This is a genomic window from Actinoallomurus sp. NPDC050550 (assembly GCF_040655075.1).
Taxonomy (GTDB): Bacteria; Actinomycetota; Actinomycetes; order Streptosporangiales; family Streptosporangiaceae; genus Actinoallomurus.
In genome coordinates this window covers 1-57671 of sequence record NZ_JBFAJC010000003.1, presented here as the reverse complement: position 1 = coordinate 57671, position 57671 = coordinate 1, and the positions used below count along the sequence as shown (strand labels likewise).

At 71.2% G+C, this 57671-nt stretch carries 51 protein-coding genes and 1 riboswitch (1 of these 52 running past the window's edge); of the genes, 14 read left to right on the top strand and 37 right to left on the bottom strand.

Annotated elements, in window-relative coordinates; genetic code table 11:
- Positions 1–2484: the 5' portion of a GH92 family glycosyl hydrolase gene (locus tag AB0I04_RS04690; RefSeq protein ID WP_360878994.1), read on the bottom strand. Its footprint begins 804 nt before the window's first position; the window shows 2484 of its 3288 coding nt (coding positions 1–2484); it begins with the start codon at positions 2482–2484; the stop codon falls past the left edge of the window.
- A 294-nt stretch (positions 2485–2778) separates the two neighbouring features.
- Between AB0I04_RS04690 and AB0I04_RS04685 the strand changes: the two genes are divergently transcribed.
- Positions 2779–3234: a DUF2871 domain-containing protein gene (locus AB0I04_RS04685; RefSeq protein ID WP_360878991.1), complete on the top strand. Its 456-nt coding sequence runs from the start codon at positions 2779–2781 to the stop codon at positions 3232–3234.
- A gap of 13 nt (positions 3235–3247) precedes the next feature.
- On the opposite strand, the gene AB0I04_RS04680 is transcribed toward AB0I04_RS04685, so the two are convergent.
- Together AB0I04_RS04680 and AB0I04_RS04675 are read right to left on the bottom strand one after the other, a co-directional pair.
- Positions 3248–4675 (bottom strand): PrsW family intramembrane metalloprotease, encoded by a 1428-nt coding sequence (locus AB0I04_RS04680; RefSeq protein ID WP_360878988.1) that lies wholly within the window; start codon positions 4673–4675, stop codon positions 3248–3250.
- 16 nt (positions 4676–4691) lie between these two features.
- Positions 4692–5630: a heme o synthase gene (locus AB0I04_RS04675; RefSeq protein WP_360879959.1), complete on the bottom strand. Its 939-nt coding sequence runs from the start codon at positions 5628–5630 to the stop codon at positions 4692–4694.
- A 370-nt stretch (positions 5631–6000) separates the two neighbouring features.
- Between AB0I04_RS04675 and tkt the strand changes: the two genes are divergently transcribed.
- The 6 genes from tkt (at position 6001) to pgl (ending at position 14639) form a co-directional block, all read left to right on the top strand.
- Positions 6001–8121 carry a transketolase gene (tkt, locus tag AB0I04_RS04670; RefSeq protein ID WP_360878985.1) on the top strand — a complete coding sequence of 707 codons (2121 nt, stop codon included), beginning with the start codon at positions 6001–6003 and terminating at the stop codon, positions 8119–8121.
- Positions 8122–8129: 8 nt separating this feature from the next.
- Positions 8130–9227: a transaldolase gene (gene tal, locus AB0I04_RS04665; RefSeq protein WP_360878982.1), complete on the top strand. Its 1098-nt coding sequence runs from the start codon at positions 8130–8132 to the stop codon at positions 9225–9227.
- A 194-nt stretch (positions 9228–9421) separates the two neighbouring features.
- Entirely contained in the window at positions 9422–11038 is a 1617-nt protein-coding gene (locus AB0I04_RS04660) for a glucose-6-phosphate isomerase (RefSeq protein ID WP_360878979.1), read from the top strand.
- A gap of 303 nt (positions 11039–11341) precedes the next feature.
- Positions 11342–12877, top strand: coding sequence for a glucose-6-phosphate dehydrogenase (gene zwf, locus AB0I04_RS04655; RefSeq protein WP_360878975.1), 1536 nt, complete (start codon positions 11342–11344; stop codon positions 12875–12877).
- Complete coding sequence (opcA, locus tag AB0I04_RS04650) at positions 12877–13866, top strand: glucose-6-phosphate dehydrogenase assembly protein OpcA (RefSeq protein ID WP_360878972.1); 990 nt, start codon at positions 12877–12879, stop codon at positions 13864–13866. Before zwf ends, opcA begins: the two co-directional genes overlap by 1 nt.
- A complete protein-coding gene (gene pgl / locus AB0I04_RS04645) occupies positions 13863–14639 on the top strand; it encodes a 6-phosphogluconolactonase (protein WP_360878969.1) in 777 nt (258 codons plus the stop codon). The genes opcA and pgl overlap by 4 nt, the downstream gene beginning before the upstream one ends.
- 67 nt (positions 14640–14706) lie before the next feature.
- On the opposite strand, the gene AB0I04_RS04640 is transcribed toward pgl, so the two are convergent.
- A complete protein-coding gene (locus tag AB0I04_RS04640) occupies positions 14707–15471 on the bottom strand; it encodes a class I SAM-dependent methyltransferase (protein ID WP_360878966.1) in 765 nt (254 codons plus the stop codon).
- A gap of 86 nt (positions 15472–15557) precedes the next feature.
- On the opposite strand from AB0I04_RS04640, the gene AB0I04_RS04635 reads away from it, so the two are divergent.
- Entirely contained in the window at positions 15558–16244 is a 687-nt protein-coding gene (locus AB0I04_RS04635) for a (2Fe-2S)-binding protein (protein ID WP_360878963.1), read from the top strand.
- Between the two features lie 149 nt (positions 16245–16393).
- Here AB0I04_RS04635 and AB0I04_RS04630 read toward each other — a convergent pair whose 3' ends face one another.
- The 5 genes from AB0I04_RS04630 to AB0I04_RS04610 all read right to left on the bottom strand — a co-directional run bounded on the left by AB0I04_RS04630 (position 16394) and on the right by AB0I04_RS04610 (position 21229).
- The gene (locus AB0I04_RS04630; RefSeq protein WP_360878960.1) at positions 16394–16774 is read right to left on the bottom strand and encodes a peptidase inhibitor family I36 protein; all 381 of its coding nucleotides are present in this window, start codon (positions 16772–16774) and stop codon (positions 16394–16396) included.
- A gap of 174 nt (positions 16775–16948) precedes the next feature.
- The gene (locus AB0I04_RS04625) at positions 16949–17587 is read right to left on the bottom strand and encodes an ATP-dependent Clp protease proteolytic subunit (RefSeq protein WP_360878957.1); all 639 of its coding nucleotides are present in this window, start codon (positions 17585–17587) and stop codon (positions 16949–16951) included.
- On the bottom strand, positions 17584–19353 hold the full coding sequence (locus AB0I04_RS04620) for a DUF885 domain-containing protein (protein WP_360878954.1): 1770 nt from the start codon (positions 19351–19353) through the stop codon (positions 17584–17586). The genes AB0I04_RS04625 and AB0I04_RS04620 overlap by 4 nt, the downstream gene beginning before the upstream one ends.
- Positions 19350–20360, bottom strand: coding sequence for an ornithine cyclodeaminase family protein (locus AB0I04_RS04615; RefSeq protein ID WP_360878951.1), 1011 nt, complete (start codon positions 20358–20360; stop codon positions 19350–19352). The genes AB0I04_RS04620 and AB0I04_RS04615 overlap by 4 nt, the downstream gene beginning before the upstream one ends.
- Positions 20357–21229, bottom strand: a complete 873-nt coding sequence (locus tag AB0I04_RS04610; RefSeq protein WP_360878948.1) for a PhzF family phenazine biosynthesis protein — start codon at positions 21227–21229, stop codon at positions 20357–20359. Before AB0I04_RS04610 ends, AB0I04_RS04615 begins: the two co-directional genes overlap by 4 nt.
- A 79-nt stretch (positions 21230–21308) precedes the next feature.
- On the opposite strand from AB0I04_RS04610, the gene AB0I04_RS04605 reads away from it, so the two are divergent.
- Entirely contained in the window at positions 21309–22148 is an 840-nt protein-coding gene (locus tag AB0I04_RS04605; RefSeq protein WP_360878945.1) for a LysR substrate-binding domain-containing protein, read from the top strand.
- 100 nt (positions 22149–22248) lie between these two features.
- Here the strand turns inward: AB0I04_RS04605 and AB0I04_RS04600 are convergent, their stop codons facing one another.
- The 15 genes from AB0I04_RS04600 to AB0I04_RS04530 form a co-directional block, all read right to left on the bottom strand.
- Positions 22249–23304, bottom strand: coding sequence for a GNAT family N-acetyltransferase (locus AB0I04_RS04600; RefSeq protein ID WP_360878942.1), 1056 nt, complete (start codon positions 23302–23304; stop codon positions 22249–22251).
- Positions 23305–23456: 152 nt separating this feature from the next.
- Positions 23457–24722, bottom strand: coding sequence for a serine hydroxymethyltransferase (gene glyA / locus AB0I04_RS04595; RefSeq protein ID WP_360878939.1), 1266 nt, complete (start codon positions 24720–24722; stop codon positions 23457–23459).
- Between the two features lie 22 nt (positions 24723–24744).
- Positions 24745–24828: riboswitch (ZMP/ZTP riboswitch) on the bottom strand.
- A gap of 127 nt (positions 24829–24955) precedes the next feature.
- On the bottom strand, positions 24956–25327 hold the full coding sequence (locus AB0I04_RS04590) for an RNA polymerase-binding protein RbpA (protein ID WP_360878935.1): 372 nt from the start codon (positions 25325–25327) through the stop codon (positions 24956–24958).
- Between the two features lie 71 nt (positions 25328–25398).
- Positions 25399–25641 (bottom strand): preprotein translocase subunit SecG, encoded by a 243-nt coding sequence (gene secG, locus AB0I04_RS04585; RefSeq protein ID WP_360878932.1) that lies wholly within the window; start codon positions 25639–25641, stop codon positions 25399–25401.
- A gap of 129 nt (positions 25642–25770) precedes the next feature.
- A complete protein-coding gene (gene tpiA, locus AB0I04_RS04580; RefSeq protein WP_360878929.1) occupies positions 25771–26571 on the bottom strand; it encodes a triose-phosphate isomerase in 801 nt (266 codons plus the stop codon).
- A 2-nt stretch (positions 26572–26573) separates the two neighbouring features.
- A complete protein-coding gene (locus AB0I04_RS04575; protein WP_360879956.1) occupies positions 26574–27764 on the bottom strand; it encodes a phosphoglycerate kinase in 1191 nt (396 codons plus the stop codon).
- 104 nt (positions 27765–27868) lie between these two features.
- Positions 27869–28873, bottom strand: a complete 1005-nt coding sequence (gene gap / locus AB0I04_RS04570) for a type I glyceraldehyde-3-phosphate dehydrogenase (protein WP_360878926.1) — start codon at positions 28871–28873, stop codon at positions 27869–27871.
- 482 nt (positions 28874–29355) lie between these two features.
- The gene (whiA, locus tag AB0I04_RS04565; protein WP_360878923.1) at positions 29356–30336 is read right to left on the bottom strand and encodes a DNA-binding protein WhiA; all 981 of its coding nucleotides are present in this window, start codon (positions 30334–30336) and stop codon (positions 29356–29358) included.
- Between the two features lie 33 nt (positions 30337–30369).
- On the bottom strand, positions 30370–31347 hold the full coding sequence (gene yvcK / locus AB0I04_RS04560) for a uridine diphosphate-N-acetylglucosamine-binding protein YvcK (protein ID WP_360878920.1): 978 nt from the start codon (positions 31345–31347) through the stop codon (positions 30370–30372).
- A 6-nt stretch (positions 31348–31353) separates the two neighbouring features.
- Complete coding sequence (gene rapZ / locus AB0I04_RS04555; RefSeq protein WP_360878917.1) at positions 31354–32256, bottom strand: RNase adapter RapZ; 903 nt, start codon at positions 32254–32256, stop codon at positions 31354–31356.
- Complete coding sequence (gene uvrC / locus AB0I04_RS04550; RefSeq protein WP_360878914.1) at positions 32253–34238, bottom strand: excinuclease ABC subunit UvrC; 1986 nt, start codon at positions 34236–34238, stop codon at positions 32253–32255. The genes rapZ and uvrC overlap by 4 nt, the downstream gene beginning before the upstream one ends.
- A 203-nt stretch (positions 34239–34441) precedes the next feature.
- On the bottom strand, positions 34442–34894 hold the full coding sequence (locus AB0I04_RS04545) for a Rieske (2Fe-2S) protein (protein WP_360878910.1): 453 nt from the start codon (positions 34892–34894) through the stop codon (positions 34442–34444).
- 65 nt (positions 34895–34959) lie between these two features.
- A complete protein-coding gene (locus tag AB0I04_RS04540) occupies positions 34960–35382 on the bottom strand; it encodes a Rieske 2Fe-2S domain-containing protein (protein ID WP_360878907.1) in 423 nt (140 codons plus the stop codon).
- A gap of 201 nt (positions 35383–35583) precedes the next feature.
- Entirely contained in the window at positions 35584–38424 is a 2841-nt protein-coding gene (gene uvrA / locus AB0I04_RS04535; RefSeq protein ID WP_360878904.1) for an excinuclease ABC subunit UvrA, read from the bottom strand.
- A 179-nt stretch (positions 38425–38603) separates the two neighbouring features.
- A complete protein-coding gene (locus AB0I04_RS04530; RefSeq protein ID WP_360878901.1) occupies positions 38604–39422 on the bottom strand; it encodes an MBL fold metallo-hydrolase in 819 nt (272 codons plus the stop codon).
- 138 nt (positions 39423–39560) lie between these two features.
- Between AB0I04_RS04530 and AB0I04_RS04525 the strand changes: the two genes are divergently transcribed.
- Positions 39561–40214 carry an MBL fold metallo-hydrolase gene (locus AB0I04_RS04525; RefSeq protein ID WP_360878898.1) on the top strand — a complete coding sequence of 218 codons (654 nt, stop codon included), beginning with the start codon at positions 39561–39563 and terminating at the stop codon, positions 40212–40214.
- Between the two features lie 240 nt (positions 40215–40454).
- On the top strand, positions 40455–40901 hold the full coding sequence (locus tag AB0I04_RS04520) for a MarR family transcriptional regulator (protein ID WP_360878895.1): 447 nt from the start codon (positions 40455–40457) through the stop codon (positions 40899–40901).
- Between the two features lie 10 nt (positions 40902–40911).
- Here AB0I04_RS04520 and AB0I04_RS04515 read toward each other — a convergent pair whose 3' ends face one another.
- The 11 genes from AB0I04_RS04515 to AB0I04_RS04465 all read right to left on the bottom strand — a co-directional run bounded on the left by AB0I04_RS04515 (position 40912) and on the right by AB0I04_RS04465 (position 53419).
- Positions 40912–41406: a hypothetical protein gene (locus AB0I04_RS04515; RefSeq protein ID WP_360878892.1), complete on the bottom strand. Its 495-nt coding sequence runs from the start codon at positions 41404–41406 to the stop codon at positions 40912–40914.
- Between the two features lie 83 nt (positions 41407–41489).
- Entirely contained in the window at positions 41490–42743 is a 1254-nt protein-coding gene (locus tag AB0I04_RS04510; protein WP_360878889.1) for a TerC/Alx family metal homeostasis membrane protein, read from the bottom strand.
- A gap of 189 nt (positions 42744–42932) precedes the next feature.
- Positions 42933–44066 (bottom strand): glycosyltransferase family 4 protein, encoded by a 1134-nt coding sequence (locus AB0I04_RS04505; protein WP_360878886.1) that lies wholly within the window; start codon positions 44064–44066, stop codon positions 42933–42935.
- 23 nt (positions 44067–44089) lie between these two features.
- Entirely contained in the window at positions 44090–45730 is a 1641-nt protein-coding gene (locus AB0I04_RS04500) for a lipid II flippase MurJ (protein WP_360878883.1), read from the bottom strand.
- Positions 45731–45741: 11 nt separating this feature from the next.
- The gene (locus AB0I04_RS04495) at positions 45742–46638 is read right to left on the bottom strand and encodes a hypothetical protein (protein ID WP_360878880.1); all 897 of its coding nucleotides are present in this window, start codon (positions 46636–46638) and stop codon (positions 45742–45744) included.
- Between the two features lie 6 nt (positions 46639–46644).
- Entirely contained in the window at positions 46645–47619 is a 975-nt protein-coding gene (locus AB0I04_RS04490; RefSeq protein ID WP_360878878.1) for a copper transporter, read from the bottom strand.
- The gene (gene steA, locus AB0I04_RS04485; protein WP_360878875.1) at positions 47616–48845 is read right to left on the bottom strand and encodes a putative cytokinetic ring protein SteA; all 1230 of its coding nucleotides are present in this window, start codon (positions 48843–48845) and stop codon (positions 47616–47618) included. Before steA ends, AB0I04_RS04490 begins: the two co-directional genes overlap by 4 nt.
- A gap of 257 nt (positions 48846–49102) precedes the next feature.
- Positions 49103–50800: a DNA repair protein RecN gene (gene recN / locus AB0I04_RS04480; protein WP_360879953.1), complete on the bottom strand. Its 1698-nt coding sequence runs from the start codon at positions 50798–50800 to the stop codon at positions 49103–49105.
- A 639-nt stretch (positions 50801–51439) separates the two neighbouring features.
- On the bottom strand, positions 51440–52339 hold the full coding sequence (locus AB0I04_RS04475; RefSeq protein WP_360878873.1) for an NAD kinase: 900 nt from the start codon (positions 52337–52339) through the stop codon (positions 51440–51442).
- On the bottom strand, positions 52336–53145 hold the full coding sequence (locus AB0I04_RS04470; protein WP_360878870.1) for a TlyA family RNA methyltransferase: 810 nt from the start codon (positions 53143–53145) through the stop codon (positions 52336–52338). Before AB0I04_RS04470 ends, AB0I04_RS04475 begins: the two co-directional genes overlap by 4 nt.
- A 106-nt stretch (positions 53146–53251) precedes the next feature.
- Positions 53252–53419 (bottom strand): hypothetical protein, encoded by a 168-nt coding sequence (locus AB0I04_RS04465; RefSeq protein WP_360878867.1) that lies wholly within the window; start codon positions 53417–53419, stop codon positions 53252–53254.
- A gap of 104 nt (positions 53420–53523) precedes the next feature.
- On the opposite strand from AB0I04_RS04465, the gene AB0I04_RS04460 reads away from it, so the two are divergent.
- Positions 53524–53865, top strand: coding sequence for an SCP2 sterol-binding domain-containing protein (locus AB0I04_RS04460; RefSeq protein ID WP_360878864.1), 342 nt, complete (start codon positions 53524–53526; stop codon positions 53863–53865).
- A 310-nt stretch (positions 53866–54175) separates the two neighbouring features.
- Here the strand turns inward: AB0I04_RS04460 and AB0I04_RS04455 are convergent, their stop codons facing one another.
- Entirely contained in the window at positions 54176–55156 is a 981-nt protein-coding gene (locus AB0I04_RS04455; RefSeq protein WP_360878861.1) for an HAD-IIA family hydrolase, read from the bottom strand.
- Position 55157: 1 nt separating this feature from the next.
- On the bottom strand, positions 55158–55565 hold the full coding sequence (locus AB0I04_RS04450) for a tetratricopeptide repeat protein (RefSeq protein ID WP_360878858.1): 408 nt from the start codon (positions 55563–55565) through the stop codon (positions 55158–55160).
- A gap of 55 nt (positions 55566–55620) precedes the next feature.
- Here AB0I04_RS04450 and AB0I04_RS04445 point away from each other — a divergent pair, with 55 nt between their 5' ends.
- Positions 55621–56874, top strand: a complete 1254-nt coding sequence (locus tag AB0I04_RS04445; protein WP_360878856.1) for a DUF1015 domain-containing protein — start codon at positions 55621–55623, stop codon at positions 56872–56874.
- Between the two features lie 163 nt (positions 56875–57037).
- Positions 57038–57454, top strand: coding sequence for a hypothetical protein (locus AB0I04_RS04440; RefSeq protein ID WP_360878853.1), 417 nt, complete (start codon positions 57038–57040; stop codon positions 57452–57454).
- Positions 57455–57671: the final 217 nt, after the last annotated feature.

The following is a 57671-nucleotide window of genomic DNA, read 5'->3' as shown; positions in this document are numbered from 1 at the left end:
GGCCTGCGCGCGCAGGGTCGCCTCCACGGAGCCGCTCGGCTCGACGGACGCGGTGCCCGGCGTGGTCGCCGACAGGAACGGGCGGGCGCCGGTGCCGAAGGACGGCGGGGCGTCCTTCGGGTCGCTGCCGAAGGTGGTGTTCGGCTGGGCGCCGAGGGTGTAGTCGAGCCTGCCGCCGGAGGCGACGAACGACTCGGGCAGCCAGGCGCGGCTGGTCGCCTTGCCGCCGACCTTCAGCGACCGCACGTACTTGTTGTCGTCGGACGCCCCCGGCGCGTTAATGGTGATCTTCTGGCCACTGGACCGCGTGACCGTGATCTGCGGGAACTCCGGGCTGTTGAGGATCATCTCGGCGCGGCCCGGGATCGCCGGGAACATGCCGAGTCCGGCGAACACCCGCCACGCCGACATCGTGCCGAGATCGTCGTTGCCGACCAGACCGCCCGGCGTCGGCTTGAACAGCTCCTTGCGGGCCCGCGCCACGACGTCCTGCGTCTTGTACGGCTGCCCGGCCCACGCGTACAGCCACGGGGACTGCAGCGACGGCTCGTTGCCCAGGTAGGCGTACGGCTCGTGCGAGCCGGCGTTCAGCTTGGTGAAGAAGGTGTCGAGCCGCTTGGCCGCCTGGTCGCGGCCGCCCATCGCGTTGAACAGACCGGCGACGTCGTCGTACACCATCCAGTGGTACTGCGAGCCGTTGCCCTCGACGTACCAGTTCGAGTCGGCCGGGTCGAACGGCGTGAGGAAGGAGCCGTCCGCGAAGCGCGGCTGGATCCAGTCGTTCTGCGGGTTGTAGATGGTCTCCCAGCCGTGCGCCCGCTTCATGAAGTCCTGGTAGGTGCTCTTGTCCCCCAGTCGCTGGGCGAGCTGGGCGATGCCGAAGTCGGCGATGCCGTACTCCAGGGTGGTCGCCGGGTCGGCGGGCACGTAGCCGAGCCTGAGGTAGTCGGCGTTGCCGGGCCGCTCGGTGTAACTGGTGTTCTTGTCCTCCCCGACCCGGTTCGCGCCCTTGACCATGGCGGCCAGCGCGCCGTTCGCGTCGAAGTCCCGGGCGCCGAAGGCGTACATCGTCGACACGATCGAGTGGTACGGGTCACCGTTCATGACGCCGGTGATGGTGTTCTGGTGCGACCAGCGGTCCCAGACGTCGCCGACCGAGTGCGCGTCGTTGTACATCGACTGGGCGATGTCGGCGCCCACGTCGGGCGCCAGCAGTGCGATGAGCTGTGCTTCGCTGCGGTAGATGTCCCAGCCGGAGAACGTCGCGTACTGGTGATGGCCTTTCTTCACCTTGTGGGTGCGGTAGTCGAACCCGGTGTAGGTGCCGTCGACGTCGTCGAAGACGTACGGCTGAAGCATCGCGTGGTAGAGCGCGGTGTAGAAGGTCCGCAGCCGGTCGTCCGCGCCGCCGCTCACCTTGATCTGCCCGAGGCGCTTGTTCCACGCGGCGTGCGCGGCGTCGCGCACGGAGTCGAAGCCCCGGCCGCCGATCTCCTTCTTGAGGTTCTGCTTCGCGCCGTCGATGCTCACGTACGACACCGCGGCGCGCATCTGCACCGGCTGGGCCTTGCTGGTGTCGAACTGCAGGTAGACGCCCGAGCCCGGGCCCTTGACGGTGACGTCACGGGCGAGGGCCTGCGGGGAGCGCTGCGGCATCGGCCGGCCCTCGGGGCCGTTGTTCAATCGCCCGAAGGTCTTCTGCGTCTGCTGGGGAACCTTCGCCGGGGCGCTGCCGCGCACGGCGTCCTCACCCGGCTCCACCGAGTCGTTCTTCCACGTGCCGTACGTCTGGAAGGGCCGGTCGAAGGTCGCGGTGAAGTACACGTAGTACTTCGTGTCCGCGCCGCAGAACCCGCCGGTCTTGGCCCAGCCCGACACGGTGTTGCCCTTGACGGTGGCCTCGGCGTCGTCCACGCCGTTGATGGACCCCGTCACATTGAGCAGCAGCGTGCCCACCTTGTCGGTGGGGAAGGTGAACCGCGCGACGCCCGCCCGCTGCGTCGCGGTCAGCTCGGTCTTCACGCCGGAGTCGAGCGTCACGGCGTACGACCCGGGCGACGCCTGCTCGTTCTCGTGCTTGAAGGTCTGGACGTAGTCGGTGCCGTGGGTGGCGGGCGACGTCGTGACCGGTCCGGAGAACGGGATGACCGGGAAGTCCTGCGCGCCCGTGCAGCCGGGCCCGGAGATGTGGGTCATGCTGAAGCCGCGCAGGCGGTTGTCCTCGTACTTGTAGCCGCCGCCGGAGTTGCGGACGGTGTCGGGGCTCCACTGCATCATCCCGAATGGAGTGACGGCACCGGGGAAGTTCATCCCGGCGCCGCCGCCGTGCCCGAAGTCGGGCCCGCCGTCCTGGGTGCCGACGAACGGATTGACGTAGGAGGCGAGGTCGGGGGCTGCCGCGTGGGCGGGGACGGCAGGGAGGGCCAGGGAGGTCAGGGCGAGGCCGACGAGGCCTGCCAATCGGGCACGCGAGCGTCTGAACACAACTGCTCCTCTGGGGAGGTCACAGGGTGCGCTGGCGGAGGACCATCGCAGAATCATGACAACGTTGTCACTGGTTACCGGCATTGTTGATCTGTGTCACTCCACAGTCAATGGGCAATACCGGCCGCACCGATCGTCTCGAGTCACGCCGGCATCATCGGGATCGCGATCGCCACACCCGCGATTGATTAGCGATGAGTCAACAGACGTTACCGATTCCGTCGTTGATGGCGATCGGGCGGCACGGAAGGGTTAGGTCACTTGAGTCGAGTACCAACCCCGAGGTCAGGAACCGTGAAGAAGATCTATAACGCCGCCCACCTGTACATGATCATCGGATTGGTGAGCGGCTTCTACTACCGCGAGGTCACCAAGATCAAGCACTTCACCGGGGAGTCACAGCTCGGCCTGGTGCACACCCACGTACTCGCGCTCGGGATGCTGTTCTTCCTCATCGTCCTGATGCTGGAGAAGCAGTTCGCCCTGAGCACGGGCAAACTGTTCGGCTGGTTCTTCTGGATCTACAACGCCGGTCTCGCGGTGACCGTCGCCATGATGACCGTCCACGGGACGCTGACCGTCCTCGGGCACGGGAGCGGCGACGCCATCGCCCTCGTCGCCGGGCTGGGGCACATCCTGCTGACCGTGGGCCTGATCCTGTTCTTCATCGCCCTCGGCAAGCGCATCCCCGCCCGCCGGGAGATCGCGGCGCACGGCGTCGCCCCGGCCGAGCCGCTCGCCGACGGCTGAACCGCGCCGACGCCTACAGCGGGCGGCCCGGACCCGGACCGTACGGGCCCGGAGGCTCCTGTGGCCCCTGACCGTACGGTCCCGGCCCCTGCGATCCGTGCGGTCCCGGTGGGTCCTGCGGACCGGGCGGGCCGTACGGCGGCGGGTCCTGGGGCTCCTGCGGACCGTAGGGCGGCGGGTCCTGAGGTCCCTGTGGGCCGTACGGGCCCGGCGGGTGGTACGGGCCCGGGGCCGAGAACGGGCCGGGCGGCGGCGGGCCGTACGACGGGCCCGGCTGGAGGAACCCGGACTGTCCGCGTCCGGCCCACGGCGGCACGAGCGGCCGCGGCTGCCGGCCCTGGAACGCCTGGCGGGCCAGGTGCATGAGGTTCAGCAGGTCCTGCCGGCGGCGGTAGAACCAGGTCGGCTCGGCGACGTGCCGCTCGGCGCGCTGGTGCAGCAGCGCCAGTTCGGTGGCGGCGAGCTGGTAGTCGGCCATCGCGCGCGCCGCCCGCGCGCCGCCCGCCATGCGGGCCCACTGGCGGGCGCGCCGGCGCAGCTTGAGGTTGCCGAGCATGTTGACGTCCTGCGGCGTGACCAGGCCGGTTCCGGCGTACATCGGCAGGTGCCGCTGGATCAGCTTGACGGTCTGGCGGCGCTCCCACCGGATGGTGACGATCAGCCCGATGAGGATGAGGAAGTCGATGCCGTAGGCGATCATCAGGCCCTGGAGGCCGAAGGCGGTGGAGAAGTTCCAGGCGCCGTGCAGCAGCATGGCCGCGCAGAGCCCGACGACCGGCGCCACGACGCGGGCGGCGCCCCGATGCAGGGCGGCGTAGGCGACGCCGAGGCCGGTCATCGAGGTGAACAGCGGGTGCCCGAACGGGGAGATCACCCCGCGCATGATGAAGACGGCCTCGAGGTTGTGCTGGTGGAACGCCCGGATGTAGTACCCGACGTTCTCCATCATCGCGAACCCGAGGGCGACCATGGCGGCGTAGATGATGCCGTCGGTCAGGCCGTCCAGCTCGTTGCGGCGGAACCACAGGAAGCCGAAGAGCACCGCGCCCTTCAGTGACTCCTCGACCAGGGGCGCGCCGACGGAGGCGGTGACGAGCTCGCCCCGCTCGCCGAACACCGGCTTGGTCAGCAGCTCGTACCCGGCGGTGTTGAGGATCAGCGCGCCGAGCACGGCGACGCCGGCGCCCCACATGAAGGCGAACAGCAACGCGCGCCACGGCTCGGGTTCGAGCCGGTCGAGGGTGAGGACCAGCGAGATCAGCAGGGGCACCGGGAGGATCGCCAGGACGAACCCGACGATGAACGGTGCCCCGTTCACCGCGTCGATGCCCAGGACGACGATCGCACAGACCGACGAGACGACCAGCCCGATGATCAGTCCGACGGGGGCCCGGCCGGGCATGCGACCTTCGAGGATCGCCTTTGGATCAACACGCGCCATGCCGGGAGGGTAACCGTCAGTGCAGCAGCGGGTCGATCGCGACCGCCAGGAAGAGCAGCGCCAGGTACGCGTTCGACAGGTGGAAGTAGCGCATCGGCTTGAGCACGGCGCCGGTGATGCCCGCGCGGACCCGGCCGAGCAGGCGGTACGCCTCGACGAGGCAGGCGGCCCCGAGGACGGCCGCGGCGATCGGGTAGAAGATCGTCGTGTGGGCGATCGGCCACAGCGCCAGTGAGCACGCCACGGTCACCCACGTGTAGACGATCACCTCGATGGCGACACGCCGCTCGGTGGCGACGACCGGCAGCATGGGCACCTCAGCGGCCGCGTAGTCCTCCCGGTAGCGCATGGCCAGCGTCCAGGTGTGCGGCGGCGTCCAGAAGAACACCACGAGGAACAGCACGACCGGGGTCAGCGACACGCTGTTCGTGAGGGCGGACCAGCCGATCATGACCGGCATGCACCCGGCGATCCCGCCCCACACGACGTTCTGCTTCGTGCGCCGCTTGAGCACCAGCGAGTAGACGAAGACGTAGAACAGGATCGCGAACACCGACAGCCCGGCGGACAGCGGGTTCACGGCCAGCGCGAGGAACACGGTGGAGGCGACGGAGAGGGCGATCCCGAAGACCAGGGTCTCCTTCGGCGTGACCTGCACCATCGGCAGCGGCCGGCGGCGGGTGCGGCGCATCTTCGCGTCGATGTCGCGGTCGATGTAGCAGTTCAGCACGTTGGCGCCGCCCGCCGAGAGCATGCCGCCGACGAGGGTCGCGATGACGGGCCACAGCGGCGGCAGGCCGCCGGCGGCGAGGAACATCACCGGGATCGTCGTGATGAGCAGGAGCTCGATGATGCGCGGCTTGGTCAGCGCCACGTAGGCACGGACCAGTGCGCCGAACGGTCGACGGCCGGGCGTGGGCGGCGCGGGAGTCCTCGCCGGACGGTTGATGACCACCGTCACCGGATGTTCACCTGCGCGTTCACGACGTTAAGGGACACTGTGTCTGATCCTCGGGTTTCCTTGCCGCCAGTCGGCTGTGATCGGGCCATCGCCCTATGGGCTGGACCGCGCAATCACTGTAATGCCGGTCCCCACGCACCCCGTCACCGGGGTGGGCGCGGCACAACGGGTTAAGCCCGGCGTCTTCGGGAAATGCCGTACGAGGGTCGCGGCGTTGACGATAGAGGAACGCCTGTCAAGGCGGTGGCGACGTGAGCGATAGGCTCACTTCGGGCCCCGGCAGTGGCCTGGTCACGGGCTCTTTTCGGCTGGGGACGGGTCGCGGGGACACTGACACGTAGTCGAGAGGAGCCTGGAGCGTCTCGTGAGTACGCATTCTGATAACTCGTTCGAATGGACCGACCTGGACCGGCGGGCCGTGGACGTCATCCGCGCGCTGGCCATGGACGCCGTCGAGGAGGCCGGATCGGGCCACCCCGGCACGGCCATGAGCCTCGCTCCGGCCGCCTACCTGTTGTTCCAGCGGTTCCTGCGCCACGACCCGACCGACCCGAGGTGGCCGGGCCGGGACCGGTTCGTCCTTTCCGCCGGCCATTCCAGCCTGACGCTCTACATTCAGCTTTTCCTGTCGGGGTACGGGTTGTCGCTGGACGACCTGAAGGCGCTTCGCAAGTGGGGCAGCCAGACGCCCGGGCACCCGGAGTACGGCCACACGCGAGGCGTCGAGACGACGACGGGGCCGCTGGGCCAGGGCCTGGGCAACGCCGTCGGAATGGCGATGGCCGCACGCCGGGAGCGGGGGATCTTCGACCCTGACACCGCGCCGGGGAAGAGCCTGTTCGACCACTACATCTGGGCGATCGCCTCCGACGGTGACATCGAGGAGGGCATCAGCCACGAGGCCAGCGCCCTCGCCGCGCACCAGCGCCTCGGCAACCTCACCGTCATCTACGACGACAACCACATCTCGATCGAGGACGACACCGCGATCGCGCTGTCGGAGGACGTGGACGCGCGGTACCGGGCCTACGGCTGGCACGTGCAGCGGGTCGACTGGACCACCGACGGCGACTACCACGAGAACGTCGAGGCTCTGGCCCAGGCCATGGAGGCGGCGAAGGCCGAGACCGACCGCCCGTCGTTCATCGCGCTCCGCACGATCATCGGCTGGCCCGCGCCGAACAAGAAGAACACCGGCAAGGCCCACGGCGCGGCGCTCGGCGAGGAGGAGGTCGCGGCGACCAAGCGGATCCTCGGCCTGGACCCGAACGTCTCCTTCGACGTGCCCAAGGACGTGCTCGCCCACTCGCGGGAGGTCATCACGCGGGGCCGGGCGCTGCACGCCGAATGGGACCAGAAGTTCCAAGCCTGGCGCGCCGCCAATCCCGAGCGGGCCGCCGAGTTCGACCGGATCTCCGCGCGGCGCCTGCCGGACAGCTGGACGGCCAAGCTGCCGGAGTTCGAGGCCGGCAAGCAGATCGCCACCCGCGGGGCCTCCGGCGAGATCCTGACCGCGATCGGCCCGGTCCTCCCCGAGCTGTGGGGCGGCTCCGCCGACCTGGCGGAGAGCAACCTCACCACGATGAAGGGCGAGCCGTCCTTCATCCCCGAGGAGTTCCAGACCAAGGACTGGCCCGGCAACCGCTACGGCCGCACGCTGCACTTCGGCATCCGCGAGCACGGCATGGGCGCCATCCTCAACGGCATCGCCCTGCACGGCGGCACCCGGCCCTACGGCGGCACGTTCCTGGTCTTCAGCGACTACATGCGCCCCGCCGTGCGCCTCGCGGCGCTGATGAAGCTGCCGGTGACGTACGTGTGGACGCACGACTCGATCGGCCTGGGCGAGGACGGCCCGACGCACCAGCCGGTCGAGCACCTGTGGGCACTGCGCGCCATCCCCGGGCTGGACGTCGTCCGGCCCGGGGACGCGAACGAGACCGTCGTCGCCTGGCGCACGATCCTCGAGCACACGGATCGGCCCGCCGGTCTCTGCCTGACCCGACAGAAGCTGCCGGTGTTCGACCGCGGCGAGCTGGCGAGCGCCGAGGGCACCGCCAAGGGCGGCTACATCCTCGCGGAGGCGTCCGACCACCAGCCGCACGTCATCCTGATCGCGACCGGCAGCGAGGTCGAGATCGCCGTGGAGGCGCGCGAGATCCTGGAGGCCAAGGGCACGCCGACCCGGGTGGTGTCGATGCCGTGTGTGGAGTGGTTCCTGAGCCAGGACGAGGCCTACCGCAACCACGTCCTGCCGCCTTCCGTCCGGGCCCGCGTCTCGGTCGAGGCCGGGATCGGCCTGGGCTGGCGGGCGTTCGTCGGCGACTGCGGCGAGTCGGTCAGCCTGGAGCACTTCGGCGCCTCCTCCGACTACAAGACCCTGTTCCAGCAGTTCGGCTTCACCGCCGACCGCGTCGTCGCCGCGGCCGGGTCCAGCCTGATCAAGGCGGGCATCGGCGGGCGTGGTGAAACGACCGGCAACTGAGGAGAGACATGAGTGACATCCTGAAGAAGCTCTCGGACGAGGGCGTGTCCATCTGGCTGGACGACATCAGCCGGGAGCGCCTGCGCACGGGCAACCTCGAGGCCCTGATCCGCGAGAAGCACGTCGTCGGCGTGACCTCCAACCCGACGATCTTCTCCAAGGCGCTGAGCCAGGGGTCGGCGTACGACGAGCAGGTACGCGAGCTGTCCGTCCGGGGCGTCGACGTCGAGGAGGCCTCCCGGGCCATCACGACGCACGACATCCGCTGGGCCGCCGACGTGCTGCGCCCGGTCTACGACCGCACCGAGGGCCTCGACGGGCGCGTGTCGATCGAGGTCGACCCGCGACTGGCGCACGAGACCGAGAAGACCACGGCCGAGGCCAAGGCGCTGTGGTGGATGGTCGACCGGCCGAACGTCTTCATCAAGATCCCGGCGACGCTCGCCGGCCTGCCGGCGATCACCGAGACGCTGGCGCGGGGCATCAGCGTCAACGTCACGCTGATCTTCTCGCTGGAGCGGTACGGCCAGGTCATCGACGCGTTCTTCGAGGGCCTGGAGAAGGCGCGGGCCAACGGGCACGACCTGTCGAAGATCGCGTCGGTGGCGTCGTTCTTCGTCAGCCGCGTCGACACCGAGATCGACAAGCGCCTCGACAAGGTCGGCCACACGGAGCTGGCCGGCAAGGCGGGCATCGCCAACGCCCGCCTCGCGTACGCGCTGTACGAGGAGAAGTTCGGCACCGACCGGTGGAAGGCGCTCACGGACGCGGGCGCGCGCGTCCAGCGGCCCCTGTGGGCGTCGACCGGGGTCAAGAACCCGGAGTACTCCGACACGATGTACGTGGACGAGCTCGTCGCCCCGGACACCGTGAACACGATGCCGGAGCCGACCCTCGACGCCGTCGCCGACCACGCGGACATCCGCGGTGACCGGGTGCGGTCCTTCTACGACGACGCCCGCGCCCACATGGCCGCCCTCAAGGAGGCCGGCGTGGACTACGACGACGTCGTCCGGGTCCTCGAGGAGGAGGGCGTCGAGAAGTTCGAGGCGTCCTGGAACGAGCTGCTCGACAGCATCAAGAGCGAGCTGCGCGACAAGGCCTGATCTGGTGCCTCGCCCGGCCGGTGACCGTCACCCGACGGAGCCGGCCGGGGCGCGTCTCGCGATCGTCCATGTACGGTGAGTGACACGCGCCGGACCGGGTATGCCCGGGTCCGGACGCGAGAAACGAACGACACCCCACGTCCGGCGGGGTCCGCTCGCAGGGGCGTGGCGAATGGATCGGGCCAGGAGACGCCGTGACCTTGCGAGTGACCGCCGGAAGCGTGTCCGTGACCGTCGAGGGCGATGCCGTCAGCCGCACTGACAAGGCCCTGGGGCGGCTGGCCTACGACGGCGTACCCACGGCGCTGATGGCCAAGAACGCCAGCCTGTGGGGCGCGGACGCGGCGGGCCGGGCCGCCGGCCGGCTCGGCTGGGTCGACGCGCCGGAGACGTCCCGCCGCCTGCTTCCCGAGCTGTCCGAGCTGGTGAGCCGGTTCGCGGGACTCGACCGGGTCGTGCTGGCCGGGATGGGCGGTTCGGCACGCGCCGCCGACGTGATCGCGCATGGGCAGGGCACCGACCTGACGGTGCTCGACACCGTCGATCCGCACGAGGTGCGCCGCGCGCTCGACGACCGGCCGGACCGCACGGCCCTGGTGGTGGCGGACAAGAGCGGTCTCACGATGGAGACCGACGCCCTGCGCCGCGTCTTCGAGGGGGCCTTCCGCGCGGCGGGCGTCGATCCGGCCGAGCGGATCGTCGTGGTCACCGACCCGGGCTCACCGATGGAGTCCTGGGCGAAGGAGACCGGCTACCGGGTGGTCCTGTCCGACCCGGAGACGACCGGCTGGTTCGGGGCGCTGTCGGCGTCCGCGCTGCTTCCGGCCGCGCTGTCGGGTGCCGACGTCGAGCGGCTGCTCGACGAGGCCACCGCCCTCCTGCCCGCTCTTCGCCCGCCGTACGACAATCCGGGCCTGACGCTCGGCGCGGCGCTGGGCGCCGCCGCCACGCACGGCCGCGACAAACTGATCATCGCCGACAACGGCTCGGGCCTTCCCGGGCTGGCCGGCTGGGTCGAGCAGCTGACCGCGGCGGCGACGGGCAAGGACGGCAAGGGCGTCGTGCCGATCGTCGTCGAGGACGTGGACGCGCTGGGATCCGGCGAGGACCGGTGGCTCCTCGCCCTGGGCGACCGGGTCGGCGGCGCCGGCCTCGCGGTGTCCGGCCCGCTCGGCGCGCAGTTCCCGCTATGGGCTTATGCCATGGCCGTGGCCGCCCGGATCATGGGCGTCGACCCGTTCGACGAGCCCGCGCTGCGCGAGTCCCAGAGCGCGGTCTCGGCCCTGCTGCGCGGTTCGGAGGACGGTGCCGCCCCAACGCTCATCGCGGGCGAGCCGGCGCTGGTGGACGGCGCCGTCGAGGTGCACGGCTCCGCGGAACTGCTCCACGGGGCCAAGGACCTGCGGAGCGCTCTCGACGCGGTGCTCCGCGCGGTCCCCGGCCGCGGGCACCTCGCGGTGATCGCCCACCTGGACCGCGTCGGGGACGCCGCCGCCGCTCGCCTGCGTCCGCTGCTCGGCCGGCGGCTCCGCGACGTCCCGGTCGGCTTCGGCTGGGGCTCGGCGGCCCTCCACTCCACCGGCCAGGCCCACAAGGACGGCCCTCCGGGTGGGCTGGTCGTCCAGATCACCGGCGCGGTCGAACAAGACGTCGAGGTGCCCGGCCGTCCTTACGGCCTGAAGGCGTTGCAACTCGCCCAGGCCTTCGGTGATCTACGCGCGCTGCGCTCCCGGGGCCGTCCGGCCGTCCGGCTGCATCTGCGGGACCGCGCTGCGGGCCTTACCGAATTGGAGACCGCCCTAGGCGACTGAGGGAGAGCCGAGCATGCCATCCTGGTTCCTGTCCGGGTTCTCCGCCTTTCCGGTACCTGACCGTGTAGATCCTGCGACGCTGGGAAGATCGCGCGCGATACGAGGGTTAGCGAAAGATGGTCACCGGCTCGGCAGAGCGCGGACGGCCGCTCGAACGAAGAGGATGACGCCGAGGCGGCCCACCGCCCGGGCGCCACTAGGAAGGACAGGGAAGTTGGGCATGAGATGGCCCACCGGGACGATCGGGGCGCCGCCGCGTACTCCCTGTGATGAACACGAAGCCGACGGGAACGGAGACACGCGATGAAGAGGGCTCTAGAGGCGCTCAACCCGCTCCGCGATCCCCGGGACAAGCGGCTGCCGCGGGTGGCCGGGCCGTGTGTGCTCGTGCTGTTCGGCGTCACCGGTGATCTGTCCCGTAAGAAGCTGTTGCCTGCCATCTACGACCTCGCCAACCGGGGCCTGCTGCCGCCGGGCTTCTCGCTCGTCGGGTTCGCCCGCCGCGACTGGGAGCACCAGGACTTCCGGCAACTCGCGCACGACGCGGTGAAGGAACACGCCCGTACCCCGTTCCGTGAGGACGTCTGGAACCAGCTCGCCGAGGGCATCCACTTCGTGCCGGGCACGTTCGACGACCCGGGCGCGTTCGAGGCCCTCGCCATGGCGGTCAAGGAGCTGGACGAGAAGCGCGGCACCGGCGGCAACTACGCGTTCTACCTGTCGATCCCGCCGAAGTTCTTCCAGGACGTCGTCAAGCAGCTGCAGGCCAGCGGCCTGTCGCAGCCGTCGGAGGGCTCCTGGCGCCGCGTCGTGATCGAGAAGCCCTTCGGTCACGACCTGGCCAGCGCGCAGGAGCTCAACGCGATCCTGCACGAGGTCTTCCCCGAGGAGTCGATCTTCCGGATCGACCACTACCTCGGCAAGGAGACGGTGCAGAACATCCTGGCGCTGCGGTTCGCCAACAACCTGTTCGAGCCGATCTGGAACCGCTCCTACGTCGACCACGTGCAGATCACGATGGCCGAGGACATCGGCATCGGCGGTCGCGCGGGCTACTTCGACGGCGTCGGCACCGCGCGGGACGTCATCCAGAACCACCTGCTGCAGCTGCTGGCGCTGACCGCGATGGAAGAGCCGGTGTCGTTCGCGGCCGAGTCCGTGCGGGCGGAGAAGGCGAAGGTCCTGTCGGCCGTACGCCTGCCCAAGGACCTGGGCGCCTACACCGTGCGCGGGCAGTACGCCGCCGGCTGGCAGGGCGGCGTCAAGGTGCGCGGCTACCTCGAGGAGGAGGGCATCCCGCCGAACTCCCGTACCGACACCTACTCGGCGGTCCGCCTGGACGTCGACACGCGCCGCTGGGCGGGCGTGCCGTTCTACCTGCGCACCGGCAAGCGGCTGACCCGGCGCGCCACCGAGGTCGCGCTCGTCTTCCAGCGCGCTCCGCACCTGCCGTTCGCCGTCACGGACACCGAGGAGCTCGGCGAGAACGCCCTGGTCATCCGCGTGCAGCCGGACGAGGGTGTCACCATGCGGTTCGGCTCGAAGGTCCCCGGCACCTCGATGGAGGTCCGGGACGTGAACATGGACTTCGACTACGGCGAGTCGTTCACCGAGTCCTCCCCCGAGGCGTACGAGCGCCTGCTGCTCGACGTGCTCATCGGCGACCCGCCGCTGTTCCCCCGCCAGGAGGAGGTCGAGCTGTCCTGGGAGATCCTCGACCCGATCGAGGAGTACTGGGACAAGCACGGCAAGCCCGAGCCGTACAAGTCGGGCGGCGGGGGGCCGAAGGCCGCGGACGAGATGATGGCCCGCGACGGCCGGGCGTGGAGGCGACTCTGATGAACATCGACCTCACCAACACCACCACCCGGAAGATCCAGGACGCGCTGAGCGCGGCCCGGCACCGGATGGGCGGGCCCGCGACCGGCAAGGTCCTGACCCTCGTCATCTACACCGACGAGGCCGCGCAGTACGACGCCGTCCGCGCCTCCACCGAGGCCGCCCGCGAGCACCCGTGCCGGATCATCGCGGTGATCGCCCGCCATGCCAACGGGGAGCCCCGGCTCGACGCCGAGGTCCGCGTCGGCGAGACGGGGCCCGGCGAGACCGTGATCCTGCGGCTGTACGGGCAGCTCATCGAGCACTCCGACTCGGTCGTACTGCCGCTGCTGGTCCCGGACACGCCCGTCGTGACCTGGTGGCCCGGCGTGGCTCCGCGCAAGCCGGCCGACGAGCCGCTCGGCGCGCTCGCCCAGCGCCGTGTCACCGACGCCCGGGGCAGCACCGACCCGATCGCCACGCTGACCCGGCTGGCCGAGGCGTACGTGCCCGGCGACACCGACCTCGCCTGGACCCGTATCACCCCATGGCGCTCGCTGCTGGCCGCGATCCTCGACCAGCCGCGCGAGGACATCACCGGTGCGATCGTCGAGGCCGAGCCGCAGAACCCCAGCGCCGCGCTGCTCGCCTCGTGGCTGTCGGTGCGTCTCGCCATCCCGTGCGCGGTGACCGAGTCGCACGGGCCGGGCATCACCTCCGTACGCCTCACCACGACCAACGGCGGCGACGTCGCGATCACCCGGCCCGACGGCCGCGTGGCGACGCTGTCCCGGCCCGACCAGCCGGACCGTCAGGTCGCGCTGCACCGGCGGCCGACGTCCGAGCTCCTGGCGGAAGAGCTGCGCCGTCTCGACCCGGACGAGGTCTACCGCGAGGCCGTTCTGCGGTGCGCCAAGGGTCTCGACACACCCGCCGAGGCCGCAGCTCCGGCGACGGCTCCGGCCGCGGCGAAGACCCCGCGCGGGGCCGCGAAGGGCAAGAAGCCGTGACCGCCCCGTCCGTGCTGGTCCACCAGGACCAGTCCCTGCTCGCCAAGGCCGTCGCCGCCCGCCTGGTGACCGGTCTCGTCGACGTCCAGGCGGCCCGCGGCGGGGCGCACCTCGTCCTGACCGGTGGCGGCGTCGGCACGGCGGTGCTCGAGGAGATCGCGGCCACCCCCGCCCGGGACGCCGTCGACTGGGGACACCTGGACATCTGGTGGGGCGACGAGCGCTACCTGCCGACGGGTGACGAGGAACGCAACGAGACCGGCGCGCGCAAGGCCCTGCTCGACCACGTCGACGTCGACCCGAAACGGGTGCACGCCATGCCGTCGACCGACTCGGGCCTGACCCCGGAGGACGCGGCGGAGCAGTACGCCGCCGAGCTGCGGGCCGCGACCCGGCCGGAGGACCACGGGGTCGTCCCGTCGTTCGACGTGCTGATGCTCGGCCTCGGCCCGGACGCCCACGTCGCCTCGCTGTTCCCCGGCATGCCCGCCCTCTACGAGGAGGAGCGTCCGGTGGTGGCCGTGCACGGCGCGCCCAAGCCGCCGCCGACCCGCCTCTCCCTGACCCTGCCGGCGATCCACACGGCGCGCGAGATCTGGATCATCGCGGCGGGTGAGTCGAAGGCCGCCGCCGTGCACCTGGCGCTGTCCGACGCCGGCCCGGTGCAGGTCCCCGGCGCGGGCGCCCGCGGCCGGCAGCGCACGCTGTTCCTGCTCGACCGGGCGGCCGCGAGCCGGCTGCCGCCCGAGATCGGCCGCATCGCCTCGCCATGAGGCTCGGGGCCTGTCTCGAAGTCCCCGCTGGGGCTTTCGAGACAGGCCCAAGGGCTCTCGTCCGGGCTCAGCCGGATGAGGGCCCCGCACCGGCCGACCGGCGCAGCAGGGTGATCATGCGCCAGGCCTCCGGAGCGTCGAGGGGCACGCCGGGGTCGAAGTCGCCGTACTGCGCCTCCACCGTGAGCCCGCCGGCGAGCCGGAGCGCCGCGTCCAGTTCGGTCGCCGTCCAGAAGCGGTAGGGCACCACGCCCTGGATCACGTCGCCGCCGTCGATGGCGATCGTCACGTGGTCCTCGACGATCTGGGTGATCGGATCGATCTCATCCGACGGCTCACCCCACCGCACGCGGGCGCTGGCACCGTCCTTCTCCACGGCCCACGCCGCCGAGACGCGAGGCGTCTCGCTGAGCCGGTCGGCGGGGTGGCTCATCTCGATCACCGCGAGCCCGTCCTCGGCGAGGTGCTCCGCGACGCACCGCAGGTACGCCACGAAGGCGTCCAGCGTCATCAGGTGCGCCGTCGAGTCGAGCATGGTGATGACGAGGTCGAAGCGGCGGCCGAGCTTGAAGTCGGTCATATCGGCCTCGACGACCTCCAGGGGCAGCCCGCTCCCCCGTTCACGGGCATAGGCGCACATCGCCGGGTTGAGGTCCAGCGCGGTCGCGGCCACGCCCCGGCGGGCGAACTCCCGGGCGTGCTCCGCCGGCCCGGCCGCCAGCTCCAGAACGTTCCGGGCGTCGCCGGCCCAGCGCCGCAGCACGTCGACCTCGCCGCCGACGTCACGGAACGAGCAGGCGAGCTCGTACGCCCAGGGATGGTCGTAGATCACGCATTCCATGTTCCCAGAGCCGCGACGGTGATCGGTGCGGGGCCTGGTTTGACCGGATGCGGTGCGCCGGGGCAGGCTCGACGGCGATGGGACAGGGTTCGCAGGTGACGATGGACGAGGCGCTCGCCGACGTGGCCCGGGTCGGGCCGTACTTCTCCGTCGCCGTCGACCCCGGCGTCGCGGAGCATCCGCTGTGGCGGCCGCTGACCGAGCTGTACGGTCCCGCGCTGCCCGACCAGATCGCGGCCGTGCGGGTGCGTCTCGGCACATCCGAGGACCGGGTCGCGGCCTCCCTGCTGTTCCAGGGCGTCGCGGGCCACCTCTGGTCGCCCGCGCTCGCCACCGCCGTCGTCCACGGCCGCGTGCCGGACCTCGATCCGGCTCGTACCTACTGGCGAGCCGCCTCCCCCGGCCCGATCCTCCTGGCGACGCCGGGCGCGCCGGCGCTTCCCGCGGACGCGCCCACCCTTCGTCGCGTCGTGATCGAGGATCACCTGGCGCCGCTGGTCGCCGCGGTCCGGGCGGTCACGCCGGTCGCGGAGGGCCTGCTGTGGGGCAACGCGGCGTCGGCCCTCGCCGGCGCGATGACGGTCGTCTCCCGGGCCCGCCCTCCGGTCTCCGGGGCGGCGCTGCGGTTCGTCGAGGAGCTCCTGGCCGGGTCTCCGCTGGCGGGAACCGGCGGCTTCGGTCGCTACGGCTTCCGCCGGCGAAGCTGCTGCCTCTACTACCGGGTACCCGGCGGCGGCAAGTGCGGCGACTGCGCGCTCCTCTGACCTTTCCGCCGGCTCGGAGGACGCCCGCACCGGCGACCTCCGCTGTCAGTGTCGGCCCACGCTTCATGAAGGCCGCGACTGCGCCGCGTACCGGGGGGAAGCCGCGAAAGGGCGGGCTGTCGCGCCCGCCCTTTCACAAGGTCGGCGGTTCAGCCCTTGACGCACCAGTAGATGCCCTTGTTCCGGACGGTCGCGTTAGCGACCTTGGCCGTGGCGCCGCGGGTGCCCCTCTTGGTGACGGTGTAGACCAGGTGGAAGTTCTTGTCGTAGACCGACCAGTTGTACGAGGTGAAGTTCCGGTACGACTTGACGGCGAACTTCCTCTTGAGGGCCTTGGCCTTGGTGCACTTCGGGCGGCTCGCGGTCGCCTGCGGCTTCCCGGCGTAGTTCGTGCCCCTGTAGAGGCAGAGCTGCTTGTTACCGCAGGAGCTCGTCGCGGAGACCGTACCCGCCTCCGCGGCGCCGCCGCTGAGAAGGGTCACGCCCGCCATCGCGGTGGCCGCCAGCAGTCCGGCTCCGTACTTGCTCATGATCGCCAAGAAGGCTCCTCGGTCGCGGGGGGTTAACGTCCCAACCCCCTGAGTAATTCGGACCGGCCAATACTGCCGACGGCCAGCCCGGGCGCGATAGAGCCTCTGGACCTAACTCTGAGCCGATCCGCCCGTTACTCTGAGCCCATCCGCGCGTTGGAAGCAGGATTCTGGCTACGGCCGCGCCACGACGGTCTGGACGAGGCCGTAGGCGACCGCCTCGTCGGCGGTGAGGAGGCGATCCTGCCGGGCGTCCTCGCGGATCTCGTCGACCTCCCGGCCGGTCGTCTCGGCCAGCCGGATGTAGAAGGCGTCGACCTGACGCCGATGCTCCTCTTCGCGGGCGGCGACGTCCGTGGTGTCGCCCCGGAACGCCGCCCGGGGCTCGGTCAGCCGCAACGTCGCATGGGGCATCATCTCCCGTCGCCCTGCCGCGGCGAGCACGAGCAGGGGCGGGCCCCCGGTCTGACCGGCGATCAGAACGCGCACCGGGCAGCCGAGGATCCCGATCGTGTCCGCGACGGCGAACGCCGCGTCGGGTTCACCGTCCGGCGACCACAGGTGCAACGTGACCGGCTCCTCCCCCGCCGCGTCGAGCATGATGAGCCTCCCGGACAGCTCCGAGGCGCGGGCGCCGTCGAGCGGCCCGTTCGCGAGGACGATCCGGTGCTCGAACAGCCGGTCGGCGAGTGGATCGGCCGTACCCGGCTCGCCTGACCGCTCCCCTGGTCGGGGAGGTCCTCCCGGCCATGACGGCTGCGACGGCCTGTTCGGGTCGCCGGGGAACTCGGGCGGAAACGACGGCATCGTCATCGGGTGCCCCCTCCGTACGGCTCCCCACGACCATAGCCCGCCCCGTCATGGTCGAACTCTCCGGACAGCGCCGAGCGGAGCACGTCGAGACCGACGCTGCCGACGCCGAGTGCCTCGTGGTGGAAGGCCTTCAGGTCGAACGCGGCGCCTTCGCGAGCGCGCACCTCGTCGCGCAGCCGCAGCCAGGACCGCTCGCCGAGCTTGTACGCGGACGCCTGTCCGGGCCAGCCGAGGTAGCGATCGAGCTCTTGGCGCAGGCGGGCGGCGTTCTTGGCGGAGTGAGCGGTGAGCAGCCGCCATGCCTTGTCCGGTGTCCACGCGCCGCCTCCGGCCTCCGTGGGGGCGGCGAATCCGCAGTGGAAGCCGATGTCGATCACCACGCGGACGGCCCGGAAGGAATGGCTGTCGAGCATGCCGAGATGGTCTCCGGGGTCGTCGAGGAAGCCGAGGTCGGCCATGAGGCGTTCGGCGTACAGGGCCCAGCCCTCGCCGTGACCGGCCACCCAGGACGCCAGTCGGCGCCACCGGTTGAGCTCCTCGCGGCGGTGTACGGTCTGTCCGATCTGCAGGTGGTGGCCGGGCACGCCCTCGTGGTACACGGTGCTCAGCTCGCGCCAGGTGGAGAACTCCGTGACTCCCGCCGGGACCGCCCACCACATGCGGCCCGGCCGGGTGAGATCTTCGCTCGGCCCGGTGTAGTAGATGCCCCCGGTGGTGGTCGGGGCGATACGGCACTCCAGCGTGCGGATCGCGGCGGGGATGTCGAAGTGGCGATCGGCGAGGGCGGCGACCGCCGCGTCTGACTTCTCCTGCATCCACGCGCGCAGGGTGTCGACGCCGGACAGCCTGCGGGCCGGATCGGCCGTCAGGTGCTCCATCGCCTCGCCGACCGTCGCTCCGGGCATGATCTGCCGGGCGAGATCGCGTTTCCGCCCGGTGATGCGGGCGAGTTCCTCCTGCCCCCATTCGTAGGCCTCCGCCAGGTCGACCTGGGAGCCGAGGAACGACCGGGAGAACAGCGCGTACATGTCACGGCCGACCGCGTCCTCGTCCGGTGCCTTGGGGAAGAGTTCGTCGGTGAGGAAGCGGGTCAGTTCCTCATAGGCCGCGGCGGCGGCGCGCGCGCCGCGTTCCAGATCGCGTCGGACCGAGTCGGGGAGCACGCCGTCCTGTGGTTCCGCGCCGGCGGCCAGGCGGGCGAAGAAGCCGTCCGGCCCGGTGCTCGCGCGGCTCTGCGCGATCCCCGCCTGTACCTGCCGTCGCGGGCTGATCCGCCCGTCCGCCGCCGCGGTGCGCAGCGACGCGACGTATCCGCCGATCGCGTCGGGCACCCGGGCGAGCCTCGTCGCAATGGCCGCCCAGTCCCGTACGGTGGCGGTGGGCATCGAGTCGAAGACCTGCCGTACGGCCTGAAGCGGGCTTTCGATGGTGTTCAGGCGTGATTCCTCGGTTCCGGCGTCCCGGAGGAGTTCGGCGACCTGGAGGTGCTCGCGCGCGGCGGCCACGGTGACCCGGTCGATGGCGTCCTCGGGGCGGGCCCGGTCCAGCGCGGCGAGGGTACGCCGTCGCAGCGCGGAGATCTCGGCGAGGCCGTCCGGTGACAGATCCGGCAGCCGTTCCTCGTGGCCGGACAGGCCGAATTCGGTCGCCGCGATCGGATCGAGCGCCGCGAACTCGTCCAAGAAGCCGTCCATCACTCGGTCGACCGCGGTGATCGGCCTGATCTTTGGCATGTGGTTCTCCGGTCCGAAGGCGGCGATGGTCATCGCCGCAGATCCTCCATACTCGCCGGTCGGTTCGCCGGGAGCCAGCCGCTGCTCAGTCGTTCCAAGGTCACGGCGGCCGCGGCGAGATCCTGCACGCCGAGGCCGATGAGCTTGCAGATGGTGATCTCCTCCGGGCGGGCTCGGGCGGGTGCGCCTTCCGCGAGCAGTTCGCCGAGTTCGGCCGGAGCCGGGTCGAGTTCGACGTGCTCGGCCCTCGCCTGGGCGAGGTCGCCGTGCACGGCGCTCAGCGCCCGGCTGTCGACCACGACCCGGTCGGCTCGCAGCAGACACGCCGGAGACAGCTCGGCCTTGCCCGGATCGTCCGCGCCGACCGCGGTGACATGGACCCCTGGGTTCAACCATGCCGCCTCGACCAGCGGCTCCGTGCTGGGCGTCGCGGTGATCAGCACATCGGCACCCGCGCACGCCGTACGCGCGGTGCCGGCCGGGTCGACCCGCAGGTCCGGGCGTCGGGTCCGCAGTGCCGCGGTCAGTCGTTCGACGGCCGCGTGGGAGCGCCCCCAGACCCGGACCGTACGGATCGGGCGCTCGGCCGCGGCGGCGAGAACCTGCAGAAATGCCTGCACGCCTGTGCCGAGCACCCCGAGCGTCGCCGCATCGGGGCGGGCCAGGATCCGCGTCGCCAGCGCCCCTGCTGCCGCCGTGCGGACGTCGGACAGATGATGGTCGTCGTGCAGGAGGGCTCGCAGGTCACCGGTCTCGGCGTCGAAGACCGCGACCATCCCGGCGCCTGCGGAGCCGCCCCGGCGAGCCCGCTCGGCGAACCAGGTCGCCACCTTCACCGTGAAGATCGGATATCCCGGGAGCCATGCGGACTTGACGTGCACATCGCCGTCCGCACCGGCCGGGGCGAACACCGAGACCGGTGAATCGCCCAGCCCCCGGCTGAAGTCGACGAACGCCGCGGACACCGGCTCGACGAGATCCTCGAACCCGACGACGGCGCGGATGGCCTCGGCGCCGAAGTGCGGGGCCGCGCCGTTCACGACGGCACCCTGTCGAGAGTTCCGGTTCCCACGAGCACGACGTCGCCGCCGACCTTGACCGATCCGATGCTGGTCCCGGACCCGTGTGCCTGGACGGTGATCTCGCTGGGCCGCCCGGTGAAGCGCCCCTGACACAAGGTCACCGTCTCGCCGTCGCCGACGCGGCCATGCCTGCGCAGGTAGGCCCCCACGCAACCGGCGGCGCTGCCGGTCGCGACGTCCTCGACCAGCCCGTCGTTGTTCCAGTGCCGCCCCTCCAGTGCGGCAGCGTCGAGCAGGTACGCGAACTGCGCCCCGAGTTCCGCCAGCTTGGCGTCCAGGTCGGGCGGTGCGATGTGCGCGCGGGTCAGTGCCTCGTGGGCCACCGGCACGATGAGGTAGCGCAGACCGGTGGAGACGACCTCCGGCATGAGCATCGGATCGAGTTCCGCCTCGCTCAAGGAGAACCAGGAGGCGATCTCAGCGCGACGCGACTCCGCCGGAGCGCCGAGGAACTCCGCCCCACCCTGATCGAGCACCGCCGAGTACCGGCCGGGCCCGCGTCGTACGGTCATCACCGTGACGGTCCGTGCCGTCAACCGGATCGTCCAGTGCTCCGCCGCGCTGTCGCCGGTCAGATGGTGGGCCACGCATGCCGCACCGATCACCGGATGCCCAGCGAAGTCCAGCTCTTCGATGAGATCGAACACTCTCGCCTGGTAGGACCGACGGTCCGTGCCCGGCTCGAGGAAGATCGACTCGAAATGCCGAAGCTCCTTGGTGATTTGCGCCATCTGCGCGCCGTCCAGGCCGGAGGCATCGGGGAACACGGCGAGACTGTTGCCGCTGTAGGGCACTCGCGTGAAGACATCGACGTGGTGGTAGCGCACGGCCCGCACGTTATCCTCCGGGGATCACCCCAAGGAAGTGGCGACATATCACCCCCCGGTATAAAGGTTCGTTATGCCGATGGACTTGGAGACCGGCCTTCTCCGCGCCTTCGTGACCGCCGTCCGCGCCGGCAGCATCAGCCGCGCCGCCGCCGCGCTGGGGCAGACTCAGCCGGCGCTCAGCCAGCAGATACGCCGCTTGGAACGCACCGTCGGCCGGCCGCTGTTGCATCGGGCATCCTCGGGAGTGACGCTGACGTCGGCCGGCGAGACTCTGCTGCCGTACGCCGAACGGATCCTCGCGCTGTCGGCCCAGGCACTCACCGACGCACGCCACATGCTCACCGGACACTGCGGAATCGGCCTGATCGAGGACCTCGCCGCCGCCCGGCTGCCCCAAGCCCTGGCCGACTTCGCCGGTGTCCACCCCGACGCCACGCTCGAGGTGATCAGCGTCTCCGGGCCGGCGATGCGCCACGCATTCGAGAGCGGGCGGCTGGATCTCGCGCTCTGCGACCCGACCTACCTGCCCGAACCGCCACGGTGGTCGGTGAGGCTGCCCTTGACCTGGGCGTTCGCCCCCGGATTCGACACGCGGACCGACCCGCTGCCGCTTGTCCTGTTCTCCCAGCCGTGCCGATGGCGGGCGCCCGTGCTCGACACGCTCGACGCCGCGGGCCGCCGTTGGCGGGTCGTCTTCGAGAGCACCAGCCTTGCCGGTGTACTCGCCGCGGTCCGCGCCGGGCTGGGCGTCGCCGCGCTCATGCCCGCCAACCTCGACCCGGACATGACCGCTGCCGCCGACACCGCCCGGCTCCCCGCTCTGCCCGACGTCGAACTCGGCCTCATCCGCAGGTCCGGGTCCGAAGGCGACCCTCTCGTCGATGCGGTCGAAGCGGTCCTGCGCGGCATCGTCTGAGGCCTTCTCCACCAGGTGACGGGCCCGCCGGCATCAGGCAAGACCTCGACCATGGCTTGAGCGTGCCCGAGCGCGACACCCGCCCGGGCCACCGCGCCGCTCACGCCCGCGTCGGTGCAAGCGCTTCCGTACGGTCGGGGCCGAGCGCGATCCGCGCGTCGAGCAGCCTCGGGTCGTCGGTGCGCAGGAATCGCCCGCCGAGGCCGTCGAGCAGGGCGCGCATGCGGGAGTTGTCGGCCAGCATGGTGGCGCGGACCTCGGCCAGGCCCTGCTCGTGCGCGACGGCGAGGAGACGGCGGGCCAGCGCCGCCCCGATGCCCCGGCCCTGCCAGCCGTCCTCCACGAGGAACGCCAGCTCACCGACGCCCGGGTCGAGCGTGTACATCAGGTGCGCGAGGGCGAGGATCGACCCGTCCGGGCCTTCGGCCGCTGTGGTCAACCCGTACGCGCGGTCGCAGAACACCCGTAGCAGCCGCTCCGGGATGTCGTCCCGCGCGCTGAAGTAGCGGCGACGCCGGCTCTCGCTCGAACAGCGGGCGTGCAAGTCCCGTACGGCATCGGCGTCGAGGAGCGTCAGCGGCCGCACGGTGATCTCGGTGCCGTCGCCGAGGGTCAGGCATCGCCGAGTGGGAGCCGGGCCGTGGGCGGGAAGCAGGGAGCGGACCAGGGCGTTGGCGCGGGCGATCTCCGTGAGCGTGAAGGGCAGCCCCTTCCGGTGCAGCAGGACCCCGCGCAGGTGCCCGACGGAGACGGTGATCGCCGCCGGATCGGGCTGCTCGTCGAGCGCGGCCGGGCCGGCCACCCACTCCGCGCTGTCAGCGCGCAGCAACTCGGCGAGGATCTCCGGCAGGGCGCGCGGGTTGGACCGGAGGCGTACGGCGAGGGAGAGCGCGCGGCTCGGCTCGTCGATGAGCTCGTGCGGGGTCGCCGGAACGACGCTGGTCCGGCGACCCGCAGCGGCCGCGACGGCGATGCTGAGCGCCTCCGCGGTCGTTCGGGTGGGCACGTCCACGACGAACTCGTCCACCACGCCGTCCGTGTCCACCTGGACGGACAGGTCGAGGATGTTCGCCCCCTGCGCGGCCAGCGCGGCGGTCAGGACGGCCAGCCGGCCCGGCCGGTCGTCGATCTCGGTGCGTACGCGGAGCAGCGGCATATGATCCCCTTCGGCAGCTGAACGGGACCAGCGTTCCGCATCGCTGTTACCGGGTCGCTACGTGACCGTTTCCGCAAGATCAGCGCTCGCTGGGACGAACACGGCGAGGGCCCGGCGCCCCGAGACGCCGGGCCCTCGTCATCGATGGCGGGTCAGGGCGTCGCGGTCCAGCCGGGCATCGGGAAGCCGGCGAGCAACTCGCGAATCTCGGCGGCGATCTTGTCGAGGACCGCCTCGTCGTCGGCGGCGGCGACGGCCTGGTCGATCGACGCCGCGATGAACGGCATGTGCTCCTCGGTGAGGCCGCGCGTCGTGATCGCGGCGGTGCCGAGCCGGATGCCCGAGGGGTTCCACGGCTTGCGCGGGTCGAAGGGCACCGTGTTGAAGTTCAGCTCGATGCCGGCGCGGTCGAGCGCCTTGGCCGCCGGCTTGCCGCCGATGCCCTTGGCGGTCAGGTCGATGAGGATCAGGTGGTTGTCGGTGCCGCCGGAGACCAGGTCGAACCCACGCTCGGTCAGCGCGGCGGCGAGCGCCTGGGCGTTCACCACGATCTGGCGGGCGTACGGCTTGAAATCCTCCTGGGCGGCCTCCCGGAGCGCGACGGCGATCGCCGCGGTGGTGTGGTTGTGCGGGCCGCCCTGCAGGCCGGGGAAGATCGCCTTGTCGATCGCGGTCGCATGCTCCGCGGTCGTCATGATCATGGCGCCGCGCGGGCCGCGGAGGGTCTTGTGCGTGGTCGTGGTGATGACATCGGCGTGCCCGACCGGCGACGGGTGGGCGCCGCCGGCGACGAGCCCGGCGATGTGCGCGATGTCCGCGGCGAGGACGGCGCCCACCTCACGGGCGATCTCGGCGAACGCCGGGAAGTCGATCGTCCGCGGGATCGCGGTGCCGCCGCAGAAGATCACCTTCGGCCGCTCCGCGCGGGCGAGGTCGCGCACGTGGTCCATGTCGACGCGGCCGGTCTCGCGGCCGACGCCGTAGTGCACCGGGCGCAGCCACTTGCCGGTGATCGACACGGGCGACCCGTGCGTGAGGTGGCCGCCGTGGGCGAGCTCGAGCGACAGGAACGTGTCGCCCGGGTTCAGGAACGCCAGGTGCACGGCGAGGTTGGCGGGCGAGCCGGAGTACGGCTGGACGTTGGCGTGGTCGACGCCGAACAGCTCGCGGGCGCGCGCCTGGGCCAGCTCCTCGACCGGGTCGACGACCTGCTGGCCCTCGTAGTAACGCTTGCCGGGATAGCCCTCGGAGTACTTGTTGGTCAGGACGGAGCCGGTCGCCTCCAGCACCGCCGGCGAGACGTAGTTCTCCGAGGCGATGAGGCGGACCTTGTCGTGCTGACGGCGGGCCTCGGCCTCGATGAGACCGGCCAGGTCGGGATCGGCCGCGGTGAGATGGGACAGCGCTGGCTGGTGCATGGGGCCTCCATAAGGGCTCGGCTCCCAGCACCCAGGCGCGCGGTGCCAGATCTTCTTCGCTCCCCGGTGGTGAACTCCACCTCATGCGCCAGTCGCGGACTCACATCGTACCGAAAGCTCGGCCGCGGCTCAGGGCGACGGGCCGGATCAGGGCACCCGGGGTACCCGCTCATACGATCGGCCCGGTGGCCGCCGAGGCGGTACCGGGCCGATCGTATGAGCGATCTGCGGAGTCAGTTCCGGGCGCGCTGCATCGCGGCCGCGATCGCAGCACGCTCGGCGCGCAGCTTGGCCAGAGCCTCCTCGAGGATGGCCTCGCCGTCGGCGTCGCTGCGCCGCTCCTTCACGTAGGCGAGATGCGTCTTGTAGGGCTCGTTACGCGGCGGCGCCGGCGGGTTCTCAGGGTCCTTGCCGGCGGGGAACCCGCACCGGGGGCAGTCCCACTGGTCGGGAACCGCGACGTCGGTCGCGAAACTCGGCCGGGACTCGTGCCGGTTCGCGCAGTAGAAGGTCACCCACACACGCGGTGCCGCTTCGCCACGCTCGGCCTCTCCCATCGGGCCGGCACCGACTCGGCTGCCTCGAATAGCGTTGCCACTACCCACGGACTACTCCTCGCTTCCTTTGCCGCCGCAGCGAGGGGCGACGGCGTCAACACACTGCGGGTCTGGGCTGCTCAGCCGTGGTGGCCGTGCTTGAGCAGCAGACCCAGCGCGATGATCGCCACGAACCAGATCACGCCCGTGCCGATCGTGAGCCGGTCGAGGTTGCGCTCGACCACGGACGACCCACCGAGCGACGAACTGATACCGCCGCCGAACAGATCCGACAGGCCGCCGCCCTTGCCCTTGTGCAGGAGGACGAGCAGCACCATCAGCGCGCTCGTGATGATGAGCACGATGGAAGTTGCGATGATCACAGCAGCCCAGCGCTTTCGTGATTCACCCCGCTGTCTGCGGGGAATGTTCTCGTGTTCAGGTCATCCGTTACCGAGGGTACGACGTTCTACCGCGTGGTTCAGCAGAAACGCGCAGTCTGATGCGCTAGATCACACCGGTAGTTCGCGATACCTACAGATCTTGACGAACTCCCCCGCGTCCAGGCTCGCTCCGCCGACGAGCGCTCCGTCGATGTCCGGCTTCGCCATGATCCCGGCGATGTTGCCGCCCTTGACGGAGCCCCCGTAGAGCACGCGGACCTGCTCGGCGAGATCTCCACTGTACAGCTCGGCCAGCCGCTTCCGGATCGCGCCGCACACCTCCTGCGCGTCTTCCGGGGTGGCGACCTCGCCGGTGCCGATCGCCCAGACCGGCTCGTAGGCGATGACGACGCGCTGCGCCTGCTCGGCGGGGACCTTCTGCAGCCCGCCCTCGACCTGGGAGAGCGTGTGGGACAGGTGCTCGCCCGCCTTACGGATCTCCAGGCCCTCACCGACGCACAGGATCGGCGTCACATCGTGCTTGAAAGCCTGCTTCACCTTGGCGTTGACGAGCGCGTCGTCCTCGCGGTGGTACTCCCGGCGCTCGGAGTGCCCGGCCAGGACGTACGCGCAGCCGAGCTTCTCGAGCATCAACGCCGAGATCTCTCCCGTGTAGGCGCCCTTGTCGTGGGCCGACACGTCCTGCGCGCCGTACGTCAGCGCGAGTTTGTCGGCGTCCACCAGCATCTGCATGCTGCGGATGAAGGTGAACGGCGGCAGCAATGCGACGTCCACCGCCTCGTAGTCGGCCTCCCTGAGGCCGAAGGCGATCTTCTGGACGTGCGCGATGCCCTCGAAGTGCGTGAGGTTCATCTTCCAGTTACCGGCGATCAGCGGCTTGCGCTGCGGCGGTGCGGGTTTGGCGGCCACGTTCAGTCCTCCAGGACGGCCAGGCCGGGCAGCGTCTTGCCCTCGAGGTACTCGAGGCTCGCGCCGCCACCGGTCGAGATGTGGGAGAAGCCGTCCTCAGGGAGGCCGAGCTTGCGTACGGCCGCGGCCGAGTCGCCGCCGCCGACCACGGTGAACGCCTTCGACGCGATCAGCGCCTCGGCCACCGCGCGGGTGCCGCCGGCGAAGGCGTCGAACTCGAAGACGCCCATCGGGCCGTTCCAGAAGACGGTGGCCGCGTCGGCGAGCTTGCTCGCGAACAGCTCACGGGTGCGCAGGCCGATGTCCAGGCCCTCCCGGTCGGCCGGGATGGCGGTCGCCTCGACGGCCTCGTGCGGCGCGTCGGGGGCGAACTCGGTGGCGGCCAGCACGTCGATCGGCAGGACGAGGTCGACGTCGCGCTTGCGCGCCTCCTCGATGAACCCGCGGACCTGGTCGAGCTGGTCCTCCTGCAGCAGCGAATTGCCGACCTCGTGGCCCTGGGCCTTGAGGAAGGTGTATGCCATGCCGCCGCCGATGATCAGCCGGTCGACCTTGCCGAGGAGATTCGCGATGACCCCGAGCTTGTCGGAGACCTTCGCGCCGCCCAGCACGACGACGTACGGCCGGGCGGGCTCGCCGGTGAGACGCCGCAGCACCTCGACCTCGGCGGCGATGAGGCCGCCGGCCGCGTGCGGGAGCCGCTGCGGCACGTCGTAGACGCTGGCGTGCTTGCGGTGCACGGCGCCGAAGCCGTCGCCGACGTACAGCTCGGCGAGGGCGGCGAGCCGGTCGGCGAACGCGCCGCGCTCGGCGTCGTCCTTGCTGGTCTCGCCGGCCTCGAAGCGGAGGTTCTCCAGGAGGGCGACCTCGCCGTCCTGGAGCGCGTCGACGGTCGCCTGCGCGGAGTCACCGACGGTGTCGGTGGCGAAGCGGACCTCGCGGCCCAGCAGCTCACCCAGCCGCTTCGCGACGGGGGCGAGGGAGAACTCCGGTTTCACCTGCCCCTTGGGGCGGCCGAGGTGGGCGCACACGATGACGCGGGCGCCCTTGTCGGCGAGCTTGGTGATGGTCGGGACGCTGGCCCGGATCCGGCCGTCGTCCCCGATCACGCCGTCCTGCAGCGGAACGTTGAGGTCCGAGCGGACCAGCACCCGCCTGCCGCGCACGTCGCCGAGATCGTCGATCGTGGACATGCTCATTGATCGCACTCCTGGTCGTGTGGGAACGAGCGCAGCAGGCTCACCGCCTGCTGCGCTCGTTCGTGTCGCCGTTGCCGGGCCGGGCGGGCCCTGACCCGTCAGAGCCGCGAGCCCACCAGCTTGGTGATGTCGACGAGACGGTTGGAGTAGCCCCACTCGTTGTCGTACCAGCCGACGACCTTGACCTGGTCACCGATCACCTTGGTGAGTCCGGAGTCGAAGATGCAGGACGCCGGGTCGGTGACGATGTCGGAGGAGACGATCGGGTCCTCGGTGTAGGTGAGGATGCCGCGCAGCGGGCCCTCGGCCGCCTCGCGCAGCGCCGCGTTGACCTCCTCGACGCTGGTCTCGCGGCCGACCGTGACAGTGAGGTCGGTCGCCGAGCCGGTCGGCACCGGAACGCGCAGCGCGTAGCCGTCGAGCTTGCCCTTCAGCGCCGGCAGGACGAGACCGATGGCCTTGGCGGCCCCGGTGCTGGTCGGGACGATGTTGATGGCGGCGGCGCGGGCGCGGCGGAGGTCCTTGTGCGGGCCGTCCTGGAGGTTCTGGTCCTGGGTGTAGGCGTGGATCGTGGTCATCAGACCACGCTCGATGCCGAAGGTGTCGTTGATGACCTTCGCCATCGGGCCCAGGCAGTTGGTGGTGCAGGACGCGTTGGAGATGACGGTGTGCAGCTCCGGGTCGTAGGCGTCGTCGTTCACGCCCATGACGATCGTGACGTCCTCGTTCTTGGCCGGCGCGGAGATGATGACCTTCTTCGCGCCGTTCTCGACGTGGACCTTCGCCTTGTTGGCGTCGGTGAACAGGCCGGTCGACTCGATGACGACGTCGACGCCCAGGTCGCCCCACGGCAGCTTGGCCGGGTCGCGCTCGGCGAAGGCCTTGATGGTCTTGCCGCCCACGGTGATCTCGTCCGCGCCGGCCTTCACCTCTTCGGGGAGCCGGCCGAGGATGCTGTCGTACTTGAGCAGGTGAGCGAGCGTGGCGTTGTCGGTGAGGTCGTTGACCGCCACGACCTCGACGTCGCCACCGGCGGCGTTCAGCGCTCGCCAGAAGTTGCGGCCGATGCGGCCGAAGCCGTTAACGCCAACCCGGATGGTCACGGCACCGATCTCCTCATGCTTCGTTCCCCGGACGTCACCGGGGCCTGTGAACCTGACGTATGTGCTCTCAGGTCGACCCTACCGAACCCGGTGTGATGTGACTGTAACCACCGGGTGGGAAGCGACCGGTCCGCCGCCCTGCCGGGAGCCAACATCCGAAGGCGGGCGGCGGACCAGGGAAAGCGTATTTGGTCTAGACCTAATGGTCTAGACCAAATCGATACAGAAAAGGCGATTCATCTGAAGTGACGGCCGTCACTCAGGAGATTGCGTCCGGGCGGCGAGGCCCGTGAGGCCTGGCGTGCGGGCGTGGAAGTGGCACCGAGGCCCTGCCGCACCAGGCGGTGCGGCAGGGCCTCAGGGTCGGTCTCCTGCTCCGCCGAGCGCCCCGCCGGGCGCGCGTCACCGTTCAGCCGGAGCCGACGCGTCGCCCTCGGCATCCCCGCCGGAGTTCTTTCGCCGGATCCCCCGGCGAAAGTCGATCAGGGGGCGAGCATGTCGGCGGTGACGTTGGCCTCGGTGCCGGCGATGCCCTGGTCCATGGCGCGCTTGTCGGCCATGGCCAGCAGCCGCCGGATCCGGCCGGCGATGGCGTCCTTGGTCAGCGGCGGGTCGGCGAGTTGCCCGAGCTCTTCCAGCGACGCCTGCTTGTGCTCCAGCCGCAGCCGGCCGGCGGCGACGAGGTGCTCCGGGGCGTCGTCGGCGAGGATCTCCAGGGCGCGCGCGACGCGCGCTCCGGCCGCGACCGCGGCCCGCGCGGAGCGGCGCAGGTTGGCGTCGTCGAAGTTGGCCAGCCGGTTGGCGGTCGCGCGCACCTCGCGGCGCATGCGGCGCTCCTCCCAGGCGAGCACCGAGTCGTGCGCGCCGAGCCGGGTCAGCAGCGCCGAGATCGCGTCACCGTCGCGGACCACGACGCGGTCCACGCCGCGCACCTCGCGCGCCTTGGCGTGGATCCGCAGCCGCCGGGCCGAGCCGACCAGGGCCAGGGCGGCCTCCGGTCCAGGGCAGGTGACCTCGAGCGACATCGACCGGCCGGGCTCGGTCAGCGACCCGTGCGCCAGGAACGCCCCGCGCCACGCCGACTCGGCGTCGCAGGCGCCCCCGGCGACGACGTGCCGGGGCAGGCCCCGGACCGGGCGGCCGTTGTTGTCGATCAGCCCGGTCTGGCGGGCCAGGGACTCACCGTCGCGGAACACCCGCACGACGTACCGGTTGCCCTTGCGCAGACCGCTCGGCGCCAGCACCACGACGTCGGAGGTGTGGCCGAAGACCTCGGCGAGGTCCTTGCGCAGGCGTCGCGCCGCGGCTCCGGTGTCGAGCTCCGCCTCGATCACGATGCGCCCGCTGACAATGTGCAGGCCCCCGGCGAAGCGCAGCAGCGTCGACACCTCGGACTTGCGGCAGCACGGCTTCATGACGGACAGCCTGCTCAGCTCGTCCTTCACCACGCCGGTCATCGCCATGGATGTGATCCTCCCCCTGTAGCCATCATCCCGTCAGGGCAGTCTCGCGGAATCTTGCCGGGGACAGTGGCCGCTGACAAAGATCTGTGCGAACGCTTGGGCCAACCGTGCCGGATCATGCCGTGGAGATCCATCTCCGGCCGCCACGTCGGCCAGCACGAGCGTTCCACCGAGGGTACGTGCCGCCTTTTCAAGAACATCGCGCTCTTCGACGACATTCCGGTCGGCGAGGACGATGTCGACCCGGAGGTCGGGGGCGTGCGCCCGCAGCACCTCCAGATGCCGCTCCGGCGAGAAGTCGTCGGTCTCGCCGGGCTGGGGTTCGAGGTTGAGCGCGACGATCCGCCGGGCCGAGGTGCGCAGCAGCGCGTCGGCCAGCTCCGGCACCTTCAGGTGGGGCAGCACGCTGGTGAACCAGGAGCCGGGCCCGAAGACGACCCAGTCGGCCTCCTCGATGGCGCGCAGCGCCTCCGGGGAGGCGGGCGGGTCCGCGGGGACCAGGGAGACGCTCAGCACCTGTCCCGGCGTCTTCGCGCAGGCCACCTGGCCCTGAACGTGCGTGATCTCCTGCGGCCGCTCCGGGTCGGCGCCGCGGACCTCCGCGACGATGTCGAGAGGGACGGACGCCATGGGCAGCACCCGGCCCTCCGCGCCCAGCAGCCGCCCCATCCAGTCGAGGCCGGCGACCGGATCGTCGAGGAGCTCCCACAGCGCCACCATCAGCAGGTTGCCCACGGCGTGCCCGTGCAGCTCGCCCTGGCTGCGGAAGCGGTGCTGGACGACCTCGCTCCAGGTGCGTCCCCAGTCGTCGTCGCGGCACAGCGCGGCCAGGGCCATGCGCAGGTCGCCGGGCGGCAGGACGCCGAGCTCCCGCCGCAGCCGGCCGCTGGACCCGCCGTCGTCGGCGACGGTCACGACGGCCGTGAGCCGGTCGGTGACGTGCCGCAGCGCGGACAACGAGGCGAACAATCCGTGCCCGCCGCCGAGGGCGACGACCTTGGGGGAAGTCACGTGCGGTTATTCCCGTCCCAGATCCCGGTGGACGACCCTTACCTCGAGCCCCTCGTCGCCCAGCCGGGCGCCGAACTGCTCGGCCATGGCGACACTGCGGTGCTTGCCGCCCGTACAGCCGACGGCGAGCGTCACGTAGTGCTTGCCCTCGCGCTCGTACCCCTCCACGAGGAGCCGCAGCACCTCGGTGTAGGCGTCGAGGAACTCCTTGGCCCCCGGCCGGGACAGCACGTAGTCGCGCACCGCCGCGTCGCGGCCGTTCTGCGGGCGCAGCTCGGGGATCCAGTGCGGGTTCGGCAGGAACCGGCAGTCGACGACCAGGTCGGCGTCGACGGGCAGGCCGTACTTGTAGCCGAAGGAGACCACGGTCGCGCGCAGGCTCGACTCCGCCGCCTCGCCGCCGAAGAACTCGACGATCTTGGCCCGCAGCTCGTGGACGTTCAGCGCGCTGGTGTCCAGGACGAGATCGGCCTCGGCCCGCACCTCGCGCAGCCGCTCGCGCTCGCGGGCGATGCCGTCGACGATCCGGCCGTCGCCCTGCAGCGGATGCGGCCGGCGTACGCTCTCGAAGCGGCGGACGAGGACGTCGTCGGACGCCTCGAGGTAGACCACGCGCGGGTGCGCGCCCCGCGCCTCGAGGTCGTCGAAGGCCGACTGCAGGTCGGTGGTGAAGGCGCGGCTGCGCACGTCGACGACGACCGCGATGCGCGGCACCGCCCCCTTGCCCCGCTCGGCCAGGTCGGCCATCGTGGCCAGCAGCGCGGGCGGCAGGTTGTCGACGACGAACCAGTCCAGGTCCTCCAGCGACTTGGCGGCCGTGCTCCGCCCGGCGCCCGACATGCCGGTGATGATCACTATGTCGGGCACCTGTGGCCCGACCGTGAGATTCGCCCCTGTCGTGTGGTTCACGTCCTGTCTCCCCCGTCCTGGGCCGGTGACGCCGCCCCGTCCTGAGCGCCTGGTGCGGCCCCGTCGTGGCCGCGCAGCGCCGCGACGATGTTCTCAGCCGTACGGCGTCCGATGCCAGGAACCTCCGCGATCTGGTCCGGACCGGCCTCCTTGAGGAGCTTCACCGACCCGAAGTGCTTGATCAGCGCCTTACGACGGCCCGGCCCGAGGCCGGGGACGTCGTCGAGCTCGCTGACGAGCATGCCCTTGCTGCGCTTGGTCCGGTGGTACCGGATGGCGAAGTCGTGCGCCTGGTCGCGCAGCCGCTGTACGAGGTACATCGCCTCGCTGTTGCGCGGGAGGATCACCGGGTCCTCGTCGCCGGGCAGCCAGATCTCCTCCAGTCGCTTGGCGATGCCGCACACGTCGACGTCGTCGATGCCGAGCTCGTCGAGCGCCCGCTGGGCGGCGGCCACCTGCGGCGGGCCGCCGTCGACCACGACGAGGTTCGGCGGATAGGCGAACTTGCGCGGCCTTCCGGTCTCCGGGTCGATCGGCCCGCCGGCCTCCGGCTCGCCCAGGACGTCCAGCTCGCCGGTCTTCTCCGTCTCCTCGAGGTAGCGCTTGAAGCGCCGGCGGATCACCTCGTGGATCGAGCGCACGTCGTCCTGGCCCTCGACCGTCTTGATGGAGAACCGCCGGTATTCGCCCTTGCGGGCCAGGCCGTCCTCGAAGACGACCATCGAGGCGACGACGTTGGTGCCCTGGAGGTTGGAGACGTCGTAGCACTCCATGCGCAGCGGCGCCTGTTCGAGCTCCAGGGCGTCCTGGAGCTCCTGCAGGCCCTTGCTGCGGGTCGTCAGGTCGGTCGCCCGGCGCGTCTTGTGCTGCTTGAAAGCCTCGACGGCGTTGCGCTCGACGGTCTCCATCAGCGTCTTCTTGTCGCCGCGCTGGGGAACGCGCAGGTCGACCCGGCCGCCTCGGTGCTCCGCGAGCAGTTCCACGACCGCGTCGGTGTCGGGCGGCAACGCGGGCACGAGGATCTCCCGGGGCACCGCCTCGGCGGCGGTCTCGCCGTACATCTGGAGCAGGAACTGCTCGACGAGCTCGCCGGTCGTGACGTCCTCGACCTTGTCGACCACCCAGCCGCGCTGGCCGCGGATGCGCCCGCCGCGGACGTAGAAGACCTGTACGGCGGCCTCGAGCTGGTCGTCGGTGAAGGCGATCACGTCGCAGTCGGTGGTGTCGCCCAGCACCACGGACTGCTTCTCCAGCGCCCGCTGCAGCGCCCGGATGTCGTCGCGCAGCCGCGCCGCGCGCTCGTACTCCTGCTCGGCGGCGGCCGCCTTCATGTCCTTCTCGAGGGCCCTGATGAAGCGCGCGGTGTCGCCCGCCATGAAGGCGCAGAAGTCCTCGGCCAGATCGCGGTGGCCCTGCTCGGTGATCCGCCCGACGCAGGGCGCGGAGCACTTGCCGATGTCGCCGAGCAGGCAGGGCCGGCCCATCTGACGCTGCCGCTGGAACACCCCGGCCGAGCAGGTGCGCACAGGGAACACCCGCAGCAGTTGGTCGACGGTCTCGCGGATCGCCCACGCGTGGGAGTAGGGGCCGAAGTAGCGGACGCCCTTCTTCTTGGCGCCGCGCATGACCTGGACGCGCGGGACGTCCTCGTGCATCGTCACCGCGAGGTAGGGATAGGACTTGTCGTCGCGGTACTTCACGTTGAACCGCGGGTCGAACTCCTTGATCCAGGAGTACTCCAGCTGGAGCGCCTCGACCTCGGTGCCGACGACCGTCCAGGCGACGTCGGTGGCGGTCTGCAGCATCGTCTGGGTGCGCGGATGCAGTCCCGCGAAGTCGGCGAAATAGGAGTTCAGCCGGGCACGGAGGTTCTTCGCCTTGCCCACGTAGATGACCCGGCCGGTCCCGTCGCGGAATCGGTAGACCCCGGGCGATTCAGGTACGGAGCCGGGCGCGGGCCGATAGGTCGCCGGATCTGCCACGCCGTAAGCCTAATGCGCTCGCGGAGCGAGGCGGCTTCAGTGGTGATTTGGGAGGACCATTCCTCGGCGCTGCCCCGGCTCCGTACGGACACCTGCGGCCCGGTCCCGGCGACCGCCTGGTCCCAGGACCGGACCGCGCCGCGGTGACGGCGGCCGAGCCCGGGGCCTGCCGCCCGCTCGGGCCGGGGCGTCGTCCCGTACGGTCAGGCCAGCTTGATCTCGCCGTTCTCCACCTTGACGGACTTGCTCGGCAACGGCTGCGCCGCCGGGCCGTGGGCGACGGAACCGTCGCTGATATGGAACTTGCTGCCGTGGCACGGGCAGTCGATGGTGCCGTCGGAGACCGTGCCGACCGTGCAGCCCCGGTGGGTACAGACCGCGCTGAACGCCACGAACTCCCCCTTCTTCGGCTGGGTGACGACGATCTTCTGATCCTTGAAGATCTTTCCGCCGCCGACGGGGATGTCGGAGGACTTGCCGAGCCCGCCGCCACCGCTCGCCGATTTCGCGCCGGACCCGCCGCAGGCGGTGAGCGTGCCGGCCAGGCCGGCCAGGCCGACGCCGAGCAGCATTCCACGGCGCGTCGGCGCCGTGCCCGGTTCGGTGTCGGCGTCCGCGGAACCGGCGGCCGGAGCGGCCGAGGGATCGAACGGCATGGACTCCTCCTCGTGTTCGGGTCTACATCCGGGTTTCACGGAGGGCATGTCCGTTCGGTTCAACGTTATTCGATGATGATTCCGTCGCCCTGCACCCGCACGGTGAACTCCTGCAGGGGCGCGCCGGCCGGTCCCTGCTTGACCGATCCGTCCGTCGCATTGAACTCGCTGCCGTGACAGGGGCAGGTGATCACGCCGTCCTCCGGGCTGCCGACGGTGCATCCCTGGTGGGTGCAGGTGGCGGTGAACGCCTTGAACGTCCCCTGCGACGGCTGCGCCAGGACGATCTTCCACTTGTCGATGACCTTGCCGCCGCCGACGGGAATCTCCCCGGTCCGGGCGATCACCTTGCCCTTGATCGCCGGAGGCACGATGGCCTTCGCCGACCGCGTCCCGCACGCGCCGAGGCCGATCATCCCCGCGCCCGCCAGCGCCGCCGTTCCCAGCAGCCGCCGCCGGGAGCAGCAGCCCACCGCTTCCTCTGTCATCCGTCTCCCCACGAGGTCATGTACTACACGCTGTAGTACATCGCGGGCTCATGCTATCGCCCGGTTCCGGACGTGATGACCCGAGTCAGCCCGACGCCGCCGGGGCCGCCCAGCGGCCCGGCGGGCGGAGCATGCTCGCGGCGCGGCGTTCCGGAGGCCGTCCCGCTGATGGGCGAGCGGGCCTCCGGCCGATGCCTTCCGTCAGACGCCGAGGATCTTGGCGAGGAACTGGCCCGTGTGACTCTCCCCGACGTTCGCGATGTCCTCGGGGGTGCCGGTCGCGACGACGGTGCCACCGCGCGAGCCGCCCTCCGGGCCCATGTCGATGATCCAGTCCGCCGTCTTGATGACGTCGAGGTTGTGCTCGATGACGATGACGGTGTTGCCCTTGTCGACGAGACCGTTCAGCACGCCGAGCAGCTTGCGGATGTCCTCGAAGTGCAGGCCGGTGGTGGGCTCGTCGAGCACGTAGATCGTGCGGCCCGTGGAGCGGCGCTGCAGCTCGGAGGCGAGCTTGACCCGCTGCGCCTCGCCACCGGACAGGGTCGGCGCGGGCTGGCCGAGCCGGACGTAGCCGAGACCGACGTCGTTGAGCGTCTGCAGGTGGCGGCGGATCGCCGGGATGGCCTCGAAGAACTCCAGGCCCTCCTCGATCGGCATGTCGAGGACCTCGGAGATCGTCTTGCCCTTGTAGTGCACGTCGAGGGTCTCCCGGTTGTACCGGGCGCCGTGGCAGACCTCGCAGGGCACGTAGACGTCGGGCAGGAACTGCATTTCGATCTTGATGGTGCCGTCGCCCGAGCACGCCTCGCAGCGCCCGCCCTTGACGTTGAACGAGAACCGGCCGGGCTGGTAGCCGCGGACCTTCGCCTCGGCGGTCGCCGCGAACAGCTTGCGGACGTGGTCGAACACGCCCGTGTAGGTGGCCGGGTTGGACCGCGGGGTGCGGCCGATCGGCGACTGGTCGACGTGGACGACCTTGTCGAGCTGGTCGACCCCGTTGATCCGCTTGTGCCGGCCGGGCACCGTGCGCGCCCCGTGGAGATTCTTGGCCAGTGAGGTGTAGAGGATGTCGTTGACCAGCGTCGACTTGCCCGACCCCGACACGCCGGTGACGGCGGTGAAGACGCCGAGCGGGAACGCGACGTCGATGTCGCGCAGGTTGTGCTCGCGGGCGCCCTTGACGACCAGCTCGCGCCCGCGCTGGCGCTTTCGGCGGATCGCCGGGACGGCGATCTCCTTGCGGCCGGCAATGTACGCCCCGGTCATCGAGCTCTCGCTGGCCAGGAGGTCCTCGACCGTGCCGCTGACGACGATCTGGCCGCCGTGCTCGCCCGCGCCCGGACCGATGTCCACGACCCAGTCGGCGGCCCGGATGGTGTCCTCGTCGTGCTCGACGACGATGAGGGTGTTGCCGATGTCGCGCAGCCGGATCAGCGTCTCGAGCAGCCGGTGGTTGTCGCGCTGGTGCAGCCCGATCGACGGCTCGTCCAGGACGTACAGCACGCCGACCAGCCCGGAGCCGATCTGGGTGGCCAGGCGGATGCGCTGCGCCTCACCGCCGGCCAGGGTCGCCGACGCCCGGTCCAGGCTGAGGTAGTCGAGGCCGACGTCGAGCAGGAAGCCGAGCCGGGCGTTGATCTCCTTGAGCACCGCCTCGGCGATGTGCTTCTCCCGCTCGCTCAGCTCCATGTTGAGCAGGAACTTCGCGCACTCCCCGATCGGCATGGCCGCCACGTCGGCGATCGCCCGGTCGTTGACCGTGACCGCGAGGACGACCGGCTTGAGCCGCTTGCCCTCGCACGACGGGCACGGGATCTCCCGCATGTAGCCCTCGAACCGCTCCCGGCTGGAGTCGCTCTCCGCCTCGGAGTGGCGCCGCTGGACGTACGGGATCACGCCCTCGTACGTCGTGTAGTAGGACCGCAGCCGGCCGTACCGGTTGCGGTAACTGACGTGCACCTGGGTGTCGTGGCCCTGCAGGATCGCCTTGCGGGCCTTGGCCGGGAGCCGTTCCCAGGAGGTGTCGAGGTCGAAGCCCAGCGCGTCGCCCAGTGCGCCGAGCAGCCGCAGGAAGTAGTCGCTGATGTGGCCGTTCGACCACGGCGAGATGGCCCCCTCCTCGAGGGTCTTCTCCGGGTCGGGCACGACCAGCTCCGGGTCGACCTCCATGCGGGTGCCCAGGCCGGTGCAGTCGGGGCAGGCGCCGTACGGGGAGTTGAACGAGAAGGACCGCGGCTCGAGCTCGTCGAAGGACAGGTCGTCGTACGGGCAGTAGAGGTGCTCGGAGAACATCCGCTCGCGCTGCTCGTCGTCCTCGGGCAGGTCGACGAAGTCGAGGATGACCGTGCCGCCGGTGAGCCCGAGCGCCGTCTCGATCGAATCGGCGAGCCGGCGGCGCGAACTGTCCTTGACGCTCAGCCGGTCGACGACGACTTCAATGTCGTGCTTCTCGTACTTCTTGAGCTTGGGCGCCTCGTCGAGGCGTACGAGGTTGCCGTCGACGCGGGCGCGGGAGAAGCCCTTGGTCTGCATGTCGCGGAACAACTCGGCGTATTCGCCCTTGCGGCCGCGGATCACCGGGGCCAGCACCTGGAACCGGCTGCCCTCGTCGAACTCCATCACCCGGTCGACGATCTGCTGGGGCGTCTGCTTGGAGATCGGGCGGCCGCAGACCGGGCAGTGCGGGTGCCCGATGCGGGCCCACAGCAGACGGAGGTAGTCGTAGACCTCGGTGATGGTGCCGACGGTCGAACGAGGGTTCTTGGACGTCGACTTCTGGTCGATCGAGACCGCCGGGGACAGCCCCTCGATGAAGTCGACGTCGGGCTTGTCCATCTGGCCGAGGAACTGACGGGCGTACGCCGACAGGGACTCGACGTAGCGGCGCTGGCCCTCCGCGAAGATCGTGTCGAACGCCAGGCTGGACTTGCCCGAGCCGGACATCCCGGTGAACACGATCAGCGCGTCGCGCGGAAGATCGAGTGAGACGTCTTTGAGGTTGTGTTCACGCGCTCCGCGCACGATGAGACGGTCAGCCACGGCGTATTCGCTATCCCCTAGAGCCTGGTTGAGACAGGTCAGCTTCAGGCTAACGAGGAGACGGACGGTTTTCTTCCAGTCGCGCCTGACGGCGGGCTCCTCGTCGCAGCAGAACCGTACACGTGTTCGAAGAGAGATCGCCACCGAAACACGGGAGGCCGGTGGGGCCGATGCGACGTTTACTCCGGCCCGTCGTCGAGGGCGCGTTCGAGGTAGCGCGCGGCCGACCGGCGTACGGCAGCGGTGCCGTCGGCGGCGACGACCCGCCGCCACCAGCCGCCGTACACCCGCTCGAACGGGAACGGCTCCATGCGGCGCAGGGCGCGGCGGATGATCCGGGGTCGCTCGGGGATCAGGTTGGGGTAGCTGTACATAAAGCTGACGTACCGGCGATCCGGGACGACGGTGAAGATGTCGCCGGTCAGCAGCGCGCCCCTGCCGTCCTCGCCGTCGCGCCAGTGCAGCACCTGGCCGCCCGCGAAGTGCACGCCCGCGTTCACGAGGGTGAGCCCGTCGCCGATCTCCCGGGTCTCGCCGTCCCAGAAGACGATCGACTCGTCGGGCCGGGCCACCCACTCCCGGTCGGCCTCGTGAATGTAGACGGGCGCGTCGAAGGCGTGCGCCCACTCGATCATCGAGCCGTAGAAGTGGGGGTGGCTGATCGCGATCGCGTCGACGCCACCGAGGTCGGCGACCTGGGCGAGGAGATCGTCGTCCAGGTAGGTGATCATGTCCCAGAGAACGTTGCCCGACGGAGTGCGGACGAGCAGCGCCCGCTGCCCGATCGCGGTCGGCGGCTCGGTACCGACGCCGACGATGCCCGGGCCCTCCTCGGCGACCTTGCCGCGGTGCCCGGCGGCCCGCAGCTCGGCGAGCGTGGTCCACTGCTGGCCGTCCCACCCGACGTACTGCCGTTCGTCCTCGCAGATCGGGCAGTCCGGACGGGACGCGCCGTACTGCACCCCGCACGTGCGGCAGATCGGCAGATCTTCGTCCATGACGGGAGCCTACGTCTAGACGGGCCCGGTTCCGGACCCCGCCGCGGCATCCGCCGCACGGAGCGCCGAGCGGCGCGGGAGTGAAAGGATGGACGGGTCTGCGGCCATGTCCCCGTTGGCCGACTGGAGGGAGAGCGCGTGTCCTACACAGGCGATGTCGAGGTCGGCGGTCCCCCCGACGTCCGCGAGCTGCCCGGCCTGACGATCTCCAAGCTGGCCGTCGGGCCGTTCGACAACAACGCCTACCTCCTGCGTTGCACCGCCACCGGCGAGCAGGTCCTGATCGACGCCGCCGCCGAACCGGAGCGACTGCTCGAGCTCCTCGGCGACGCCCCCCTCTCCCGCGTCGTCACGACGCATCGCCACCAGGACCACTGGGGCGCGCTCGGCTCCGTCGTCGACGCGACGCATCCGTCGGTCGTGGCCCACCCTGACGACGCCGAGGTCCTGCCGTTGCCCGTCACCGAGCCGGTCCGGCACGGCGGCACCGTCCGCGTCGGGCAGAACACCCTGTCCGTGATCCACCTGCGCGGCCACACCCCCGGGTCGATAGCGTTGCTGTACGGCGACGGCGACACGCCACACCTGTTCACCGGCGACAGCCTGTTCCCGGGCGGGCCGGGCAACACCTGGGGCGACGCGACGCTGTTCAACCAGCTGATGGACGACCTCGAGGAGCGGGTCTTCGGCACCCTGCCGGACGAGACGTGGATCTATCCGGGCCACGGCAAGGACACCAGTCTCGGCCGCGAACGCCCGCACCTCAAGGAGTGGCGCGCCCGGGGCTGGTGATCACGCGCGCGGCGCACCGGCCCCAGAGGGCAGACGGTCGCCGCGGGTCCGCGCGCCCGGGGCTGGTGATCCCGGCCACAATGCGCCACGATCGTCGTTAATCGGACGTTGGTCGGGTACACCGAGAGACCCTCCAGGCCGCGGATCGGCATATCGGCGGCTGTGATGAGGGAATGATTGGTGGAGAGGGGCGTGCGGAGCGCGCCGGGAACGCGAGCCGGGTAAAGGGGCATGACGGGCGTGACCAGGCAGGTGGCCGAGACCGAGGGTCTGACGGACGTGGAGCTCGCGGCACGGCTGCGCATGACATTGGGTCGGCTGAGCCGTCGCCTCCGCCAGCACGGCCCGCAGACGCTGACGTCCAGCCAGGCGTCGACCCTCGCCAGCGTGGAGGCGATCGGCCCAGTACGCCTCGGTGACCTGGCCGCCGCCGAGGGCGTCAGCGCGCCGACGCAGAGCCGTCTGGTCGCCTCCCTGGAGGCCCAGTCCCTGCTGCGTCGCACACCCGACGTCGACGACCGGCGGGCCACGCTCCTGGAGATCACCCCGGAGGGCCGCCGCCAGCTCGAACAGCTGCGCACCGAGCGGTCGGCGTTCCTCGTCGAGCGGCTCGGCACCCTGTCGCCCGCGCAGCGCGCGGCGCTGGTCTCGGCCCTCGACGTCCTGGAGGACCTGGCCGAGGCCTAGGAGCGAGCGGCTACGCCTTGCGATAGGTCTTCTGGAGGCCGACGAAGAACAGCTTCTTGCGGCCGCTCTGCAACTCGACCCGCCAATACGAGGCGCCCTGGCCGGTGAGGTCGGACAGGTCGAACGTCGTCGCGTCGCGCGGGGTGGCCTTGCCGCTCCACAGTTTCTGGCCGAACGCCATCCACTGACCGGTGCCGTCGGGCTGGAACTGGAAGTAGTCCTTCCCCCCGGCCTGGCTCCACTTGCCGGCGAGCGCGCGGAGCCAGGTCTTGGCGTCGGCGGCGCGCACGTGCGGCGTCGCGGGCTCGGTGGTGGGCGGCAGGTCGATGCTTCCCGGCATGGTGGACTCTGCCACCGGTGAGGCGGGGCGGGATGGCCGGGCGTCCGGTCTGCGGCTGCCGTGCCGGTCGGCGAGGGCGGTGACCAGCAGGATGCCGACGGCGGCGACCGCCAGCACGATCGAGATCGTCCGCGTCACCGCGGGCGCCATCGAGGGCAAGCGCATGCGTACCTTCCCCAGAAATCTTCCCCTGTGATCACGTTACAGGGCGAAAACCTGGTCCGGGACATCCCTGATGAAGCAGGCGGTCAGCGACGCGTGCGCCCGGCCCGCGCGTCGACGTCGGTCATGTCGGTGTCCGACTCGTCCGTGGCGGTGTCGTCCGGCTCTCGGTCGGCGCCGCCGTCGAGATCGTCGCGGGCGGGATCCCGGTCCGTGCCCGCCTCCGGGACCGGGCCGGAGGCGTCCGGGACCGGGCCGGAGTCGTCCGGGACCGGGCCGGAGTCGTCCGGGACCGGGCCGGAGTCGTCCGGGACCGCCGGAGCGGGAACGGCCGGGCCGGGTTCGGGGCCGTCGGCGACGGTCTGACCGGGTCCTTCTCCGGACTCCCGGTCCTCCGTCCCGCCGCGCGGGGCCCTGATGAGGCTGGCGACGGTGGTGACGAACATCGTCGCCCCGATGACGGCGAGCGAGAGGGCCGTCGAGATCTCCGGGACGCTCGGGAACCAGGTCGTGTGCATCGCCTCGAGGACGAGCTTGATGCCGATGAAGGCCAGGATGAACGCGAGCCCCTTGCTGAGGAACACGAGGCGGTCGAGCAGTCCCCGGAGGAGGAAGTACAACTGCCGCAGCCCCATCAGCGCGAAGGCGTTGGCGGTGAAGACGAGGTAGGACTCCTTGGTCAGCCCGAAGATCGCGGGGATGGAGTCGAGGGCGAACAGCAGGTCGGTCGATCCGATGGCGACCATCACGATCAGCATCGGGGTGATGAGGCGCTTGCCGTCGATGTGGACCGTCAGCCGGTGCTCGTGGTACTCCTCCGTCGTCGGGACGGCCCGGCGGATCCAGCGCACGAGGATGTTCTCCTCGTACTCGTCCTCGTCGGGGTCACCGCGCACCAGGCCGTACGCGGTCCAGATGAGGAACCCGCCGAAGATGTAGAACAGCCACTCGAACCGGGCCAGGGCGGCGGCGCCCACGGCGATGAAGATCCCTCGCATCAACAGCGCGATCATGATGCCGATCAGCAGGACCTTGTGCTGGTTGGCCCGGGGAACGGCGAACCGCGCCATGATCACGTAGAAGATGAAGAGATTGTCGACGCTGAGGCTGTACTCGGTGAGGTAGCCGGCGAAGAACTGCGCCGAATAGTCGGGCCCGACCACGAACAGCAGGCCGATGCCGAACAGGATCGCCAGGAGGACGTAGAACGTCACCCACGCGGTCGCCTGCCGCATGGAGAAGTCGCGTGGCTTTCCACGGTCGACCACCCACAGGTCGAACATGATGAACGCGAGCAACCCCAGCAGGGTGAGACCCCAGGCCCAAAGGGTGACGTTCACAAGAACACTTCCTCCGGTGGCAGGCGACGGCCCCGGAGGTCTCTTCCGCCCTCACTCATCGGTAAGGGCCGACAGCACCGGGCCGCATGTGGCTCCTGGGACCGTGATGACGACACTGCCGCGAAGGAATACTCCCCTCCTGGGCACTGACTATATACAAAGGCTTACCTTCGTCGTACCGAGACGTGATCAAGGTGTGCTCGAGGTGACCCGTGCGTACACCGAGGCGAGTTGGTCGAGCGCGTCCTCGTCGGTCGGCAGCCGGGAGGCCTGCTCGGCGGCGGCCACCGCGAGCCGGTCGGCGAGCGCAGGCTCGTCGAGCACGCGCCGCACCGCGCGTTCGAGCGCGGCGGCGTCTCCCGAGGGGACCAGCAGCGCCGCCTCCCCCACCATGCCGGGCACTCCGCCGACGCGCGTGGCGACGAGGGGCCGGCCGGCGCGCAGTATCTCCTGGACGATCAGCGGCTGCCCCTCCCAGACGCTCGGCACGACGGCGACGTCGGCGGCGGCGAGGAGGTCGGCGACGTCCGTACGACGGCCGAGCAGCCGCACCGGGAGGCGTTCGGCCGCGATCCGGTCGCGCAGTTCCGCCTCCAGCGGCCCGTCCCCGGCGATGAGCACCAGCGGCGCGGCGTCCAGCCGGGCCCAGTCGGTGGCGGCGTCCAGCAGGGTCGGCAGTCCCTTCTGCTCCGCGAGCCGCGCCACCGTCAGGATGAGAGGGCGGTCTCCGGCGCCGAGTTCGGCGCGGATCCGCTTCGGCGCCTCGGGGTCGTCGGACGGCGGAGCGGCCGGCGCGGGTACGAGCGCGAGCCCCACCGAGCGCGCGCCCAGCGAGCGCATCCGCTCCTCCAGGTCCGGGGATACGCCCAGGACCTCGGTCGCGCCCCGCGCGACGACGCGTTCGAGCGTGGCGTAGGCCGCGCCGGTCAGGCCCCCCGCGATGGAGGCGTTGTGCAGTGTGACGACGAGCGGCGGACCCGCCGTGCCGAGGCGCAGCGGCCCCGGAACGGTGCGGACGCGGGCGAGCGCGGCCAGTCCTCCGGCCCGCAGACCGTGCGCGTGCACGACGTCGGCGTCCCGGGTGAGGCGCCGAAGCCGGGCGATCGCGCGTACGTCGCCCAGAGGATGCGGGCGGTCGGAGATCTCGACGGGGGCGAACGCCGCGCCGGACGCGGTGAAGCCGAACAGCGCGTCGGCCGAGGCCGGGCCCAGGACGACGACCTTCGCGCCGCGCGCCCGCAGGCCGTCGGCCACCGACCGGACGTGCCGTCCGAGCCCGCCTGCGGCCGTCGCCAGCACAAGCGCGACCTTCAGTCCGTCCATCACCACTCCGGCTGTCCTCTCCGTCACAGTCTCCGCCCGATCAGGCCTCGTAGATCGTCCCGGTCGCCCGCGTACGCGACGGTGGCGAACACGGCGCCGGCGGCCAGCGCGGCCAGGACGCCCACTCCGACGCTGGCGGCCAGACCGGTCGCGCCGAACGCCGCCACCACGCCGGCTCCCGCGGCGTACCCGGCCGCCGCGCCGGCCAGTCCGGTCGCGACCGCCCGCCCCATGCCGCGGAACGCCGTCCTGCCGCGGGTCCGCGCCACGGTGATCAGCAGGAGCACGCCGGCGAGCGTCATGCCGATCGAGTTGCCCAGCCCGAGCGCGGCGACGGCGTCGCGCCGCCCTGCCGCCTCCACCAGCGCGATCTCCGCGGCGATCACCGCGATCCAGCCGGTCACCTGGGCGACCGCCGACGCCCGCCCCTTGCCGGCGGCGAACAGGACGCGGCCGATGTGCGCCATCAGCCCGTAGCCGATGAGGCCGGGCGCGAAGGCGACGATCGCGCGGGCGAGATCCGACGGCGGCACGCCCCCCTTGGTCCCGAGCAGGAACACCCGCGCCACGGGCAGCGCGGTCGCGGCCAGCACGGCCGCCCCCGCGCAGGACAGCAGCACGATCGCGCGCGTCGTCGACGCGGCGGTACGGTCGAAGCCCTCTTGGTCTCCGTCGCTCGCGCGCGCCGACAGGACGGGGAACGCACTGGTCGCCAGCGGGACGGCGAGGACGGCGTACGGCAGCTGGAACAGCGCCCAGGCGTACTGGTAGACCGCCAGCGCGCCCGACCCGCCCCTCGCGTTCGCGAGGATGATGACGATGCCCCAGGCGGCCTGCTGGGCGACCAGCGTGGCCAGGCCCGCAAGGGCCAGCCGCCGGATGCGCGCGGCGACGCCGGGCGGGAACCTCAGCGTGGGCCGCAGCAACCCGAGCCGGAGCCGCGCCGCCGGGCCGACCACGGTGACGACGAGCGCGACCACGCCGAGCGTCGTCCCGACCGACAGCGTCAGCTCCGCGCCCCGCGTGACGGTGGAAAGGTCGTGCTGGTTCGCGGCCTGCCGGTAGGCCGCACCGGTCGACAGGAACGCCAGGTACGCGCCGATGACGACGAGGCTCGACACGAGGGGGGCCAGCGCCGGGCCGAGGAACCTGCGGTGGGCCTGCAGTACGCCGTACAGCACCACGGCGAGCCCGTAGAACAGGATCTGCGGGGCGAACGCCACCAGCATGCGCGTGCCCGCGTCGATCACCTGGTCGCGCGAACAGCCCGGCACCGGCCCGCGGACGAGCACGTCCGCCATCAGGGGGTGGGCGGCCGCGGCAGCGATCAGGGTGAGGGGCAGGAGGATCAGCACGGTCCAGGTCATCAGCGCCGAGGCGATCCGGCCGGCCTCCGGCGCCCGGCGGGCGGCGGGGCCCGCCAGGACCGGAATGACGAGGCTCGCCAGCGCGCCTCCCGCCACCACCTCGAAGACGATGTTCGTCACCTGGTTGCCGGTGAAGTACGCGGTGGCCAGGCAGTCGTTGCCAACGGTGTGGGACAGGACGAGGCTGCGAGAGAACCCGACGATCCGGGCGAAGATGGTGATGACGCCGATGAGGACGGCGGCGCCGGCGAGGCCCCTCCCCCGGCCGACGGTGGTCTCCCCGGCCTCCTCGGTCACGTCCGGTGCCGTCACGGGGTGCCCGACGGACGCGCCTCCGGTACGACGGGACGGCGGCCCAGCTGGTCGAGCCAGTTCAGCGGCGGCGTCGCCCGGATCACCTTCGTGAAGCTGACGACCTCACTCGCGGCGTTGAGCGCTGTCACGCCCGCGAGAACGCCCAGGCGGGACCGGCGGCTCAGGCCCGTCGCCGACAGCCCGATCAGCGCGCCGAAGGCGTTCGCGCCCGCGTCGCCGAGCATCGCGCGCTCGCCGAGGTCCGCCGGCAGCAGGGCGATCGCCGCGCCGAGCGGGGCGGCCGCGACGGCCGAGCCGCTGAGCAGCCCGGCGAACCGGCCGCGCGGCACCGAGGGCGACGGCGCGGCGAACACCAGCGGGCTCGCCAGGAGCCCCGCCTTGATCGCCCGGCCGGGCCGCAGGTCGAACAGGTTGAGCAGATTGGCGGTGCCGGCGATGAGCGCGCCGTTGATCAGGACGTCGAGCAGGGCGCCGCGGCGGGTGGGCGCGCCGCTGCCCGCGAGCGCGGCGGCGGCCAGACCGGCGGCACCGATGCCGAGGATCTTCACCGCGCCCGTGGTGACCTCGCCGCGGGCGAGCGCCGACAGGTGGCCCCTGAAGCCCCGGGAGTCACCGGACCCGGCGAGGTCGTCGTATCCGCCGAGGGCGCCGGTGGCGCCGCCCGCGAGGATCGCGGCGGCGCGCATCCGCGCCGGCACGCCCGGTGCCACGGCCACCGCGGTCACCGCGCCCACCACGAACGCCGGCCCTTCGAGGAGGGTCACCGGCTCACCGCGGTGGTTGGTCCGCACCCAGAGCTTCTCGTCGCGAGGCGGACGGCTGGTCAACGCGACGTACGCCGCCCGTGCCGCCGCCGCGCCCAGTACGGCCCCCGCCACTGCCTTACGCATGCCGCCTCACTTCTTCGTCTTCGTCATCGTCGGCGTGGGCGTCGGCACGGGGGTCGGGAGCGGTCCGTCCACCTTCGACCCGATGCCGTAGTCGCCGGCCTTGCCCTGCTTGGCGGCGGCCAGCGCGAGCACCGCCGCCAGCCGGCCGGCCGGAACGTCCGCCGTGTCGACGGTGGAGACGTGCCCGTCTGCATGGTCGTCGTCGCGCAGCGCCTTGATCATGCCGCCCTGGGTCGCCGAGTCGGAGTCGCCCACCGCGACGGTGCCCCCGCCGTAGGTGTAGAGGGCGATGGGCAACGCGCCGAGCGCCTTGTTCTGGGCGTCTGCGTTCTTGTCGTTGCTCGCGGCGGCGGGCGCGATCACGATGGCGAGTGTCGCACGGCTCGCGGGCTGCCCGCTGAAAGTCAGGAAACCCGCCTCCTTGAAACCGGACAGGACCTGCCCGGCCGCCGGGTCCTCCTGCCCGTTGCGCGACGCCTGCTTGGTCACCAGCACCGAGGCCAGCTCGCTCGCCGTGCGGTCGTACGACGTCGCGTCGGCCGGGAAGTTCAGGCCGGCGGGCTTCAGCTGGTCGGTGAGCTCGTTCAGCGTGGCCTGCTGGTTCGGGTCGAGGTACTTGCTCTGCAGTGTGACGTAACCGCTGATCCGCGCCCCCGCCTTCTTCACCATGTCGGCGGTCTGCGCCCGCATCTGGTCGTCCGCGCCGGGGGCCTCGACGAACACCACGCTCTCGTCCTTGAGCCGGTCGGCGACGACCTGAGCCGCGACCGCGTCGGTGACCTGGCTGCCGTAGTCACGCACTTGCGCGGCCGCGTCCTTCTCCTTACGGAGCACCTCGTTGCTGTTCTTCAGCCGGTTCGAGTTGTCCTTCAGCTGGTCGACCAGCGGCCCGCGCAGCGCAGAGGCGCCGACCACAAGGCCGAGCGCCAGCGCGAGGAAGACCGCGATGATGGAGACGAGGTGGTAACGGAAATCGATCACGTGAAGAGTCCGTTTAGCCAGTAGACGAATTGGTGCCACCAGTCGGCGACGATGGGCTCGAAGGCATCGCCGGCCGGTGAGGAAACGATTGCGGCGACCATCGCGACGAGCGTGGCGGCGATCAGCATGAGCAGCGACGACAGCTTGATACGGCTCCGGTAGAGCCGGCTGACGCCCTTGGCGTCGACGAGCTTGCTGCCCACGCGCAGCCGCGTCAGGAACGTGCTGGACATTCCGGCGCGGCCCTTGTCGAGGAACTCCACGAGCGTCGCGTGGGTGCCGACCGCGACGATCAGGGTGGCACCCTTGTCGTCGGCGAGCAGCATCGCGATGTCCTCGCTGGTCCCCGCGGCGGGGAAGACGACGCCCTCCCGGCCGAGGTCGTGGACGCGGTTGAGGCCGGGCGCCCGGCCGTCGCGGTAGGCGTGCACGACCAGTTCGGCGCCTGACGTCAGCGCCTCGTCGGAGACCGAGTCCATGTCCCCGACGATCATGTCCGGCCGGTAGCCGGCCTCCATCAGCGCGTCGGCCCCGCCGTCCACGCCGATGAGCACGGGACGGTATTCGCGGATGTAGGGCCGGAGGGTCGCGATGTCCTCGCGGTAGTGATAGCCGCGCACGACGATGAGGACGTGACGGCCATCGAGGTCGGTCTTGATGTCCGGGACGCCGACGCCGTCGAGCAGGAGATCCCGCTCCCGCTTGAGGAACTCCATCGTGTTGGCGGCGAACGCCTCGAGCTGGGCGGGCAGCTCGGCCCGCGCCTCGGTCATCGCCGCCTCGACCGACTCCTCGGTCTGCCGGATGCCCTTGGCGGCGACCTGCTCGCCGAGATAGACGGTCTCGCCGTCGATGCGGACGACGTCGCCCTCGTGAACCTTGGTGAAGACGTCCGGCCCCACGTCGTCGATCAGCGGGATGCCCGCCTCCACGAGGATCCGCGGCCCGAGGTTCGGATAGCGCCCGGAGATGCTGCGCGCCACGTTGACCACCGCGGCGACCTGACAGGTGGCCAGCGCCTCCGCGCTGACCCGGTCGAGGTCGACGTGATCGATGATCGCGATGTCGCCGGGCTGGAGGCGCTTGGTCAGCTTCTTGGTCTTGCCGTCGAGGCGGGCGACGCCGGTGATACCCGTCTCCCCCTCCCGCCGGTCACGGCGCAGCCCACGCCGCAGCGGCGCCCGGAGGCGGACGCCGCTCTTGATTCTCGGGGAGACGTCGTTCATCGTGGTGCCAATCCTGCCAGAGCCCGGACAGTGCCACCGGTATCGACGACCGTTATGGCGTGTTCGTTCGCCCACGGACGGTGTCCGTCCGCGCGACGCCCACCCACTTCGGCACTTGATCGCCCGCACGATGGCCCGCCGCCCCAGCGTACGATCATGCGCGCGGACCGGCCGCCGCAAGGCCCGGTCGCCCACTACGACGGGCCGCCGCCCCGGCGTACGGCCGTGCGCCCTCGCAGCGCTCGGCCGCCCGCCCCTCAGCGCTCGGTGGCGGCGATGGCCAGCAGTTCTTCGGCGTGCGCCCGGCCCAGCTCCGAATCCTCCATTCCCGCGAGCATGCGGGACAGCTCGCGGACCCGCCCGTCGGCGTCCAGCGCGGTCACGCCACTGCGGGTGACACGGCCGTCGTTGGACTTCTCCACGACCAAGTGCTGGTCGGCGAACGCCGCGACCTGCGGAAGATGGGTGACCACGATCACCTGGGCCGACTTGGCCAGCCGGGCGAGCCTGCGGCCGACCTCGACGGCCGCCTTGCCCCCCACGCCCGCGTCGACCTCGTCGAACACGAACGTCGGCACCGGGTCGGCACCGGCGAAGACCACCTCGATCGCCAGCATCACGCGCGACAGCTCACCGCCCGACGCCCCCTTGTGCAGCGGCAGCGGCGGCGCGCCCGGGTGAGAGGCCAGCCGCAGCTCGACCTCGTCCACGCCGTACGGGCCGAACTCCTCCTGCGCCGTCACCGCCACGACCACGCTGGCGTGCGGCATGGCCAGCGCCGCCAGCTCCGCCGTGACGGCCTCGGACAGGCGCTCGGCGGCGGCCGTACGGACGGCGGTCAGCTCCGCGGACAGCTCGGTCAGCTGCCGGGTGAGATCGTCGTGCTCGGCGCGCAGCTCGTCGATGCGGTCGTCGTCCGAGTCCAGCTCGGTCAGGCGCAGGGCGGACTGCTCCGCCCACTCCAGGACCTCGGCGATGGTCGCGCCGTACTTGCGGGTCAGCCCGGCAAGTGCCGCCCGCCGCTCCTGCACGCTCGCCAGCAGGGCCGGGTCGGCCTCCACCGACTCGGCATAGCCGGCGAGCTCGGCGGCGACGTCCGATACGAGGTAGACGGCCTCCGACAGGCGGTCCGCCTGCCCGGCGAGCGCCTCGTCGTGGGAGCGCACGGCCTCCAGGGCCTGGCGAGCGCCGCTGAGCAGCCCGATGGCGTCGACGACACCGGTGGTGGCGGTCGGGTCGCCCTGCAACGCCTCGTGCGCCGTGGTGGCGGCCGTACGGAGCGCGTCGGCGTGCGCGAGCCGCTGCTCCTCCGTCGCCAGGAGCTCGTCCTCTCCCGGCTTGGGATCGACCTTCTCGATCTCCTCGAGGCCGAACCGCAGCATGTCGGCCTCCTGCGCCCGCTCCCGGGAGCGCGTGGTCAGCTCCTCCAGGAGCGACGACACCTCCCGGTGACGCCGGTAGGCGGCGGTGTAGGCGCGCAGCGGCTTGGCCACGTCGTCGCCGGCGAAGCGGTCCAGCGCCGCGCGCTGACGCCCGGGCTGCAGCAGCCGCTGCTGGTCGGACTGGCCGTGCACGGCGACGAGGTCGTCCGCGAGGTTGATGAGGACGGAGACCGGTGCCTGCCGGCCGCCGACGTGGGCCCGTGACCGGCCCTCCGCCGAGACGGACCTGGTCAGGATCAGGGCATCGTCCTCGAGCTCGCCGCCGGCCTCCTCGACCCGCGCGGCGACCTTGCCGTCCTCGGCGAGGACGAGGCGGCCCTCCACGGTCGCCCGGTCGGCGCCGGGCCGGACCCGCTGTGGATCGGCTCGTCCTCCGAACAGCAGGCCGAGGCTCGTGACGACCATCGTCTTACCGGCACCGGTCTCGCCGGTGACCACATTGAAACCCGGCGAAAGCTCGAGGACGGCCTCCTCGATCACCCCGAGGTTCTGGATCCGTACTTCCTCGACCATGGGCCGTACCCGGCTCACCGGACCTCCCCGCCCGGCGACTCGGTACTCCTCAACCCGAGCCGTCCTGTTGAATCACCCACCGGGCTGTCGCCCGACGGTCGCACTCGTTCCGCAGCCGGCCCTCGCCGTGCCGGAGACGCGCAAATGGGCACGGTTCGACCGACCACTCCGCTCGCTCGGCACCTCGTGTTTCCTGCCTGGCGGCTCGTCACGTCGGTCACGAAGGCCCTCCTGTCGCAGACACCCGGCGCGCCCGAGGCTACTCCGTCATGATGGCCCTTTAGGCCCCGATGTGCGGGACCGTGACCGGACCTCCCCAGGCGAACACGTGTTCGGCTCAGCGTAGACGGCACGCCGCCGCAGAGGGAACCACCGGGCGTGTCGCCCCCACCGCCGCGGAGGCCCTCGTGGGTACCCAGTGGGATCGAACGTCCAGCTCAAAGCGGACGCCGCAGCGGCGTGTCACACTTCGGGGAGGCATGTCACACCTCGCGAAGACATCGCACCTCACGGGGCGACATCCGCGAAGACATCGCACCTCGCGGGGCGATATCTCGCGAAGACGTCGCCCTTCGTGAGCGCAACGTCTCGCGAAGACGCCCCACCTCGCGGGGGGATGTCGCACTTCGCGGAGGTGTGTCAGTCCTCGCGGACGCGGCCGCGCCAGCCGGCGACCGGCAGGCCGAACTTCGTGACGAGCCGGTCCGTGAACGGGGTCTGATGCAGGTGCGCGAGCCGGACCGGCCGCTCGCCCCGGCGGACCTCCACCCGAGCGCCCGGAGGCAGGTCGATCGGGCGGCTGCCGTCGCACCACAGCACGCCGCCCGAGGTGTTCGGGAGCAGCTCGACCGCGACGACGGACCGTGGCGAGACCACCATGGGCCTGGCGAACAGCGCGTGCGCGCTGATCGGCACGACCAGCATCGCCTCGACCTCGGGCCATACGACGGGACCACCGGCGGAGAACGCGTAGGCCGTCGAGCCGGTCGGAGTGGCGCAGACCACACCGTCGCACCCCCATCGCGACAGCGGCCGTCCGTCGATCTCGGCGACGACCTCGAGCATCCGCTGCCGGGAGGCCTTCTCGACGGCCGCCTCGTTGAGCGCCCAGCTGGCGTTGGTGACGGTGCCGTTCTGCCGGACCACGACGTCGATCGTCATGCGCTCTTCGACGTCATAGCGGCGTGCGGCGACCTTGTCGACCGTGGCGGCCAGGTCCTCCCGCTCGGCCTCCGCGAGGAAGCCGACGTGGCCGAGGTTCACACCGAGCAGCGGGATGCCGGACCGCCGGGCCAGATCCGCGGCCCGCAGGATCGTGCCGTCGCCGCCGAGGACGATGACCATCTCGGCGCCCTCGGTGGCCGCCGCGGAGACCGGCATGACGTCGGCGCCAGCGCAGTGCAGGTCCTCGGCCTCGCTGTCCAGCACCCGCACCGCGATGCCGGCGTCACTGAGCCGGCTGATCACCAACTGGGCGCTGCGCACCGCCGCGCTGCGGCCCGTGTGGGTGACGACCAGGACGGATCTCTTCTCTGTCATGCGGGCCCTTCTGCCACGGCCTTGTCCACCTGGGCCTCGTCGAGAGGCGGGGCGCCCGCTCGCAGCCACAGGAAGTATTCGACGTTTCCGGAGGGCCCGGGCAACGGGCTCGCCGTCACGCCGCGGACTCCCAGGCCCAGTGTCCCGGCATGCAAGGCGATGTCGCGCACGGCCTCCGCCCGGAGTGCGGCGTCGCGGACGACGCCGCCCGCGCCGACGCGGTCCTTGCCCACTTCGAACTGCGGTTTGACCATCATCACGTAGTCGGCGTCGGGGGCCACGCACCGCTGGATGGGCGCGAGGACGAGGCGCAGGGAGATGAACGACAGGTCCCCGACGACCAGGTCGGGCGGCTCACCGTCGGAGATCACCTGGTCCGGCTCGAGGTCGCGGATGTTGACCCGCTCCAGGACCGTCACGCGGTCGTCGGTGCGCAGGGACCAGGCGATCTGGCCGTATCCGACGTCGACCGCGGCCACGTGCGCCGCACCGGCGCGCAGGAGCACGTCGGTGAAACCGCCCGTCGACGCGCCGGCGTCCAGGCAGCGGCGGCCCTCGACCCTCAGGTCGGCGAACGCCTTGAGCGCCCCGGCCAGCTTGTGCCCGCCACGCGAGACGTACTCCGGCCCCGACTCCGCGGGCCGTACGACGATGGCGGCGGAGGTCTCCACCTGGGTGGCGGGCTTGGAAGCGGTCCGGCCGGCGACCGTGACGCGTCCCTCGGTGACCAGGTCCACGGCCTGCTCGCGCGACCGGGCCAGTCCTCGCCGGACGAGCTCGCTGTCCAGCCGACGACGCGCGCTCACGGGACGGCCACCGACAGGCCGACCGGTGACACCGACGAGCCGACCCACGGCGCGGACAGCCCGACCGACAGCGCGGACGGATCGGCCGACAGCGCGATCGGGCCGGTCATGACGCGCTCTCGTCGAGGCCCGTGAGAGCCTCCTGCAGCCGCCGGTGGACGTCGTCGAACACCGCCGGGTGTTCGGTCAGGGGTGCCTGCTCCAGCTCGGTCAGACGCGCCAGCGCGGCGTCGACGCGCTCGTCCCCTGAGGTGTCCACTTCGGTGCCGTTCACCTGTACCCTTCCCTTCGCCGCCGGTCGTGTCCGGCTCAAGAAGAACGCTACCGTCCGTTGACGACAGCGGTGTCGAGGACGACGACGGGGGAACGGACCTGACGATGGCCACCGCTCAGGAAGCACGCTTGGCGCTCGAGCGCATCGCCACCCGGCTCACCGAGGTGGACGCCGACGAGCTCGCCAGGCACGTCGTGGAACGAACGATCAGCTGCCGCGTGCCCGATCTCGGGCTGATCTTCCTCACCCGCATCCACGGGGACGGCCTGGACGACTTCCAGCTCGTGGACGACGCCGACCGCGCCCAGGTCAGGCTCACCGTGAAGAGCGACGATCTGGTGGCGCTGGCCGACGACGAGCTCCACGTGGCCAAGGCCTGGGCGACGGGCCGGCTCAAGATCGAGGCCAGCCTGGGCGACCTGCTGCGGCTCCGGAAGATCCTCTGACGTCGGATCGGAGCGACACACCCGGCGAACGGCCGGACGTCGGGCTCCTCAGACTCCCTACTCGGCCCACGGCCGCCGATCGCGTCACAGCGGATGATCAGCTCCATCTCCGGGGCGCGCGTGGAACCACCGCGTCACGCCGGGCCGGTCCCATGGACGCGGCCGTTCGCGTGGTCGGGCGCGCCATGCGTGGCGGCGCCATCGCGGCCCCGGCGGGCGCGCCGTGGGCACGCTGAGCCGCTCCCGACGGGCGCCGGCCTGATAGCGCGCGTCGCCGCCCGGCAAGCGGCGCCGGCTCACCGCAGGCGAGTCAGGGCAGGCGGGTCAAGGCTTCCTCCGCCTTCGCGGTTTCGCCCGACTCCCAGGCGGCGACGCACAGCGCGCGCAGGGCGTCGACGCGATCGCCCGAACCGGTCACCGTGAAGTCCGGGCCGATCGTCCAGCCGCCGCAGCGGTAGGAACGGTCGGCGCGCCGCACCTCGGGATGCGGCACGAGGAGACCGGACAGGTCGTCGGCGAGGTATGTCGGCCGATGCGGCGGGGGCGCGCCAAGCAGCGCTCGGGCGTCGGTCACCCCGGTCAGCACGAGCAGGCTGTCAGCGCCGCCGTTGTTGGCGCCCTCGATGTCCGTGTCGAGGCGATCCCCCACGATCAGCGGCCGCTCGGCGCCGGTGCGCAGGATCGTCTCGCGGTGCAGGGGCAGCTCCGGCTTGCCGGTGACGATGGGGTCGACGCCGGTCGCGGTGCGGATCACCTGGACCAGGGCCCCGTTGCCCGGCCTCGGCGGCCCGCCCGGGCTCGGAATCGTGGTGTCGGCGTTGGACGCGACGAACAGCGCGCCCGCGGCGACGGCCCGGCCCCCTTCCGCGAGCAGATCGTACGAGAGGCCTGGCGTGAACCCCTGCACGACGGCGGCGGGGCGCTCGGCGGCGGTCGAGACGGGACGCAGGCCGGCGGCGCGGAGCGCGTGCCGGAGGCCGGTGCCGCCGACGACGAGGACCTTCGAGCCGGCCGGAAGTCGCTCCGCCAAGAGCCTGGCGGCGGCCTGCGCGGACGTCACGACGTCCTCCGCCGCCGCGGGCACCCCCACCTCGGTGATGAGCGCGGCCGTCGCGCTCGGCGTCCGTGAGGCGTTGTTGGTCGCGAACGCCAGACGCATCCCGCCCGCCCGCGCCTTGGCCAGCGCCTCGGCCGCGCCCGGCACCGGGTCGCGGCCGATGTAGATCACGCCGTCGAGGTCGAGTACGGCGACGTCGTAGATCTCGGCGAGCGGCCGGTCGCTCCCTCGCATGTCACCCCTTCCGGGCTCGCGCGTGCCGCAGTGCGGTCGCGTAGTGCTTGTTGTCCGGGCACATCGCGCAGGCGAGCGCGAGGTGCTCGACCGCCTCCGCGAGATCACCGGTGCGGGTCAGCGACATGCCCAGGCCGTACAGAGCGTAGTCCTCGGCCGGATCGGCCTCGACGATCATACGGAAGTTGGCGGCGGCATCGGCGTACCGCTTCGCGCCGAAGTGGGCGCGGGCAAGGGCCTCCCGCACGCTCCGGCTAGACGGCTCGGCGGCCGCGGCGTGTTCAAGGATCTGGATCGCGGCGGCCGGGCTGCCGCCGTTGAGTAGCTCCAGGCCTCGCTGGTACCACTCGTAGACGCCGCCTGCCGGAGCACCTTGGGAATCATGACCGTGATCCGCACCTTGAACCATGTGTGCCTCCGTTCGTCGACTCCACTTGTGTCCCAACAATGACGCGGTATCTAACATGCCCGATGTGACCAGTGATCCCGGACTTGCGCTGCGGCCATTCCGAGCCGTGCGGTACGACACCGCGAGGGTGAGCTCCCTCGCCGCGGTGACGTCGCCGCCGTACGACCTCATCGACGAGGAGTCGCTGGGGCGGTTCGAGGCCGAGGAGCCGCACAACGTCGTCCGGCTGATCCTTCCGAAGGACGACTACCAGGAGGCCGCCGAGACGCTGCGGTCGTGGCTGGCGTCCGGCATCCTCACCGTGGACGACGAGCCCGCGTTGTACGTCTATGAGGAGGTCTCCGGCGCCGTCGTCCAGCGCGGGCTGATCGGGGCGGTCGGCGTGCACGACGAGGGCTCGCGGGTGATCCTCCCGCACGAGCACGTCTATCCCGGTCCGGTCCGGGATCGGCTGGCCCTGATGTCGGCGATGGAGGCGAACCTGGAGCCGATCTTCCTGCTGTACGAGGGCGGCGCCGACTCGGCGGCCGCCCGGGTGGTCGACGACGTCGCCTCGTCTCTGCCCCCTGTGCTGGAGACCGCCACGGGCGATGACGTACGGCACCGGTTGTGGGCGATCCGGGACCCGGCCGCGCAGGCGAGGATCGCCGAGGATCTGCGGGGCCGTCAGGCTCTCATCGCCGACGGGCACCACCGCTACGCGACCTACCAGGCGCTGCGCCGCCGGTATGACGGACCGGGCCCCTGGGACTACGGACTGGCGCTGCTCGTCGACTCCGTCGCCTATCCGCCACGGCTGGGCGCCATCCACCGGGTGCTCCCCGGCCTGCCCCTCTCCGAGGCCGTACGGCGCGCGAAGGCGGCCTTCCGCGTCGAGGCGATCGGCCCGGATCTTCCGGCCGGGCTCGAGCGGCTCGCCGCGCACACCGACACGGCGTTCCTGCTCGGCGGTGAGGCGGGATTCTTCCTGCTCACCGATCCCGACCCCGTCCAGGTGGATCGCTCCATGCCGGAGGACGCCTCCGACCGGTGGCGCGGCCTGGACACCGCCGTACTGCACCGCCTGCTCATCCCCCGACTCTGGGGGATCGAGGACGACGAGCGGACCGTGCGCATCGTCCACCACGACGCGGCCCGCGCGGTCGACAAGGCCCGGCGGAAGGGCGGCACCGCGGTGATCCTCAACCCGCTCAAGGTCCCGGACGTCCTGGCGGTCGCGGCCAACGGCGAAAAGGTGCCCCGCAAGTCGACGTCCTTCGGTCCAAAGCCGCGCACCGGCCTGGTCATGCGCACCTTCGCCGCCGGATGACGACCCCAGGTCGCGCGTCGTCCCGACCTCGGCCGGGACGACGCGCCCACCGGCCCGTCCAGGAGTTCGGGCAACACGCGGTTTCTCAAACTGAATCCCTAGGGACGGGAGATCCAGAACCAGTCCGGAGAACGATCAGACGTGGGAGCCATACGGTTCGGTCATGATGAACGTCTGGGTCAAGACGCGACGAGACGGGCTGGTCCGAGCCGCCGACATCATCCGGATCCAAGGTGACGGAAGGTCCGTTCGGATATGGCATCGTGCCGCCAGCGATACGACGGCGTCGTCCGTCGCCGTCTGTGAGATACCACGGCGGACACCCAAGCTCCCCGGTGACTTCGCCGAACAGCTGACTCTCGTGATCGCGCAGTACCAGAAGGACTTCGCCGTGATCGAAGCGGTCCGGCAGCCTTCCGGATGGGGCTGGATGATCACGGACGCCCTCGCCGTGAGACCGCAGTACTACTGCCCCACCCCGATTCCTCCGAGCACCGGCGAGCCGTTCGGGCCAGAGCCGTCGGCCGGGCCCATCGAGACGCTCGGCTCGGGGCGGTACCTGCCCGACGACGAGCGCTGATCCTTCCAACGCACGTTCGCCCCTCACGAGGGCGGGCTCGTACGGCATGCGCGCACAGCACGTCGATGCGGGTCCGCCCGCCGTCCGGGAGCCGTCCGGCAGCCGTCGGCATTCGTCGCGTACGCCCCGGCGTCCCCTCATCGACGTCCCCGACGTCTTCGATCCCGAGGACGACGAAGGGCGGATCGACCGGCAGGCCTTCGACGCCGCCGTTCCC

Bases quoted from the DNA above. Each gene is read 5' to 3' on its own strand.
- AB0I04_RS04680 (WP_360878988.1), bottom strand. From the start codon at position 4,675: ATGGCGCGTGTTGATCCAAAGGCGATCCTCGAAGGTCGCATGCCCGGC.
- tal (WP_360878982.1), top strand. From the start codon at position 8,130: ATGAGTGACATCCTGAAGAAGCTCTCGGACGAGGGCGTGTCCATCTGG.
- zwf (WP_360878975.1), top strand. From the start codon at position 11,342: ATGAAGAGGGCTCTAGAGGCGCTCAACCCGCTCCGCGATCCCCGGGAC.
- opcA (WP_360878972.1), top strand. From the start codon at position 12,877: ATGAACATCGACCTCACCAACACCACCACCCGGAAGATCCAGGACGCG.
- AB0I04_RS04635 (WP_360878963.1), top strand. From the start codon at position 15,558: ATGGGACAGGGTTCGCAGGTGACGATGGACGAGGCGCTCGCCGACGTG.
- AB0I04_RS04630 (WP_360878960.1), bottom strand. From the start codon at position 16,774: ATGAGCAAGTACGGAGCCGGACTGCTGGCGGCCACCGCGATGGCGGGC.
- AB0I04_RS04625 (WP_360878957.1), bottom strand. From the start codon at position 17,587: ATGACGATGCCGTCGTTTCCGCCCGAGTTCCCCGGCGACCCGAACAGG.
- AB0I04_RS04620 (WP_360878954.1), bottom strand. From the start codon at position 19,353: ATGACCATCGCCGCCTTCGGACCGGAGAACCACATGCCAAAGATCAGG.
- AB0I04_RS04605 (WP_360878945.1), top strand. From the start codon at position 21,309: ATGGACTTGGAGACCGGCCTTCTCCGCGCCTTCGTGACCGCCGTCCGC.
- AB0I04_RS04600 (WP_360878942.1), bottom strand. From the start codon at position 23,304: ATGCCGCTGCTCCGCGTACGCACCGAGATCGACGACCGGCCGGGCCGG.
- glyA (WP_360878939.1), bottom strand. From the start codon at position 24,722: ATGCACCAGCCAGCGCTGTCCCATCTCACCGCGGCCGATCCCGACCTG.
- AB0I04_RS04575 (WP_360879956.1), bottom strand. From the start codon at position 27,764: ATGTCCACGATCGACGATCTCGGCGACGTGCGCGGCAGGCGGGTGCTG.
- whiA (WP_360878923.1), bottom strand. From the start codon at position 30,336: ATGGCGATGACCGGCGTGGTGAAGGACGAGCTGAGCAGGCTGTCCGTC.
- AB0I04_RS04545 (WP_360878910.1), bottom strand. From the start codon at position 34,894: ATGCCGTTCGATCCCTCGGCCGCTCCGGCCGCCGGTTCCGCGGACGCC.
- AB0I04_RS04540 (WP_360878907.1), bottom strand. From the start codon at position 35,382: ATGACAGAGGAAGCGGTGGGCTGCTGCTCCCGGCGGCGGCTGCTGGGA.
- AB0I04_RS04530 (WP_360878901.1), bottom strand. From the start codon at position 39,422: ATGGACGAAGATCTGCCGATCTGCCGCACGTGCGGGGTGCAGTACGGC.
- AB0I04_RS04515 (WP_360878892.1), bottom strand. From the start codon at position 41,406: ATGCGCTTGCCCTCGATGGCGCCCGCGGTGACGCGGACGATCTCGATC.
- AB0I04_RS04505 (WP_360878886.1), bottom strand. From the start codon at position 44,066: ATGGACGGACTGAAGGTCGCGCTTGTGCTGGCGACGGCCGCAGGCGGG.
- AB0I04_RS04495 (WP_360878880.1), bottom strand. From the start codon at position 46,638: ATGCGTAAGGCAGTGGCGGGGGCCGTACTGGGCGCGGCGGCGGCACGG.
- steA (WP_360878875.1), bottom strand. From the start codon at position 48,845: ATGAACGACGTCTCCCCGAGAATCAAGAGCGGCGTCCGCCTCCGGGCG.
- recN (WP_360879953.1), bottom strand. From the start codon at position 50,800: ATGGTCGAGGAAGTACGGATCCAGAACCTCGGGGTGATCGAGGAGGCC.
- AB0I04_RS04475 (WP_360878873.1), bottom strand. From the start codon at position 52,339: ATGACAGAGAAGAGATCCGTCCTGGTCGTCACCCACACGGGCCGCAGC.
- AB0I04_RS04460 (WP_360878864.1), top strand. From the start codon at position 53,524: ATGGCCACCGCTCAGGAAGCACGCTTGGCGCTCGAGCGCATCGCCACC.
- AB0I04_RS04455 (WP_360878861.1), bottom strand. From the start codon at position 55,156: ATGCGAGGGAGCGACCGGCCGCTCGCCGAGATCTACGACGTCGCCGTA.
- AB0I04_RS04450 (WP_360878858.1), bottom strand. From the start codon at position 55,565: ATGGTTCAAGGTGCGGATCACGGTCATGATTCCCAAGGTGCTCCGGCA.
- AB0I04_RS04445 (WP_360878856.1), top strand. From the start codon at position 55,621: ATGCCCGATGTGACCAGTGATCCCGGACTTGCGCTGCGGCCATTCCGA.
- AB0I04_RS04440 (WP_360878853.1), top strand. From the start codon at position 57,038: ATGATGAACGTCTGGGTCAAGACGCGACGAGACGGGCTGGTCCGAGCC.